Here is a 55,157-nt window from a genome sequence, read left to right on the forward strand (position 1 = left end):
TGGTTCGATGTTATACTTTTTACATTCTTCAAATACTGAGCGATAGAATTCAATCCCCTTATGATTAGGCTCTAATTCATCACCGTTAGGATAGAGACGAGACCATGAGATTGACATTCTGAACATTTTAAAGCCCATTTCCGCAAACAAAGCGATATCCTCTTTATAGCGGTGATAGAAATCGATGCCGTCATGATTTGGATAATAGCAATCATCAAGCACGGCATATTTAGCACCCTCAGGAAGCGCTTCACCCATACTTCTGATCTTTCCCGGTTTGCCGTCAGCACCGATATAAGTGATCATTCTTGGTTCCTTGACTGAACCGCCGGTAGTGACATCCGTCAAAGCCATGCCGCGGCCATCTGCGTTCCATGCACCCTCACACTGATTGGCAGCGGTTGCGCCGCCCCAGTAAAAATCTTTTGGAAAACTCATAAACAATACCTCCTTGCCTTTATTATTCCATTTCTGCGAATACTTTTCCGCAACGCTTTTTTCTTTTGAGTAGAGAAAAAGCGTAAGAGAATCATTAGTAATGGCGATAATGGCCGCAAAATAAGGGATATTTTGATTTTAGGGCAACAGGGATTTGTACATAATTGCGAAAAAAAACATCGATTATGCTCAACAGGGATACATAACCGATGGTTTTCTTTAACAAATTTGTAATTAGCTGCTTATGCAATCGTCGATAACAGTGAAAATCTCCTCAATAGTGACACCAAATACTTTTGCTATATTCCAAGCTAGAACCAAAGAAGGATTGTATCTCCCTTTTTCAAGATTGCCAATTGTCTCTCGGCGCACACCTACCAATTGTGCTAAATCCTCTTGCTTCATGTCGTTCTTTGCTCGAAATTCTTTAATTCTATTCTCAATCATTACTTAATTCCCACTTTTCTTTAAAGCCATAAAATGCCGTAGATAAAGCATAGACGATAACTGAAACAGCCCAGCCAGATGCAAAGCCTATTGAAAGAGCATCATGCCCAGCACGATTCTGGAATAGAAAATAGATTGTTGTAATGATTGCTGTCATAATCATTCCACAATAAAATGCTCTTGAAGCTGATTTATTCATATACTCTTCCAACATTTCATCAGATTTTATAAAAAAATATTCTAAATTAACTGCAAATGCAAAGAAGCCTAAAAATCCTTTTTCTTCTGTAAATATGCCAATAAAGCCTAATAACGAAAGTAAGCTCATTGCTCCATATAGATATTTGTGACTTTTCATGATACTCCTCCTATGTGATATATTTCTATCTTTATGTTATAAATATATCACATAGAATAAAGTTGGTCAACTGCAATCAGTATAAATTGTACTGATAAAACAAACTGTTTTTCGTAAACAGAAAATTTATGATTGAAGAATACGCATAAAGCAATCATTAAATGGCTCCCATGATTGTACATCCTGTTTAACCAATGCTTCAGCCTTTTGGTTTAAAGCAATCAGCTGACTTTCAATGAATAGATCCAGCGCTTCAATTCGATTTATTGTATCTTTTTCACATGCTTGCTGCTTTGCTGCCATTAAATCGAGAAGTATCTGACTCAATGGATCGTTCAGTTCAGCTGTCATCAAATCGGTAAAGCGCACGGGCGGCGGACAGGCTTTTTCAAGTATCCACTGACACGCGAGAAGTCCTCGCATTACATAGAGATATTTTTTAGGCTGAATCTGACTGCCGCTGCACTGGGCATATACATTTTCAGCAATCTTCAAATAATGAAACGCAGCACGGCGGACATTAAAATTTTGTGAACAATGAAGCAATTGTTCTGCCGCGTCTGAGGTTTGGTAAATAATCGGCGAATGCAGCCACTCTAAAAGCGTAGGATTGCCATCATGCAGCAGCTTCAGCGCCTTTTTCAGATCCCAGCCGTTGATATCCCAAACCGCGTCTACCGGCAGTTCAATCACATCCCGCTGTTTCTCTAATTTCAAATAATCAGACAACTCTCTCGCATAGATAAAACGCACATCAAAATCACTGTCCGCAGAGGCAAAGCCCCAAGCTCGGCTGCCTGATTCAGCCGCAAAGAGAATACGCACATGATGATCCAAAGCAATCTGATTTAATTTTTCCTGCACTTGATTACGCATTTTATTCACCTGCCTTAAAATTGTAGATTGGTTTTATAATTCTTATAAGCTCCACAGTGGGTTCTATATTCTTTATAATTTCATTCATATCTTTGTAAGCCATCGGGCATTCATCCAATGTCTCCGGTTGAATTGAGGTTGTATAGATACCTTCCATTGATGCCTTAAAAGCTTCCAGAGTAAACTGCTTACGGGCAGACATTCGGCTGAATAATCGGCCGGCGCCATGCGGTGCTGATTCATTCCAGTCAGGATTTCCCTTGCCCATGCAGATCAATGAACCATCACGCATATTAATTGGAATCAAAAGGATTTCTCCCTTTTTGGCTGACACTGCTCCTTTTCTAAGAATCATCGTTTCAGTATCAATATAGTTATGAATGGTTGTAAATTGATCAGCAGCATGCAGATTCATCGCCGTCATAATTTCATCAGCGATTGCCTGACGGTTCAGCATCGCAAATTGCTGAATAATCACCAGGTCATGAAGATAGTCTTCAAACAAATCCTCCTCGACATAAGCCAGCGAAGCCGGAATATCTGAACGCTGGATATTTTTCATGCGTTCAATCTCTTTTTGTATTTCCTGTTCACGGCCGCTTTTACGATATTCCACAATCATATCAGCAATTGTTTTAGGATCAAAATGATTCATTCGCTGCCAGCCAAGCCGCTGATAATGATGCGCTGCCTCATTGCCTAAATGCCGGCTGCCTGAGTGGATCACCAGATACAGCTGTCCCTCATCATCTTTGTCAATTTCGATGAAATGATTGCCGCCGCCTAATGTACCGATACTTTTCACCGCTCGATCAAGCTTGACAAAAGGCGCGCATTTCAGCTCATGGAGATTGATTTTTTCACTGTAAGCATGCGGCTGGGTACGGATATGAAACCCTGATGGAATGTGTGTATGAATGATCTGATCTAATTTTTCAAGATCTAATTCAGTTTCTGCCAGACGCACAACTTCCATCCCGCAGCCGATATCTACGCCTACTAAATTCGGCACCACTTTATCTTTAATTTCCATCGTAGTACCAATCGTACAGCCCGCACCGGCATGTACATCAGGCATGATGCGGATTTTAAGACCCGCTGTATAAGGCATATCACATAAAGTCTGAATCTGTTCAATCGCTGATTCTTCGATGGTATCGGTAAATACCTTTGCATGATTGTATTTCCCCTTAATTTCTAACATAGTTAATCTCCTTTCATCAGATTGCGAAGATTAGCAAGCAGATCATTGCCGCCATTGACGGTAATCGTGCCGACATTTTCACAGATCTTCTCTAAATATTCGAGTTCTTTTAATTTATATAATGTCTTATTCTCATCCATGAGCTTCGCGGTATTCAACAGGCTTCTTGTGGAAGCGACTTCTTCGCGGCGAGTGATGACATTAGCCTGTGCCCGCTTTTCCGCAATTAACACAGTATTCATGATATTGCGGATTTCACCCGGCAGAATAATATCCTTTAAACCGGCATCCTTGATGCTGATATAGAATTCATCTTCTCTAGCCTTGACTGCCTGATAAACATATTCTGACATTTGTTCTTTATTCTCTAAGATTTCATCAAGGCGGTACTTGCCGACAAATTCACGCAGCACTTGCTGGAAGACAACATAGATCTGATTTTGAAAGTCGGCAATCTCTGTACAAAGACGCACAGCATCCTTCACCACATATCGGCAGACGAAGTTGATGCGCAGTGTAACCTTATCCAGCGTCAGCATTTCCTGACCGCAGATATCCATCTGCAGAAGCCGTGTATCAACATGCTGAACGGTAATTTCCGATTCATTATTCCAGAAATAGTAAGTACCGCCATTTAATACGCGATTCAATTTCTTATCAATATAAAGCAGTGCCTTTTCATGAGCCGCTACATCAATTTTCGTATAAAGCTGCTTTGAGATTTTAGCGAATAAATACTTTGGAAAATCCTCTGCCACTTCTGCATTAGACGTATCTACGGTTACAAATGTATGTTTATCATAGACATTCCAGAACGCGCGGCGGCCTCTTGTCAGACAGCCTGCAAAGCAGTCATTTACAAAGTGCAGTACAAAAGTTTGATCCTTAATCTCAACAAGATCAAGCTGAGCCGCTAACTCAGGGTTGCTGAGGAAGATGTTTAAATCATAATCTTCAATTTGGAATTCATCATTCAGCGACACAATTTTGATTTCTTTAGCTTTACCAAAATAACGGACACAGCCCGGCATCAGCATCTTCACAAATAAACCTTTTTTAAATAATAAGCCTCTTTCATTTTCATTTATAATCTGTTTCATCACAGTTCCTCCTTTAATTAGACTCGTCTGCATAATCTGAATGCGGCAGCTTTCTTAAGATGATGGAAGCAATAAGCGGGAGCTGAGCTATGGCTTAATGATCTCATCATCGGTATCCGAAAACCGGCAAGGCAGACAGATTATTTACAGCCCGCAAATGGCGGCTGTGTGCAGCTTCGTCTCTACAATGGGCCTTGCGGCTAAGTTTTCCTTACCAAGACGGATGGTTAAATCCGAACAGGAATCGAACCTGTATCCAAGAATCACCAGCATACCTTTCGGGAGACCTCAGGCACTGCGGGAAATAAAACGCCCAGCGTATCGATGACCTTGTACCCATAGTTTACGGGATACTGTCTGGATAATCATGGAAAAAAAGCTGCGAACTTATAGAATGCAGAAAAAAACGTCATCGAATTTCTCAATGACGCGGATATTCATTTAATCATGATTTTCAATAAGTTCATAATCCTTAATCAGTTTAGCCTGCCTTAGCAAACGCTCATTTATTTGTTTAACAAATGATGCTGGTTCTAAAACACGCAGCATCGGCCCAAAAGAAAGAATCCGAATCAGCACCTCTGTTTCATCGCTTTTATTATACGAACATTTCATATGATACACCGTATCTGAAATCTGCCGTGTTTCTTTTTCATAATTGGCAAAATGCAGCATTGCCCGTTCCAGCGCGTTTCTGACATCAATGATTTCAACAGTCACAGATGCTTTCTTCATTTTTGGCAGTGATGGTATGCAGTTATCAGAAAGCTCACTGCATTCAACTATACGGGCAAGATTTAAGATGATTGAACGTCCTTCCCAGTATGCAATCAGTCTGAATTTATCGTCTTTTAGTGAGTATTCCAGTTTAGATGGATGAACATTGATATGACGGCGTTTCGCTTTTCCCTGATAAATGACTGACAGCATTTTCTGATGCTTTAACGCATGATGAATTTCTTGAAAATGGCTGCGGTATTCCTCGGATTCATAAGGGTCGCCATCCTTGATCTGATCAAAATAATAAATATCATCAGCCGTATATAAGGGTTCAATATCCTCAGGCAATTCAATGATATTGCCAAATAAGGATAAGCGGGGATCAAGGGTTATGGTTTTAAGAAAACGCAGCTGCAGCAATGAAAACGGCTGGCTCGGTATGTTGTGCAGCGGTGTTTGATACTGCCGGTTCATCAGCAGCCATTCCTCATTTCTGATAGCATCTAAAATTACCGTAAAGCTTTCCCTAAAAGCACAGTGATTAATAATCTCCATGGCTTTCGCAGTATCCAAGGATTCATCAAGAGCCGCGGTAAGCAGCTCTGCCATCGCTTTGAAATATGCGTTATATATCTCACTGAACAGCACTTGTATCAACTCCATTCATATTCAGCATCAAATTAAAATCCTTATAAAAAGTAGCTGTCACTAATGGATTATCGCATTCAAGCTTTACAATCCGGCCGATAAAGGTTCTGATCCACGGCAGCATTTCCATGGCATCATAAAGATCAATACTGAATTTGTAAAGTGTATCGCTGACTGCCTCGAGCTTTCCCATGCGGCCTTCTCTTTCAACGCGATGAAGAATGTATTGTTCATATGGCTGTATTTCTAATATCATTTCAAGATGCTCAAGACGTCTGCCGTCTTTAAATGATACTCCCCATGTATGCTCCAACAGGTGATTCAGCTGTTTTAAGGCATGTTCAAATTGTACGCTGTACTCACATACCGCAATCGATTGGATATTATCAAGACGAATCGACATAAAGCGATGCTTTAATGTATTATAGGCACATACATATTGACGGCCGCCCTGTACGCTGATTAATATTTTTAAAGGAATCAATGAATGCTTAATATTTTGGGCACGGCCTGTATAACAGACTGCTTCAATTCTTTGATGATGATGAATCGCTTCTAATAAGGCATAACAGACTTCACTCTCTAATGCATGTACGATGTAGTGATGCTTAAAGCCTAAAGCGATGGATGGTTCATTAATTCTATCAAGAAGAGTAGAACCGATGACTCCTAAAGGTGAAACTTCAGAAAAATAGCGTACCGCGTCAACAGCTGGTGCTGGATTAATCATTGAATCTGTCCGCATATAGACCTTTTTCTTACCGATCATTTTTGATTGCAGCAGCCCTAACTGTTCATACTCTTGCAGCTTCTTGCGAATGGTTGACACATCAAGCAGCACAGGCTTTTCAAAAAAGGACATATATTGATCGGCAATGGCACTTTCAAGCTCTGACGCACTCATAGCCGTATCATTTTGAAGCAAATCAAGAAGATAGAAATGCAGCATAATATCATTGCGGGTGAATGATTTTGCCTTGAACACGCGGTAAAATGGATTCTCATAAATCTCACTGCTGTCAACAGATAAAAATACCTTTTTACCGTTCTTTTCCTGACGGAAAGCCATCGTATCGCCGAGATAGCTTTCTATCCTGCGCCGTTCATTATCATAGCTGCGCAGGCTTTTTCCTTTGAAATCTTCACGGCCTTTAAACCCATAAACATAAAAGTCACGCATATATTCACGCAGCGGTTCAAAATGTTTAATCAGTTCAGAATATTCACTCATCCTATCAGCTCCCTTTAATTCCTATTATAAAGCATAAAGAAAAAGCAGGATATGTCAATCAAACAATTCCTGCTTAATATTGTTATAAACCTTTAATAAATGAGCTTAAGCCTTGCCAATCCTTTGCTTTCAGCAGCTCCTTGGGAAGTATAAAGCTGCCGCCAACCGCTTTGACATAATTCAAGGCAAGATACTCTTTATAATTTTCAAGCGTAACACCGCCGGTCGGTACAAAAGTCGATTCAAAGAAAGGGCCATGCAGTGCCTTTAATGCTGAAATACCACCATATACATCTGCTGGAAAGAACTTCAGGCATGTTAAACCTAACTGATTAGCCTGCATGATTTCAGAGGGTGTCACAGCACCGGCTACAATAGGTACATTCTGCTCTTTGGCATATTCCACGACTTCTGCGGATAGACCAGGGGTAACAAGGAACGCCGCGCCGCTTTCAATCGCCTGCTGTGCCTGTGCTGTTGTTTTTACTGTGCCGGCGCCAACCAGCAAACCATCAATTGACGATAAAGCCTTGATCCCTTCAGCCGCATAATCAGAACGAAAAGCAACTTCAATAATTGGCAGATTACCTTCAACGAGGCATTTGCCTACCGCTAAGCATTCTTCTAAATCTTTGACTGTATACAACGGCAGCAATCGGCGTTGATCCAGTACCTCATTAAAGTTCATATGACTGCCTCCTGCTACATTACTTTGCCGCACTGCTCAATAATTAAATTCTTATATTCATCATCAAGCAGCTTAGTAACTGGCCCGCGCTGACCATTACCGATAACCTTATCATTGATTTTTATAATTGGACAAACTTCTGTTTTTGAATCGGTAACAATTACCTCATCAGCATCCAGTAGTTCATTGATTGTAAATTTGCGTTCTTCATAAGGAATACATTTTTTACGGCAGATCTGCAGCACAAGCAATTTAGTAATACCCGGCAGAATCTCAGGTCCATCAGGTGTGGTGAAAACTTCACCATTTTTAACGATAAGAACATTACCCGCACGTTCTTCAGTGATATAACCGTCACGATACAGAATCGCTTTATCAGCACCGTGTTTTTTTGCTTCAGCAATTGCCATACAGTTAGGAAGCAGATTCAAGGACTTCGCATTGCAAAGAAGCCAGCGTTTATCAGGATACAAGATTGCTGACACACCATTTTCAATCTTATCCGTGCCGCGGTAATAATGAGACACACAGCCGGATACAACCGATTGCTGATCTTTAAAATCAGGATAATTATGGTTTCTTGGTTTACCATCACCGCGAGTAAACTGCATGTATACATTGCCGCTGTCTAAATCATTTGCTTCTACCAAGTCATAGAAGAATTGACGGATTTCATCACGAGTATAATTCAAATTCATATCCAGCAGACGGGCAGAATTTTCAAAACGATCCAGATGCTCTTCCAAAGCGAACAGCTTTCCGTTATACACTCTCACGAACTCATAAATACCGTCGCCGAATTGATAACCGCGGTCATTGAAATCAATATTCATCTCTTGCTGTTCAACAAGCTTACCTTTCCATAAAAACTTCATTATACTTCCTCCTTCCTGCATCAGCAGTTTATAAAATACCTAATAATGATCCTATAACTGAAACAATTAAGATAACCAATAAAATGCGGTTAAAATTTTGTCCCTTCTTAGCCATATAAATATAAATTGCGAAAACTGCGGCTAATGGCAGAATACCGGGAACTACACTGTCTAAAAATGCCTGTAAAGCAAACTCAGATCCACTGGCAGACAGACTTAACGGCGTTGAAATAGAAACATTCCCCGCTGTCAAAGCCCCCATCATCATTAAACCAACTACATTGGCAAAGAAAATTACCGCTTGCATTGACCCGTTCTTCAAAATTTTCAATACGGATTCACGGCCCAGCTGATATCCTTTCTGCGTCATATATTTCATCAGATAATATGTACTGATAGGATAAATCAGCAGCGGCAGGATACCGCCAATCGGATTGCCATTTTTCGCAAAGGGCAGGAATAAAGCAATTAGAATCGGCATGTATGCAGCCCAAATCAACGTATCACCGACAGCCGCTACCGGCCCCATCAAACCTGTTTTAATACTTGTGATGGCATCGTCAGTAATACTGCCGCCATTTGCCTTTTCTTCTTCCATACCTAATGTGATACCTAATATTATACCACCAGGAATAGAATCTGTGTTATAGAAAACCAGATGCCGCTTTAATGCCTGAACATACTCTTCCTTTTCAGGATAAAGCTTCTTTAAAGCAGGAATCATGGAAGCACAAAATACTAATGCCTGAAGACGTTCATAAGAATTGGACATCTCAGCACCGATATATAATCGATTCATACACCGATTAACATCTTTTTTAGTTAATCTTACTTCATTCATTTTAGACTCTTCCATTATGATATTTCCTCCTTCCTGAATAAGAATAAATATAAGAGTGATGCCGTAGCTACTGCAAAGATAGCGACTGCCATAACATCAAGACTGAAATATTTAACCATAAAGAAACCGATAATAAAGAATGGAATTAGCTGCTTCTTACCAATAACAGTTAACGTAATTGCAAAGCCTAAAGCCGGTAAGATACCGCCCATAACCTCAAAAGAATGCAGCAGCCAATCAGGAATCATAGTCAATACCTGTTTAGCAAATTCTACACCATAGAAATCAATAACAAATACGATTGGAAAACGGATGATGAAGCCAACAATCGTAGGTAAAATATAAGCACATGTAAAAATACCGCGTGAATTTCCTTCTTCCGCATATTGATCTGCTTTATGTACCCACAAGGTATTCGTTGTACGGCGAATCTGATCAACAAATACACCAATAACCCCAAAAGGAACTGCGAGTGTAATCGCTACTTCTGGACTCATACCGGAAAGTACACCGATCGGAATAGCAATACAGCCAGCTAAAGCCGGATCATTAGGCACATTACCGCCCGGTGTTGATGTCACACCAAGATAAACAAGCTGTAAAGCCGCGCCGATCTGCATAGCCTCAACCATTTTTCCTGAAAGCACCCCTACAAAGATACCAATTACTACTGGCTGAAGCAGCATGCTTGAAAAAGTATAACCAAAACGCAATCTGCAAATCCAATAATACAACCCCATACATATGGCAATAATTAAAGTATTTCCCATTTGATTTACGAAACTATTTAAGTTTCTGATCTCCTTTCTCTAAAAGCAATATTCATAAGCTAAGCTTTCGCATACGAATGCCTTAAGATCATCCCGTCGAATGATCAGCGTTTAAACCGATTTAATGCATCTTCAAATTTCAAAGGATTATCCTCTGGAATTGTCTGAAAAATAATATCCACACCCTGACTGCTTAATGCCTGTAAAGCATTTGCGTCAGCATCATCAAGGGTAATGTTTTGATAAACGACCTTACGGCTCGGACCGCCGCCTAAGCCGCCAATCTGAACCTTATTCACCAACACACCTTTAGCCGCTAACTCACTCAGCGTTTTAATATCCGGAAGCAGCAATAAGATTTTACCTGTCTCAAATTCATGATTCTGCCATTTTTCAACGGCAGCTTCAATGCCATAGCATTCAATCACGATGCCCGGAGGCGCTGACATTTTATAAATCTCCAATAAAAATAAATCCTTGGCAACAGCATCACTGATAATAACAATCTTATTCGCCTGTGATTGCTGAACCCACTTTGTCATGACCTGTCCGTGAATCAAACGGCTGTCAATACGGCACAATACAATATTGTTCATGTTACACCCTCCTTTTAAGTAACAAATAATAAATAGCTTCAATATAATGATTTTTATTTCCCTGTAATCTTCTCCATAACATCAAAAATTGATGATTGGCAGCTGGCAAGTACCTTCTTTATATCCAACTCACCGCCGAACGAAATTTGTGTACAAGCCTCAATCAGCAGCGGACAATTAAGACCGGTGATTACACTGATTGCACAATCTTCCCGTTCTTTCGCAATCACTGCCGCAACATTAGTCGGTGTACCGCCAAAAACATCGGTCATTAATGTTATATGCAGCAAAACATGTTTTTCCTGAGCTTTTTTTACCTCTGCCAGAATCGCCGCCTCTACTGCCTGCCTAAATTCCGCCAGCAGCATTTCAGGGGTTAACGCTACCGCAGATACAAAATCTGCTTTTCCGAGAATCATTTCCACACTGGACTTAAGCGCTTTTCCCCAGTCCCCATGTGTCAGTAAGATAATTTTTTCTTCCATAAAAGTACCTCATCCTTATCTTGTTTTTTATAATGCCGCTTTTTTAATTAATCGCAGCAGCGCTTCTACGCTCAATGCGCCTAAGCCAATCATACCAGCTACCGTAATGGTCAATCCTAAATGATAAACAGAAAGCGATGACTGACCTTTCATCAAATAAAACATACATTTATATATGTCAGCGCCCGGTACAAAAGGTATAAAACTTGGTATCAGTATCACGGTAATAGGTGTCTTATATTTTCTTGAAAGCAATTGGGTACCCATTGACATACAGATGCCTGCAATATATGTACTGAAAGCCAGCCCGCACATATTATTAAGCAATAAAAAGATAAACCACGCAAATGCTCCGTTGACAGACGCCGGTATGATTTTATCGAAAGGAACCTGCATTACCAATGAATAAGCTACGCTTGTCATAAAAGCTCCAAAGACTTCTAAAACCATAAACCATCGCCGCCGATTCCCATACCAAATCCAATACCTACCGCAATCGTACCCGCAATAACCAATGCCTCCAATAAACGGTTAGATCCTGATACAAAATCACCATTTAATAAATCACGCAGCGCATTAGTCAGTGCAATGCCAGGCACCATTGGCATAATTGATGAAATTAAGACAATGGAACCATCGAAAGACATTCTAAAATAAGTGAATAAGGCAGTTAAAGCAATTACCGATAACGATAGAACCAATGATGCCAATAAATCAAACATAAGCTCAGACAATCCTGCTGCATCATTTAATACCAAAAGCAATACATAAATGCATCCATTCAGAAATGATGCAATAAATTCATTAAAGCCGCCCTTAAAGACGAGAGAAAAACTGCACCCAAGCATCAAGAAGCCAAGCTTATACAGCCTTTTATTACGGCTTGTATTCGATGATATAAGCAATTCATCCATCGCATTGGCAGCCTGAGATAAAGTATATTTCCCATCAGTAAGATTCCGTGATATGCTGTTGATTGTATGAACATGATTGAGATTTGTCTGATGTTCATTAACACGCCGTATCACCGTGATAGTTTGCTGATCAGGGAAGCGGATCGTTGCGATTAAGCTTGTCGATTGAGCAATGATATCAGCTTGACACTTATAAGCAGAAAACATTCGCTTTAAACTGTCTTCGATACGGTATGCCTCAGCATTTGCCTTAATCAAAATTTCTCCGGCTGTTAAAATCACTTCAACCAACGCTTCATTTTCAGGCTGAATCGTATCTAAATATTGCTTCATAATTATCCATAATTTTCATGCCTTTCTTATCACGCTTTCACTATAACATTAATTTTTTATAACGTGTTTCTTCATATTTTCGCGAATCATTACGCAAATCAGAAGAAATTAATTATTTCAGCTTATGGTATTATATAAATAATAAAGGACTGTGGAGGTGAGCGCATGCTGACAAAAAGACAAATCGAAATTTTCATGGACTATTATGCTCATCATGATGAAATCATTAAATCAAAAATACTTGCCGATAAATATAATATCAGCATTCGGACAATTCAAAACGATATTCAAGTCATCCGCGATGAAGTTGAAAAAGCCGGTGCTGAACTAAAATCAATCAGCTCAAAAGGTCATGTTCTGCTAATAAAAAACCAAGCATTATGCGCCAGTTTTGCCGATCATCTCACGCTTGATTATAATAGTAATTATTTCTTTGATGTACAGGCATCACGGGTAGACTATCTGCTGTCTACACTGATTACATCCCATGATTTTATTAAAAGTCAGGACCTTGCAGACGCAATGTATATCAGCCGTTCACGGATATCTGTTGATTTGGCCCTGCTTAAGGAAGTCTTAAAAAAATATAATTTATCGCTGGTAAGCAAACCCTATTACGGTTTAAAAATTGAAGGCAGCGAAATCAATAAAAGACAATGCATCATTAAGGAAAATTTATGTTTCGCGCATAATTTTATTCAGAATGAAAAGGATGAGCCAATTATTAATGAGGTAAAAAACATCGTAACGCAGATTCTTGTAGATTCACATTATAAAATTTCTGATATAGCACTGCAGAATCTAATCATTCACATAGCTACCGCCATTGAACGTATGCGAAGCGGTAATTACCTTGAACAGCAGTCCATCAATTTAAAGGATGATGATGTTTTTCATCATGTACTTGAAATATCCAATAAAATCATACAAAGCTGCTGCAATAAATATTCACTCCCATATACTGAGAGTGAGGTCGTCTTATTAGCCTTAAATCTCCAAGGTAAAAGAGAATATGATCAGCAGGAATACATATCCGATGAAATCAACAAAAAAATCTACCATGGACTTCAGCAGATTAATGAGAATTACAATCTCGATTTAACCAACGATCTTAATTTAAGAATTTCTTTGGGACTTCATATTCTCCCATTATTATCACGTTTAAAAACAGGAATGCTGCTTAAAAACATTATGACTTATACCATCAAGCAGAAATTCCCCTTTGCGTTTGATATAGCGTCAACCTTTACCTATTCAATTCTGCCTGAATATAAAGAGCGCTTATCTGACGATGAAATATCATATTTAGCACTGCATTTTTCAGTAAGTTTGAATCAGACTACACCCGTAGCGAATCGAAAGGACATCCTGCTTATCTGTTCTCAGCAAAAAAGTGAAACGATATTAATTCAACAGAAAATCAAGCAATGGTTTAATAACATTAACGAGATAAAAACTGTTTCCGCTTCAATGGTTAAACCTGAAATATTTGATGATTACAATGCTATCCTTACTACGGAAAGCAAGATTGCAGAAGCTTATCCAAAAGCAATGCTGGTGAATTACTTTTTAACTGATACTGATTATCAAAAGATCGAAATGGCATTGAATGGCTTTACCAGTGTGAAGGATATTTTAGATAAATTTGATGAAGATTTATTTTATTATGGTAATGTAAAAGATAAGTATGAAATGATAGATATTTTATTTAAGAAAGCAAAAAAGAAATTCAAACTGTCGGATGAACTCTACGATTCTGTAATGCTTCATGAAAAAATCGCTTCTTCCTGCTTTGGCAATAAACTTGCAATTCCACATCCTGAGCGTTTAATCACGGACTGCACCTTTATTACCGTCGGCATTCCTAAAGAAGAAATAATCTGGGAAGGTGATACGAGTATTAATTTAGTAATGTTAGTTTCTATTGATAAAAACAATGTCAGAGCTTATCAGCTATGGTATTATTTATCGTTTTTGATATCCAATAAAGACATGCTGGATCGAATTACAAAGGTTCCTACTTATGAAAATTTGATTTCCATTATCAATGATGTGTATAAAAATTTGTTTTAATCTATTATTTCGTTACCATAAACAATACAATTGATAAACAGGTACCCATTGAGTATATGTCAATAGGGTACCTGTTTCTTAGTTTTGAACTCATAATGGATTACTTTATGTAAGTCATTTAAGCACTGAATATTCATGATGTTTAGCTTTTAATGCTTCAATAATACATTCAGTCTTATCGAAATTGATTCCATACTTCTAGTATTAACATTTAAAAAGCCAGCCTTTTAACAGACTGACTCTTTAGTGTGAAATTCACTATCACATAAATTTATGATTGTTATTTAACATAAGGACTCCAATAAATTCCATCTTCATTAATCCAACAGCCATCTATCCATTGATTTACCAGCATCCTACCTTGCTGATCTAAATAATACCAACGGCCATTAGAAGCAGCATACCATTGACTTCTTACTAAGCTGTAATTATCAAAAAGATACCACTCATTTTGATAAAGCGTCCAATATTTATTCTTAGCTGTATAATCATTATTGAAATAATAAATATTGCCCTCAATTTCTGTCCATGATTTAACTAATTTACCATCACTATCAGCTAAATATACTTTATAATTCGAATCATATTGCTTTAAGAACGTGCCTACCGGCAATATTTTTTCTACTTCCCCGTTTTGATTTAAAATTATCCATTCATATTTAGCAATAGTTTTATCAGCTTTTACGAAATATACGTCATCAGCCTTTACTGGTATAGTTAAAAACTCATCGACTGCCAGCTTATCAATTAACTTATCTTTTTCATCAAGTAAGACGAAGCCTTGGTCTGCTGGTTTACCTTTAATGTAGTAATAACTTTCATCTTTTCGTTCAACGATACCTGTATGTGAATTCGATGAACTTGAACCACTGCTAACTGAAATCCATTGTGCGGTCACTTTTACTGCATGGTCTGGCATAATGAAGGTAGTTGTACTTTCTTTGTCATTCTTAAAGTTAAGCTCTGCATCATTGCTTACCCATTTATCAAAGGTATATCCAGAGCGTTTACCGGCATCAATAGTAACCGTTTCACCTTGTCTGTATTTGTCAGCACCGTTATCTGCAGCATAGCTATTTTCAACTGTGACTGCATATCTTTCATTACCGGAAACTTTAAATGTATAAGTAACAAAGATCTCAGGATGATCGACTAATTCGACTTTCATAACGATTTCTTCCGCTGTTTCATCAGCTCCAATGGTTAGAGTAAAATACTGCGTACCAAAATAATTATCATTAGGCGTTACTTTCGTATTCTTGCTTTCATTTCCGGTGAGTGAAATTATATAAGCTTTTTGTGCTATACCCTGATCATCACCGAAAAAGCTCACATAACTTTTCGCATAGGTATCTTCCTTACAAACAGTATCATTTTCAATTGATGTATCAAGATTCAATTCCAGATATGGTTTCGATAAGACAATATCTATACTCTTACTATTACTACTCAGTTTAGCTTCATATCCCTTGTAATCAAAGGTAATCGCAAAATTATCCATGTCCAATTCTTTGTCGTAGTCCATTGATGTCTTTACTATTGACTTCCCTACCAAATCATTATTTTTATTACCGCTAACATGAACAGGAATCTTTACATCCCCTGTCAAGTCACTATTAACTTCCACAAACGCGCCTGATTCAAATGCTATCTTATCATAAATAATAACAGAAGCTCCAATTTCAAGATTTGTATTATTCATAAAATAAATACCATTACCACCGCTTTTAGACTGATTTTTGTTAAGTTTACCGCCAGTTAATACAAGTTTACCGGTGGTTATATAAATTCCACCACCATATTTAGCATTATTATTTGTAATATAACCACCTGTAATTGTACAAAGCTCATCACTAGAAATCAGGATACCGCCACCGTTGCCCTCAGCACTTGAATTACCAGTTATACTGCCCCCTGTCATAGTGAACTCTCCTTGTACATATATGCCTGCGCCACCAGATTTAGCTTTATTATTATAGATTGCGCCTCCTTCTGCTAGAATAACTTTACCAATGTATTCAGAATTTCCATTAATAGATGATACATTCGCATTGTTAACAACAACTGCACCACCATACCCTGTACCATTGATATTATTTTTCAGGTATGCGCCATTATTAATCAATAATTTACCGCCAATAACGTTTACTATAGGACTCTCTGATACAACAGCTGAATTTCCATCAATAATAATATGATCAAGTGTTAAGTTACCTTGATAATTAACATTAATCATTGCACCATTTATGAAACTGCTGTCTCTTTTAACTATTGCACCTTTATCTGACAAATACCAATTTTGATTATCATCAACAGTAATAGTGCCTGTCACATAAATAATCCCTTCATCTGCGACTAATTTTTTAGCTTGTTCAAAAGTCTTCACTGCCCTATCAGCAGTATCACCAAAGTTTGCATCATTTCCATTTTCACCGTCAACATAAACTGTGTTTAAAAATTCAGGTAATGTACTACAATTTATAATGTACGTATTTTTTGTTATGCCATCTTCAGCAATAATTTCTATTTCGTATTTTCCTTTACCCTCACTATCTAGAAATAAATAACCTTCATGATTAATGGTTGATAAAGAAGACCTATTTACTTCAAAATAAATTTTCTTATCTTGTATCGAAAATGGCAATGTTACATTATAATCATATTGTCCCTCAACTATCGGCACATTTATCCAACCATAACCAGTATTATCTGAATTATAATTATAACCAGCTTCAATGCTTTTAAAATTTATATCAAGCTTAAGCAAATCAGCTTCATGATTTAACTCAATTCCTTGAGCTATTATTTTTAAGTTTGTAAATCTAGTAGTCTGAATCAAATAATCTTGACCCATACGAGCAATTATATAATCTCTCCCAAGGGTTAATACACTACCATTAGATTCTACAATTATGTCAGATTCATCAGGTAATCTGTATCCTTGAGCAGGCATTATTTTCACAATAACTGCCGAATCTGTACTTAAGTCTTCATACTCAATATTTGTTAGATCAAATGACAGATTATTGATCCTCGCATTAGGAACCACTGATTTTCGTTTATTGTATATATTATATAATGGACAATCTGGGTTTGTATGAACACCCTCATTCTCAATCACCGGATCACATAAACATTGATCCGTTTGCGAATCATCAAGATCATTTTCCTGGTTGCTATCATCAGGTGTGCAATCAGTACATTTCAAATCATCCTCACAAATACCGTCTATGCATTCCGTTTCGGCTATTTTATTATCGGTATCCAGTATTTCCTCCTCGGCAAACACTGATGTTGGCATCAAATTCACCACTAAACATAAACTTAATGCCGCTGCGGATACGCGAACCATACTTTTAGTATGATTTAATGAGATATCAAAACTTAATTTCGGCAGCAGCAAAAAATTCTTCATAAATAACCATAAAGTATGAAGCCCTTTTCCAATCAAATCAACAAGTCCGCTAATGGCAGCATAACCATAAAAAACTATAAATAGTACAATAACAGAATAGGTTCTTAATCGTTTATGCTCTTTCCCAAATATTACAATTGCATTTAATAGTCTTTCAAACACGCTTATACCCCCTAACTGTATATCATTTGTGAATGATCTTCTATATCAAAATCATATTCCATAATTCATTCCGCTTTTTTCTTATTCTTAACATCAACTCCTGTTTCAACTTTACCGCTCAATTGCGCTCCCTGCCTAATATCAATCAAACCCGTTGAGATATCGCCCTTAATCACCGCCTGCTCCTGTATCAGCACTGATTCCTCAGCAAATATATTTCCTTTAAGATTCCCGCCAATTATAATTGAACGAGCCGTTAAATCTCCCACAACTTCCGTATCCCTATCGATACTAATTTGATTATTTGATGTGACATTGCCATGTACAATGGCATTTTGCAGAATAAGATTATCTGCTTTTATATTTCCTTCTGCTTTTCCATTAAGCTGTAAAATACCAGCTGTTTCAATGTTACCCTTAATTTCACCACAAAATTCAATATTCTGTCTTGCTTTGATATCACCGGTAATTACAACATCTTCAGCAATAAGAGTACCTTTTTCTGTTTGATGTGGCTGCATCAGCGGCGGCTGTTTCACAACCTCACTCTTTTCTGTTTCAACGACACTTTCCTTTGTATCATCAAAACCCATTTTCTTTACTAACTCATTAAAATTTGGTTTTGAACTACCCATAAGACCCTCCAGTTTTTTAATTTAGATAATTCCAAAAAATCAGACATAGCCGCTGATCTTCTCACGCATTAAACATCGTCTGATTACAATAAAAAATTACCTATGATTTCACTTTCATTCTATCAAAACGCTTTTTGTTTAAAAACAGCCCTTTCCTAAGTGGCATCTTTTTCTGCTTAAAAGGGAATGTTGTGAATCTTGACGGCTTTCTGAATCTCATATATCCTTAATATATAGAAAGCGGGGAGTGTCATGAAAAAGCTGTCAGATAAAAAAAACTGGATCATTTCTTTCCTTTTCGCAGGCATTGTATTAGCATTCATTACATTATTTTTCAACTTCACGCTCATTGATTCACAAATGCAAATACTATCCCCAACTTTTGATGATGCAATAGGCTGGGAAATGTACTATTACAATGGAGATGAAAAGACTTCTCTGACGGCCCGTGAATTATTTGAAACCCAAAATGAAGTTTATTATTTATCACGTACACTGAGTGAATCTGAACAGCAAGCAGGTATCACAACGATTAAGCTAAATTATACAAATCCCTGTGCTTTATTTCTTGATGATGTTCTGTTTTATACAAATATTCCCAATCTAACCGGAGAAATTGGCGCACTTGATTTTCCGCAAGAAACATTTGCGGTTCCATTTATCGCTGAAAATATAACAGTTACACTGCCGCCTGATTATGTTGGAAAGGAATTGACGCTTGCTTCTATGAATGTTGAATACTCGGGGCTGCCGATGATTTTTCTATCCAGCATTGCCCTTGATAGAACCGAGGTTACTGCGGCAGTAAACCGCATTATCATTCCAGCGGCAGCTTTGGCAATAGCCGCCTTACTTTTAATAGGACTGTGGTTTTACACCGGCATCAGCGGGAAATGGAATTTCTCAATTTTGCTGCTGCTGTTAGCTGCCTTGGTACAGACCTTTTATTATCTGCGCAATTTGGGTTATTACTTACCGAACAACCAGCTCTTTGATATTCCAATACTTGGACTTGGACGGCCGTTGTTTGTTTATATGCCGATGATTTATCTTTGGCTGCAAATGGACAAATACCGGAAAATTTATGCCCCTTTGCTGCTGATTCCCGCATTCTTTACGACTTTATTTGAATATTTAGGCCTGCTGGGCGTAAACGTATGGGATCTTATTTATCTTTCATGGCAGCTGCTGATTCCTGAGCTGATTCTCTTAATTATTTTTTCTGTTCTTGAGATGCGTGATGAAAACAGTGTTTTCAAAATATTCGTACCGGCATTGTCAATTGCCGCTGTATGCGTCTGCGGTCTATATATTGGCTCGGCTTTATTTAGTGACGGCTTTTATACATCTTACATTAATTCAATGTTCGCTCAATTATTTACTTTATCAATGCCTGATGTCTTAATTAACTGGACTGGCACCTTGCTTTTTCTGTTTTGCATGCTGATAAGATTTATTGAACTGATTCGCCGTTCAATCAACTTCCAGACTGAAATACAGGCATTGTCACTTAAAAATCAATTAGCTTATGATAACCTCAGATTAATGAACCAAAGCAGTGAAGAACTAGCGAAAATGCGCCATAATGTACTGCATCATTTTAATATTCTGTCCGATTTGAATCAGCAGGGAGAAACACAGCTTGTTGCCGATTATCTGAAGCAGGATAACCAATGATTCTGAGAAAATATTACCGATGAGAATTTGTGAGCAGCCGATTGTCAATGCCATTGTTGTCAGTGCCTTAGAACGCGCGAAAAAAGCAGGCATTGATATGACCTATCAGATCAATCTGCCTGCAGAATTATCGATTAAGGATGTCGATTTGTGCAATTATCTTATGAATTTACTGGATAATGCTATTGATGCCGCTGCTATGCTGCCAATAAATCAGCGTTGGATCAAATTAACGATGCATATACGCGCAAATTATTTATATATTGAAGCTGAAAATTCACGCACCGGCGAGGTTCTGCATGATGCCAAGGGAAATATTATCAGCAGTAAGGGTAAAAATCACGGTTATGGCATGAAAACCATGCTGGATATTGCCAGACGCTATCACAGTGATCTTCAGGTGGATATTCTGCCTGATCGTTTTGCTGTGCAAACTGCCCTTTTACTCTTAATTGACCAAAACAGCGATTAAATTTCTAATTCTTTAAATATGCAAAATACTGTCTGAGAGCTGTAGCATAAAGCCGCTTGCTGACGGGAAAACGAGCGCCATTGTCCATTTTGATTTCCTTGCGGTCTAATTCCTGAATATGTTTCAGATTCACAAGAAAACTATTGTGACAGCGGCAGAATAAATGACTCGGTAAATGCTGTTCAATGGCGGACAAGGTTCCGTTCCATGCCAGCTGACTATCTTTCAGCCAAATACACACCTTATGAGACGTTGCTTCAAGAGCATAAATATCATCATAAGCCAGCATCACATGTTTGCCTGATAATTTTAAATTCAGCTTGCTGCCCTGATAATGCTCATGGTAATTCTTTAATATCACATCACCAAGCTTCTGCCAATCAATAGGCTTCAGCATATAATAGAGCGGCTGTGTATCAAAACAATCATAAACATAATCACGATAGTTTGTCAGATAAATTAAGCTGCATTTTAATTCCTGTTCACGCAGCTCTTTCATAATCGCTAAGCCGTTTTTTGAACCGAATTCAACATCAAGCATTAAAAGCTGACACGCATCCTTGTTTTGATGCAGATAATCGATCAACCGCTGAGGTTCATTAAACGTTAACAGTTCATAATCAATGCCCTGTCTTATTCCATTATGTTCCATTAGCGCCGCTGTTTCAACCGCCGCTTCTTTTAAAAATGACTGATCATCATCACCGATTATAATTTGATACACAATTCAACTTCCTTTCTGCAGCTATGATACTTTTTTGTAATTAGCATCATAGCTTTTTTTAATTACATCCCGATACCGTAAATATAAGAAAGCTCTCAGCAAGTCTGAAAATTGATCAAAGTCCTTCATTTCAGACAAAAGCTGCCGCTTAGAAAACAAATCCAGAAACTGACCCAAATCAAAATCTCTGGCAATCTGCGCCTCTTCTTTAAAAAGATATTCCATCAGACTTTGCTGCTGCGGATATGCCTCATCCAGCCATTCATTAAAAGTTGCGGCGGTCGCTAAAATATCAAGATCAGGATCAAATTCATTCAGCAATACAAGCAATGCCGCAATTTCATGCTTACAATAGCCGCCATGTCCATAAGGGCATGAGCAATCCATATGCATCACTTCATGCTCATCATTCAGATAAATATTCGTCTGATAAACACCCTGCTGAGAATTATGCACATGAAAACTGTAAACATTATTGCCAAACTTTTTATTCAGCGTCAGTGCATGCTGACTGAATATTTCTAACCCCCGATAAAATACGACCCGCCGTGTATTTTTCAATACTTTAATCAGCTGCGCTTTCATGTCCTCACCTTCTTACTTTTATTATATCAAAAAAACATCTAGTTGACATTGCTCATGACACCCAAATGTTTTAGTTTTATCTTAAAACTCTCAAATAACTTATTCAAAACAGCTGTAAAAGCTGCCTTGTATTTCACAGATTGCTTGATTTATTTTTTAGATTTGCTTATAATAATAGTGAAGAAAGACATCTTTCAGGTGTCTGCCTTAAACAATGTTAAAAACAAGCACTCTGTCTAAACGGTCAAATTTAGAAAACAGAGTGTTTTGTTTTTATTTTTCCTTCTTTGAACTTTCAAAGAGGATGTAAAAACAAAGACGGATCAAATCGATCACTATCGCTGCACCAGACAAAACCGATGCTATAACAGCAATTATAAGTGATAAATCCATACCGTTTATCCTCCCTTCCAATCCCAAAAGGAAAAAAGAGAGAGGAGCTTATCGGCAGTCACTCTGTTAGATGTTTTCTTCTCTATAATTTTATCATATCAACACTATTTTTGAAATATAAAAAAAATTCTCATATTGATATATTTTATAACCGTATTATCCTATTCGTGATGCTAATCCAATTTAATTAATTTCAGCAAAGCTTCATTTTTCATCAAGGCTTTGAAAATCGGATAGCCGATGCACGTCACAACAACAAATTCACCCAGCATAATGGTAAAGGTGGTAAACAGAAACGGCAGATCTGAAACTACATTTAATTCTACGCCGATGATAACACAAAATAGCGTAGGCCAAAGCGTCGCAATGAGTAATGACTTACTGCGTTTGATACATTCCACCGCGCAGAAGGTTGCCGCTGTACCAAATATAACATCGACAATACCCAGCGGGCTGAAGCAATTTGCTAATGCGCATGCCAAGATCATCGCCGGACCGTACCGCTTATCAACAAATACAAGCAAGATCATTATTTCAGAAAAACGAAACTGTACAGCGCCAAAGCTTAACGGCGCCACCGCCCATGTCAGCACTACATATAATGCGGCTACAATTGCCTGCATCGCAATGGCTCTTACTGATTGCTTCCTCATGACAATACCTCGCCAACACCAAAATCAGTATTGTTCCACAGCACTTCAATTTTTGGATCAGCTTCTAAATAAGCATATTTTTCTCTGAACCAAGCAGCAAGCTGAGGGTCCTCCTTAATTTTTGTCGTATTATTTACATACATATTAACACAGCCATATTCAAAATATTTTTGGAGATATTCCATATCACGATCAATCATTTCCTTACTCTGACCTTGAATACCTACCATCAGACAAATCGATTTAAAATACTGCGCAACCTCTTCCGGTCCGCTGAATACCGTTCCCTTTTTTAAAACACGATTCCTGAAATCATCATCAAAGGTTTCTACACCATTTTTAAAAATAATAGGAATTTGAAAATAGTCTTCAATCTCAGATAAACGCTCACGATAACACCAATAAACCTCAAAGAATAATTTTTTGATGCCCTTATCCTGAACAATTTCGCGTAGTTCCGCTAATGTTTGTGTCGGCAATTCAAACACACTGCCTGAATTAATAACCTCCAAAACACCAAACTCACCTGTAATCTGCCGCAGAACATTGCGGTTAAACTCAACCATCGCCGCTTCGTCTTCACCATTATCAAGGGTATAATCGCAGAATGCACATCTGCCCCAAACACAAGGTCTGCCTTTCAGCAGTACGATTTCACGCTGGTTTTTAGCTGTTACTTTACTGTAACGCACCATATCGCTCATTAAATTTTCCTCCCTGTTTTTTATTTATGAGATGGTTATGCAAGGAACATCTCATTCCTTTAGTTAAAGGCTAATTTGTTACTTATACAATATATTTTTATCCTTTAACCCGCATATTATAGCACATTTATCTATAATGCAAACTATAAATAATATCCGCTTCGGCTTGATGAAACGTCGAACTTTGCGCTTATCAGCTAATTGATTGCCAAATATCAGCTGTTTTATGCCAAAAAGCAAAAGAATCACTGCGTTGAGTGATTCACTTGCTTTGATCAAATGAAAGGGATGTCTGATCAATTATTTCAACGATGGGATCATCACCCCGCACCGCAGAAATCTGATTTTTAAACAGATACTTTAAGACGGCTGTTAAATCATTAAGCACCACTTCAGCGCATGCAGTCATTTCAGCATCCGGACTGATTAAATCAGGTACCAGGATCGACTTGATTTCTGCCTGTTTTGCACTCAGCAAACCATTCTTTGAATCTTCAATAACGATGCACTCATCCTTGTTTAGATGATAGCGCTCCATAGCTAATAAATATATATCCGGTGCTGGCTTGCCATGCATAACCTCATCACCGCAAACAATCTTCTCAATCAAATCCGCTAACCCTGCCGCTGCCAGCTTTTCACCTACGCTAACAGTATAAGAGGAAGTTACCACAATACATTCTACATTTTCATGCCGCGCCTTAAGCAACAATTCCCGGGCGCCTTTTTTGGCTTTGATTCCTTGCTCTTTTAAAATCTGCGCCATGATTTGATGCCGATAAGCTTGAAAAGCTTCCACATCAACATTTTCAGGCAATACCTTTTTCACTAAACCCTGAGCGGTTTGCTTTGTCATGCCTGTCAGCTGATTTAAAAATGTTTCATCGGCGGTAAAGCCAAAATGCTCAGCCGCTTTTTGCCATGCCATTCTGGGAATCCGCTCAGAATCAATCAATGTGCCATCTAAATCAAGAAGTAATGCCTTTATCATCATTTACGCTGCCTTTCTTCGCTGCTTCACCTTGCGATTTTCAAATACTACCAGTAAAACGATAGCTGCTATTATTATCGTACATCCCAGCAATTTAGAAAAGGATAAACTTTCATTCAGAAACAGCCATTCACAAACCACACTGTTAATGGGCTCAAACAGACAGAAAATGGAAGCCGTTGTCGCACCCAGCTTTTTAATACCTACCTGCAGCAAGGTAATCGCAAATACCGAATTTAGGATCGCCAATAAAACGATTAAACCAAAACAGACTAGATCCAGCCGCCAAATAATTTCATGAGTAAATAAATTCAGCAGCAGCATGCAGACACATATAATCAAGGAAATATTAAATGAATACACAAAGGGATTGATTTCCTTCAGATTCTTTTTTTCAGTCAAAACCATATAAAAAGCATAGGTGCAGCCAGAACCAACTGCCATTAAAAGACCGCCCATTTTCTCCATATCATGCAGATCCATAAAGCAGCAAGTGCCAAGCAGCGCCAAAATCAACGCGAGCGTCTTGCCGCCGCCCAGCTTTTCACCGTAACAGAAACGGCAAAGCAGAGCCACAAAGATCGGATACAGAAAATGCAGCGTAGTAGCTGTACCTACAGAAATCCAATTATAGGAATAGCTAAGCAAAAGGGTTGTTCCAGTTGAACCAATTACACCGGTTATCAGCATATTTAACCGCATATCCCCACGCATTTGAAACGACGCGTGCTGACGCTTGGCCAGTAAATACAAAACCGGCATAATAATGAGATTTCGATAGAAAATCACAGTCATCGCATTACCGCCCAGCCCATAAATATACTTTGTCAGAACGGGTGTAAAGCCAAAAATCATGGCGGAAATCACCGTCATTAAGATACCTGCGATATTCACGATCTCACCCCTCTGCTTAGATATCTATTTTAAAAATTCTTACGTTTATACGCAGGAGGAATATTTAATATTTTGCGATACTTCGCAATCGCACTTCTTGATATTTCAACTCCCTCATCTTTAAGGATCAGCATTAGTTCCTGATCACTATACGGATGTTCCTTATCCTCATGCTTAATGAATCGCTGAAGCTGTTCCATGATTTGCTGATTACTTTCACCGCTCTTAACAGCAGCAGTAAAAAGCTGTTTAATTTCCATGAACTGCCCGTCAAACTGCAAAGTCTTATCCTTGATACATCTTGATATCGTTGATTCATTCAAATTAAGCGCATTGCTTAACATTTTTAATGACATGGGCTTCAGATCACCCTGATGCAGAAAATAAGCTTCCTGAATAATCAGAATCTGTGCCATCACATTCAGCAATGTCGAACAGCGGCGGGTTATACCGCTGATTAGCTGCTGAGCATCTAATACATATTTTTTGCGTACCGCTTTTACACTCTCGTCTTCATCATCAAGACAGATTGTCGATATCTGAAGATGATAGACAGCACGATCCTTCAATTCAACACAGAGCCCCTCATCATTATGCTTGATAATTACATCCGGCTCAATCGGCGGAGACATTGAAGCATACCGTGCGCCTGGTTTTGGATCAAGGGAACGGATCAAAGCTACTGCCTTTACCACATCATCCAGTTCTTCCTTCAGCTTAACCGCAAGCTGTTTTAATTTATTCTCAGCCAGCAGCTCTAACTCCTGTTCGACAATTTCAATTGCCAGATCAGCATAAATATTATCGCTGTGAATCAGCTGTAAAATCAGACAGTCTTTTAGGTTAAAGGCACCGATGCCATAAGGTTCAAAGGATCTCAGATCAGCCAATGCTCTTTCTGCTGTTTTCGCATCACTGTTCAGCAGACGGCATATTTCATCAAGTGTCATATTCAGATAACCATTTGAATCAAGAAGCAGGATGAGCGCTTCAATTAACCGCTCATCCTCATAGTCACCAATTCTCAGCTGGCTCATCAGCACATCCGTTAAAGTTTCTTCTGGCTGGATATAATTCAAAATTAAATCAAAATCAGGATCACCCTTAAAATAATTGTCATCCATCTCTAAAAAAGGATTATTCTCCAGTTCCAGCTCAACCAGTGATGATAATTCATCACTGCCCATTTCCAAAAGACGCAGCTCTTGAATCTGCTGCTTGGCATAAATTTGCTTCTGCTTTTGTTTCTGTGCTTGGGTTGTCTGGTATTTCATCTTCAACACATCCTACTTTCTGCCAACTGACACAACCTAATCTTCGTTTTTCAAACGTTCAGCAAGTTCTTCCTTCGCAGCTTCAAGAATTTCCGGGTGGGTCAAGAATTCCATCGCCGTTCTGCCCATTGCCTTAGAAGCAATTTCCAGACAATGTTTGCCATTCTCTGAAATTGCCAATTCTCTGAACTGCGCGGTATGATTACTGATTTTATAATCAGGGAATATTGTTACATATGGGTTACAAATTGGTATTCGGCGTGAAACATTGCCTAAATCTTCACCGCCGTAATCAAACGGCATGCCCTCAAGCAGCGGTTCATTTAAGGCCATCAATTCTTTGCGGCACACTTCTGATAAGATTTCATTCGGCACCCGTCCCTGATAACCTTCTTCAATCGTAATTTTAACTTCACAGTCAAGCGCGTGAGCACAGCCTTCCGCGCAGTGTCTTACTTTTTCCGCATTCATTTTCAAATCCTTCAGACTGAAAGAGGAAATACTGCCTTTCACATGCGCATAATCAGGAATTAAACCGGTACCCTTGCCGCCCTCGGTAATAATACCGGAAAGCCGCATATCACCTTTAAAATGCTGGCGCAATAAGCCCGTGGCCACAAAATATAAATTAGCCGCGCTTAACGCGTTAATACCATTTTCTGGATGACTGCCGGCATGGGCAGACTTACCGAAAAATTCAATATCCAAACGCATTGATGACATGCAGGCACCTGCCAAACGAGTTGGCGCACTCGTCGGATGCTGCATAATCACGGCATCCACCTCATCAAAAATACCAGCTTCCAGCAATTTGATCTTGCCGCCGCCGCTTTCCTCTGCCGGTGTTCCAATAACATACAGCGTACCTGTCACAGACTGTTCATCAAGAAAATGCTTAGCCTCAATCGCCGCGCCTAAAGCACTCGTACAAATCAGATTGTGACCGCAGGCATGACCCAGCTCCGGCAATGCGTCATATTCTGACACAATCGCCACTACCGGTTTGCCTGATCCGGTTTTAGCCGTAAAGGCGGTAGGCACATTGCCTGCCCCCTCAACGACTTCAAACCCCATTTTCTTCAGATAATCACACTGTACTTTACAAGCCTTATATTCCTCATAAGCTAATTCAGGATTGGCATGTACATAACGGGAAATCTCCCACAGCTCATCAAGATGCTCGTCCAAATAACGATCACACTGCTGTTTGATCCATGACATTTCCATTTTGCTGACCTTAACCTAAAATGCCAAAGAACGCGGCAACAATTGAAATCGCAAGGATTGTAAATACCAGTTTAATATAATTTTGACCTTTATGCGTAAAATACCAATAAATACCAAATACTGCCAATAATTGAAGCATACCAGGAAGAATAGCATCTAGGTTCGCCTGCAGACCAATTTCCGCACCGGTTGAAGACATTGTCCATGCCAATGGTGTAGAAACCTTAACATAAGAAGCGGATAAAGCTCCCATCATTAATAAACCTAAAACTGATGCGGCAGTAATTAAAGTATTCATCGTACCTGATTTTAATAGCTTCGGTACTGCCTCACTGCCTAATTTATAACCTAAATTACAAGTATAACGGCCAACCACAAAGATCATGATTGAGAAAATCGGCGGGAATAATAAAGCTACCGGGCTTCCCTCAAGAGCGAAAGTACAAGCCATACCTAATAAGATAGCTTTAGACATACCCCAGATTAATGTATCACCGATACCGGCAATAGGGCCCATTAAACCAAGCTTGATACCTGTAATAACATCACCGGTAAGATTGCCTTTGGCTTTTTCTTCTTCCATAGCCAATGCGATACCAACGACTACAGCACCAATCGTACCCTCAGTGTTATAGAATTCCAAATGACGCTGTAAAGCTTCCTTATAAGCTTCATCGTCATCCTTATAGATTTTTCTTAAATTCTTTGCCATCGCGGCACAGAATGAAGGTGCCTGAAGACGTTCATAAGAGTTATTTGTTTCAGCAGCTAAATACCAATATAAGTGAGCCTGATTGACTTCCTTTTTAGTTAATAAACGTTCTGACATTATGCTTGCGCCCCTTTCTTACTATCTCTATAAATCATCAGTGCAGCGATACAGATACCGAATACCGCACATGCCATATTGCCGATACCTAAATACTTAACCGCAAAGAAACCGATGAAGTAATAAGGCAGCAATTCATTACGTCCAATAGACATGATAATAACCGCGAAACCAATAGCAGGCAGAATACCGCCGGCTACTGACAGACCGGTTGTGATAAAGGCAGGCAGATAGTTAAGCAATACTTGCACAGCGTCAGCACCAAACAGATTTACTGCGAAAACAGGAATAAAACGAATAAAGAATGCGGTAATAGTAGGATAAACCATCGCACAGCGATAGATTCCCTTTTCATCACCCTTAGCGGCAAAATCATCAGCCTTATGTAACCAGATCAGGTTGCTTGTACGGCGAATCTGATCGACAAATGAACCAAGAATACCAAATGGAACCGCAATCGTAACTGCTGTATCAACATCTAAACCAAGCTGTAAAGCAACCGGAATCGAAATACAAGCTGCCAATGCACCATCACTCGGTACGTTGCCGCCGGTAAATACAACCCCTAAATATAATAGATTGATTGATGCGCCGATAATTAAACCATTCGCTACATCACCAAAAAGCAAACCATAAATAAAGCCTAAGAATACCGGTGCGCCCAATGTGCTGGATATACCATATCCGATTCTCGAAGTACCCAGAAAATAAAGGATACCGCTGATGACTGCAATCATGAATGTTGTCATAATTTCTTTCTCCTCTTTCTAATTTAGAATTTTACTTTTTCCATTACTTTGTCATATTCTGCAGATGGATCATCCGGTACCTGATGGAAATAAACCCGAACACCGGCATGCTGCATTTCGCTTAATTGATCCGCGTCACTCTTATCTAAAGTGATCGGTCCATAAACAATCTTACGTCCCGGCTGTGCGCCAAGACCGCCAATCTGCAGTTCTTTGATTTCAAAACCCTCTTTGAAACAGCGGTAAGCATCAGGCACACTCTTAAACAATACTAAGACTTCACCCTCGCCAAACTGATTTTCTTTCCATTCTTTAATCGCATCATTAATGCTGTAAACCTGAACATCAACCCCTGGAGGCGCTGCCATGATATACACGCTGCGCATAAATTCATTTGATGCCAGTGAATCATCAATTACCACGATCTTATTGGAACGGGTAATTTTGATCCATTTGTTTACAACCTGTCCGTGGATCAAACGGAAATCAATACGAATAAGCTTAATGTTTGCCATATTTATTACCTTCCTTTCAGATATGAAAGCACATCTCTGCCGCTTTCTTTTAAGGTATTTAAACCTAATTCAATCAATTCCTTGCTTTCTAAATTATTCTTTTGTGAATCCATTTCCAATAACATTGCCAGATTAACACCGGTTACGATCTGTAAATCATAACGCTGAGTCAGCTGTGCCACAGTATTGCACGGTGTACCGCCAAATAAATCAACAAGACAAATAATCGACTGTCCCTTTAGCTCTTTTAGCTTTTCCTCGATTTGTTGCATGTAGATTTCAGGTTCAACACCCTGCAGCAGTGAAAACGCATAAACATTCTTTAGTTGTCCTCCAATCATTTCCGCGGATTTGATTAATTCCTCACCGAAGCGTCCATGTGTGCAAATCAGGAATACATGGTTACTCATTCAAACTTCTCCTTTCAAAGTTAACTTTCACCTATATACCAGCAAGAATCGTGGCAACTTAAAAAAGATGCGATATTTCCGCATCTTTTTCGACAATTTTCTTCTGTGTGTTATTCTGTGTCAAACAAATCCATAACATAGCCTATTTCTGTGTCAGGCACACTGCATTTGAATTCTTCTTCTAAAATCATCATTCCCAGTTTAACCGCATGATACAGTGCCGGTTTAGCGGCTATCAGCTCATCAATCTTCTCATAATTAAGAATCTGGCCTTGAATGCAGCGCTCTGCCATGCTTCCCACATGCAGAATATAATTCACCAAAATACGGTTATAATCCTGAATATCAACCATCTTTTCAATCAGTTTAAAAGACTTTTGAATTACATCTTCAGTTTTATCCAGATCGAGGAAAGTCAATGATTCGGCAAGTACCGTATGCGTGATATAATTCGGTACTTCCTGGATATCAGATTTCGATCCCACCATTCGCTGTATAATCTGATTTATTTCATAAAGTCCATTTTCAAGGATCATTTTATCAGAAGGGATGTAAGGAACATTTTCCAGCAGCAGATCAACAGCGCCGACAATTGCTAGAATCGTCTTACCTTTCAGATCAATTTCTTTGAATGTCTCTTTGTTGCAGCAAAGCACTTCAATATCATATTCCTGAATTAAAGGAATCGCTGAGCGTAATAGATTGCCCAGTTTAATTGCGGCTCCTTCACCAGTCAGACATGTGCAGATAATCGCGTAATTCTGCTGGATGCGGTTTTTCATCTCCAAAGAAAAGGAACGGCCGATATAAGGCAGCATATCCTTAAATTCTTTTGCTAATTCATCTAATGTATATTCAACCATCATCGTTTTGCGGGTGGCCTCAAGCACTAAAGGCGTAGAAACCATCTCCACCGTGGCAACAGGAATATTGGTTTTCTCAGTAATTAATTCACCAAAGGATAATAGAGAGCCCATATCAACCATCAGCAGGACGCCCTTGCCTTCATCAATTTCTTTAACCTTATCACTGACAACCTCTAAAAATTCCTGAACATTCTGTTTCAGCGGCATATCAAGCGCATGCGCGTGATGTGTACAGAGTAAGGTATTTGCTACATCAGCCATATTGCGGGCAACCCCATTGCCATGGGCAAGCACTAATAAACCAATATGACTTGATTCTGTCTTGCGTTCCTCTTCCATACTTAAAAATAAGGTAATGAAAATGATTTCCTGCTCCGGCAGTTCAATATCAAGTTCACTCTGTAATATTGTTCTGACCGTTTTAGCTGTTTGATATTCAAGCGGATGATCCATTGCCATTGTATATTGATTGGCGCTGAATGCTGAATGAGTTACATGATTCTCAACAATGGCAGACATATGCAGAGCCATCGCGGCATAAGCCTTCTTCGGTATACTGCGGTTAATGTGATGCTCAGCAATCTGCATGGCAATCTCGACAGAACGATAAATGCGCGGTGATACAATCTTATATAATTCTTCCTTCTGAGAGATGTCGGTATTTACCAGCTTATTCATCAGACGCGAGATATACTCCTCAATCTGCTTCTTAATCTCACGGCTGATCGTATCGGCAGAATAGCCTTCAATCTCATAACGGGAGAAGGATTTCTCAATCAAACCGTAGATATCCTCAAGATCACGGAAATCAAAGGATTCAAAATTAATTTCCTGATTATAAATGAAGAGATTACCGGCATGAGAATCGATGATTTCCATGATTTCCGGCTGTTTCTCTGATTTAAAGATACCAGCATAGGTTGAATCCGCAAGCAGCGATGAATTGATTTCTACACGGGCTAAATCACGGGCCTTATAATCAAGGAAAGCACGGGCACACAGCAGCCGGATATCCGCCTTCAGCTGACCGATATTGCCGGGACAGTCATAGCCCATCAAAGCCTTCATACCCTTTTTAGTTACTTGAATAGGTATTTTAAGCTGACTGTATTCCTGACGGAGAAATTTTTCAATCAGGTCGTAGCGTTCTTTAATTGTACGCTCTTGAAGACTTGGAATCGTTATCGTCATCGGAATACGCCGCAGAAAGGTTTTCAGCAGGGCTGAGTCAGTATTTTCAGTGGTAGCGCCAAGAATCAGTACATTGGCCTTCGTATTCTTAGAATCACCCATGCGGCGGTACTCACCCTTATCAATCAGCATAAAAAGCATCTCCTGACCTTCCGGTGAAAGACGGTGGATCTCATCTAAAAACAGAATGCCGTTGTTGGCACGATGAATCAGGCCTTCCGAATCATGATCAGCACCCGTATAGGCACCCTTTACATAACCAAACAGCTGACCTAGCAGCAGCTGTGGATTATCTGCATATTCCGCACAGTTAAATACTACAAATTCAGCTTTTTCATTTAAAACACCCTGCTCCTTGGCAAAAGAATACATGATTTCCGCAAACATCGTCTTGCCGACACCCGTAGGGCCAATTAATAATGTATGCAGGCCAAAAGGCGGATAAATCATCGCGGCCTTTGCCTTTTTAATAATGGTTTTTAAACTGCCTTCACTGCCGATAATTAATTCAAAAGGATCACTGACATGCTGTTTATGTTCTTTAATCAGCAGATTCAGATGATCAGTTTCAAATACTTCGTTTTTGCCATGAGTAAGCTTTTCAAATACTTCCGCGTCAAAATAATAAACGGGGCGGCCGATTACCTTAATTACCCGCTGTTCCAAAAATAGAGTATTCAGTTCTTTACTGACATTGGCACGATCCATAGCCAGTTGATCCGCCAGCTGCGTCGCGCTAAAACCCTCAAAACCATTTTCAATATCCTTTAATGTGTATTTTTCACATGCTTTCTTAAGCATTTCACTAATTTTTGATTTACGAAGCAAAAAACTCACTCCTTCCTGTTTATCTGATAAATAGTACACCATAGAATCAAAATTGTAAACGTTATCAAACTTTCATATCAATATTCCTATTGAATATTATACAGCAATTCATATTTAAACCAGAGTAAATAAACATAAAAAATCCACCTTGAGAGAAAAGAAAGTGGGATTAAAAATTAATAGTAATTATTGAATCATCTATAATTATTAAATAACATTTACCAATGAATACCTTTAAATTTATTAGACAGATATATTCTTATATTTCAGAATAAGAAAATAGCACCTAATAAGGTGCTATTCGAAGAAACTTATGACAATTTCTTTGATTTCATCAAAAATATCCTCTGGGATTTTTTCTACAAATTTTGTTTCTCTTTTTGTTAAATCGACAGTTCTGACATGTTCACATAAAACACATCCCGTAGTCTTGGTACGCTCATCTAATGGGATGTGTACCGGGAAATTATTGTGTGTGTTTGTTATTGGACATACAATTGCTAACTGCATAAGCCTTCCATAATCTTGGTTGCTGACAATTACAGCAGGGCGATATCCTGCTTGTTCATGACCCCTTGTCGGATCAAAATTCATCATAACAATATCACCCGGATTCATTTGACGCATATACTAAATGATTTCCTTTCCAACAGGGGAATCTGTCCAGTATTCTTCCTGATTCATTTCTCCCTCGTAATTAGCAAATCGCTCAGCTAAAGTTAAATGTCTGTTTTCAGCAGGCTTTAAAATAATAAGACCATTTTCAACTTCAAGAGAGAGAGAATCATTTTCTTTTAAGGCTAATAAACCTAAAATAGCTTTAGGTAATAAAATACCTTTTCCATTCCCCCATTTTTTTATTTTTGTAGTAAGTGCATATTCATAAGTGGTTAGTTCACAATTTTTCTTCATATTTATTTACCTTCTCTATTGTATAATTTTATAATTAGTTTTAGTCATCTTAAAATTTTCTGTTATCTTATTAATTTATTAATTTCTATTGCTTACTACACCTATAGTATATACTTTGTTTATACTTTTGTCAATTGTTATTATGAGGTTTAAAAAAGTCATTTTATTAGAAAAAATGACTTTTTAGATATTCCATATCTGTCATAATTATTAGCTTTCGCAACCATATATTAATAATACAAGCTTATTGTATTAGTGAATCATATAATTTCATTTATATTTTACTTATAAATAAATTGAATTCAAATATAATTGCTTAACCCAAATTTTATACTACGTTAATTTAAATCTTCACCATTGGATGCAATACATTTCTGATACCAATAAAAAGAATCCTTTCTTAATCGTTTATAAGTTCCTTTACCCGCATCATCTACATCTACATAAATAAATCCGTAACGTTTTGACATTTCACCAGTAGCAAATGAAATTATATCAATACATCCCCACATATGATAACCCATTAATTCAACACCATCTAATGTTACCGCATCCTTCATTTCATTAAAATGATTACGTAGATAATCGATTCTATAATCATCATGTATCATACCATCCTCTGAAAATTGATCATTTGCACCTAAACCATTCTCTACAATCATTAAAGGTTTTTGATAACGATCATATAATAAATTTAAAGCATAACGTAAACCCTTGGCATCAATTTGCCAATCCCAAGCGCTTTTAGGCAGTAATTCATTTACATATCCTGTATCTGACAAGCAATTTGTGACATTATGAAAATCTGTTTTTTTACCTGCAACTTTTGTAAAATAATAGCTGAATGAAATAAAATCAACAGTACCATTCTGCAATATTTCATTATCTCCTTTTACTGTTGGAAGAACGATTCCATCACGTTCAAATTCTTTTAATTTATAATTTGGATAATATCCTCGACATTGCACATCTGCATAAAACAAATGGTTCCTTTGAAATGCATAATTCCCCCATACATCTTCTGGATCTTTAGAATTTGCATATGTAAAATAACCGGCATACATCATTCCCATTTTAAAATCTAACGAAATTTCCCGTGCAGCGATTACTGTTTTTGCACAAGCAATTAACTGATGATATGCAGCAATGGCTATATTCTCTCGTGTTGCATTTTTTATACCTGCTGAATACCAGGGAACTGTTTCTATACAATTAATTTCATTAATTAACAACCAATATTTAACTTTGTCAGCATAGTGTCTCAATACAGTAGTTGCATATGTAACAAACAAATCTATCACTTTTCGATTAGTCCAACCTCCATATGTGTCCACAATATTTAATGGAGTGTCATAATGTAATAATGTAACAACAGGTTCTATCCCATATTTATGACATTCATCAAATACCTCATCATAGAATTGCAACCCTTCTTCATTCGGTAATTTATCATCACCATTTGGGAAAATTCTTGTCCATGCAATGCTCATGCGATAAGATTTAAACCCCATTTCCGCAAATAAAGCAATATCTTCTTTGTAATGATGATAAAAATCAATCGCTGTATGATTTGGATACCAAGCATCAGACTCTAATTTGGGTGTAATACGGCGGGGGACATTATGTTTTCCTGATGTAATGATGTCCGTAACATTCATTTTTTTCCCACCTTCTAAATATGCCCCTTCGCATTGATTCGCAGCGGTTGCTCCGCCCCATAGAAATTCTTTTGGTAACATTTTCGTTTTCTCCTCTCATTACTTTTTTTTCAAAGCTACATAATATGTTAATACAAAGGCAAGTATCCAACTGATTGCCAAACCAATAAAAGCATGTACGATACTAGATTCAGGACCAATCGTGCCTACAATTCCAAAAATGCCGCCTGATGTAACAGCAAAATTCTTAACACCTGAAAAACCACCATACAGACCTCCAAAGAATAATGCTACCATCAGCGAAATCAATGCTTTCTGATTTTTCACCATATAACCAAAAAGTCCTGGTTCTGATACTCCGCCAAACATGGCAGTAATGGACAATGGAAGCATTTCCGCTTTTTTCTGTTTTAAATACACAGCAAATAAGGCTACACCCAATGTTGTATTAAATAAAATTGCTGGATAAATCCAAAAAATCTCATAACCGTATTGTGCAAGCATCATCTGACCTATGGTGACAGATGCACCACTCAAACCAAATATAATAACTAGAGGCAACCAACTAGTTGCAATCGCAACCGCAAAGCCACCCGTATGTTCATTAAGCCATAACAGTCCCTGCATCAAATAATTACTTATTACTGAGCTAAGCGGACCAATAGCACAAAATGCAACCGGAATCATGATCACAATGGTTAATGCCGGTACAATCAAACTTTTCAAAGATGCTGGAATAAAACGATCAATAAAGCGATAAACATTTGACATAATCCATACGATAATAATCAACGGTAGAATAGCATTTGCATAACTGTTTGCAATAATCGGTATACCAAAAAAACTCATATTGGCTCCGCTTTCCACTAATTCTATAAAAGCAGGTGAAATCATCATAACACCCATCAAAATACCAAGAACTTCATTTGTTTTAAAATATTTTGCTGATGTATAGCCAACAAATGCAGGTAAAAAATAAAAGCCGGCATCACTGACAAAATTCAGAAAAATTATTGTTGAATTATCTGCACCTACTAAGTTGCAAACATTAGGGCCAATCACTGTTAATACGACTTTTATCATTCCTACGCCAATAATTGTAGGTAACACAGGAAGAATACAGGCTGATAATGTATTACACATTTTATTAATTAGATTGTGTAAACTATTTTTTTCTACCTTATTTTCTTCCACTTCCGATACAGAATCACCTAATATACTAACAATCTCTTCATAAGCATTCCCAACATCTTGACCTATGATGATTTGAAACTCATCAGCCTGCCATTGTGTTCCATAAACACCGCTGAGTCCTTCAATTGCCTCTTTGTTCATTTCGCCTCGATCTTTGATATGAAAACGTAGTCTGGTTACACAACGTGTATAAAAGGATACATTTTCTGCACCACCAAGTAATTTGATAATTTGATCTGCTAGAGCATGATAATCTTTTTGTTTCATTTCATTTCCTCCTTTTATTTATTGCAAACAACGAAACGCGCGCATCTTTCATTGATCTTGCCAAAAGAAAACCTCAACATAAATACATCTGCTTAAAATAAGCAGTTTGTTATTATGCTGAGGTGAAGCCCATATTAATGGTGACAATCCTCACGTACACACAAACGATTAATATGTAACATAAGATATAACAGCTCTTCATCGTTAAAAGCATAATTATAAAGAGCATTCAAATAGTCATTAATTTTCAAAGCACACTGATATACTTCAGGAAAACTCTCTTTAATCGACTCATATAGAGTAGCATTTTCACTTTTTACATTTTTGTTTTGCTGCCCCCTTTTCATCAAATACTGTAAATGCGATACAAACCTTGAATAATTATAGTCATCTTCAGATATTGTAATTTGAAAATGTTTTTCAATCATTTTTTTTATAAATGAAATTGCTGCTTCATTATCCTTTATCTCACTTTCATTTTTTGTAAAGGCAGCTGCATTAATTAGATGCAGCACAATGCTCGCAATTTCTTCCTTAGGTAAACGAATGGAAAATTTATGATAAATGAGATCCAATGCATAAACGCCAATATCATATTCTAATTCATATAAAGACTTTACATCATAATACATTGGCATAGGTAATATCAAATTCTGACGGTACCTTTGGATTGCAAAATTAAGATGATCAGCTAATGTAAATATAATATTAGAATTTAGTACATATTTTATTTTTGTTCTCGCATAATCAATAACCTGTGCTGATATATCAATCATTTCTTCAGGTATACTTTGAATCATCCGAATGTACATTGGATCAATATTATAGAAAGTCTGTTGAATTTTTTGAATATCAAGCTCGTATGGAGGTTTACAGAAACCAATTCCTCTTCCAAATACTACAATTTCTGTTCCTTTACTGTCTAAACATATTGATACATTATTATTGATATTTTTAATTACCTTCATGGAATAAATCACCCCTCGCTTCATATTTAATAATACTTCAAAAGTGTAATCTATTTCCCTACCCCATGATTTAGAATAATTTAAATGTGTTGCGCTTTCAATTTCAATATTAATTTAATATTTTCATGATACATGTCTCTCATTCCTTTCTATTAATCACAACCAAATTATTAAATAAATATTGATGCATCTTATTCATTTTCAAATAAGTATGAATTTTCATTATAATAAATTTAGGTAAAGATTAATATAATGCACAAATTAAATATGAATTTTTAAATGCTATTCAATATCTATAAAAATAAATGCCTATAAAAAAACTCTCTTAGCAACATAAAAATACAAAAGTATTTTAAGGAAAAGCCTCAGAGAGTAACAAACCTTTTTATTAAGTTTTACAATTCTATTCTAGTATGCGCTTTCATAAATGTCAAGAGGGAATTTTTATATGCTTTTTCATTACGATAGGTACCATTACCTCTAAATATAAAATGGAAAAGCAAAGTATTATATGATATAGTTTAGCTAACAAAATATGAAGGATGCTGATTTTGTTTTAAGGGGTGAGTAATTTGCTAGATATTCCAATGGCAGCTGATTTTAAAGACATTCAGCCTATCAATAAGGGCATGTCAAGCGATAAAAAATACTTTGTCACAGCTAAAAATGGCGAACATTTTTTATTACGGTTAGCTGAATATAGAGAATTCGATCGAAAAAAAGCTGAATATGAACTAATAAGAAAACTTTCCCAGTTGAATATTCCTATGCCGTCAGCTATTGACTTTGGTGTTTGCAATAAAAATGCGAATGTATATACTTTGTTATCCTGGATTGATGGTGAAGAAGCTGAAATCACTATACCAAAGCTATCAAAAGAAAAACAATATGAATTAGGGAAAGAATCAGGCAGGATATTACGAAAGATTCATTCTCTGAATTCTCCACAAAACATTTCTGATTGGGAGACACGTTATTTTTCAACCATGGACGAAAGACTAGCAGCATTTCGCAGCGAAGGTATTAAGTTTGCTGAAAACGAGATTATTTTAGACTACATCGATACGAATAGGCATCTGCTTCGGAACCGACCACAGTGTTATCACCATGGTGATTATCATATGGGGAATTTAATTCTATCAAAAAGCGGACAGCTCTTTGTTATCGATTGGCATACTGTTGATTTTGAGAATTATGGTGATCCATGGTATGAGTTTAATCGAATCGGTATTGAATATCCTACTTTTGCATCAGGACAAATAGATGGTTATTTTGACAATAATGTACCTGAAGAATTTTGGAAACTCCTTGCTTTTTATCTTTCTGCCAGTGCAATTACTTCGATTGTGTGGTCTAAATATTTTGCGCCAGAGCGACTGACTTCGATTTTGGAATTGAATCAAAATGTCTTAAAATGGTTTAACAATATGACTAACACTAAACCAACATGGTATACCCCAATAAAATGATCAATTATGCAAGGCAGCAATTATGATTAAGTTTCACTCACTTATCTCAATAAGCAGTTAGTGAGATCATTCTCTAACTAACAGATTAATTAAAAATGATGCATACCCGTTAATTATAGGATAATGCATCATTTTTTAATTTTGAACATAAAGATTTATAGATTTTCAATATGCTTTACCATAACGCCAGCAAAAGCAATGACACCCTGATTTCACAAAGCCATTTTAACCAAATGAGCTTGATACGATCATGGTGTCAATCTTTTAAATTATTGAAAGGGGAAAATTCATATATTTTTAGTGAAAGCAATCATCACTTTGCAGTCACAATATATAATTAGAAGAAGAAAGCCGCTATAAACATACCAATTATGATGCCGCCGACACAATTCTTACCTTTAATATAAAATGCAATACCACCCAAAGCACCAGCAATACCGATAGGAATCGAATATTGAAGAGCACTTAACAGAAACAGCGGTGCCAAAAAGTTACTTAATTGATGCCCGACACCCATCATAATCGCTGTACCGCCAGCCGTAACACCGCTTGGTATTAATTTACGAACACCCATGACAATTAAACCAATGACTAATCCAATGACGCCGCCAGTCAAAATGGCTAATGGGAAATTATAAATTAGGAAGCCCCAGCCCATACTGAATATCAAAGCACAGACGCCGCAGCCTACACCATGCATCATCGATCCGCCAATATCAATCAAACCTACCAATGGTCCTTCAAGAATTCGAGCAATCAGGAAACCGCCGCCAAAACCGACTGCCGCACCAAAATCACCATTTTCAATACCTAACTTCAGCATTTGACCGCCAGCAAAACCATTAAGATAACCAGTGCCATCAACAATATAAGTATGAGTACCTCCGACAACTGCCGCACAAATCAACATGCAAATCAAAATAAATGTCCAATCCTTCATTAAGAATTTATTTAATTTTTCAATCATGATTCAACCTCCTAACCGATCATGGCCACTGCCGCTGTAAATGCATCAATCAGCTGTGGAAAGAAGCCTCTAAAATATGCAATCAAGCCCCAAATAACGATCATCAACACGATAAAGATAATAGAAATCTTACTCTTTACGCCATTATTCTCAATCGTCTGACCTGTAATAATTCCTAAAATTAAACCAGGTGTCGCATTGCCGGTAACTAAGAATGCGATTGAACCTAAAGCAATACCCCAACAGCCAGTAATCTTACCATTATCTAAAGCCGCGATTAGGAAAAGAACCTGCATAACGATTATAAAATTGTTGATGGCTGGTGTGAAGATTTCCGTTAAGGTCGTTGATACATAAGCAGGTACAATACTTACCGAACTATTTAGAATTACTAAACCGATAATACCAACAATTGCACCTACGACAGCCATCTTGGCAGGATTTTGGATTGTTTCTTTTACATCCTTATTCTTTGTCAGCAAGACACCGGCACTGATATTAGGAATCACACGATGCAGGAAATCCTGATCAAAACAACCTGTTGCCAGACCGTTTGCCATACAATTTATATAGAAAGAAAAACCAAAGCTGAAATGTGATACTGGATCGCCCTGACACGCATTCATTTCACCAAGTGTTCTGAAAGCACCGGCCGCCTGTAATTCAGGCGCATAGTACATACGAGCCGCGCCAGCCCCTACACCAGCACCAGCCAAACCGCCGATAACGATGGACTTAATAATTAATTCAAACATGCTTCTACCTCCTTACAGTTCCATATATTGAACTTCAACACTAATTTTTAAACGCATTGTAACCTCTTCTTTAATTCTTGGCATAAAGATGAACAGGAAATGTTCCTTTGGAGTTGTAACCTTTTCCTCAAGAATTTGAACATTGGTTGGTTTTAAATAAATAATTGCACCATTTACCACTTCATATACACGTTTGCGCATATCTGTAAAAGCCTTAGAAATAGCATCTGCCCGTCCCTGCTTTGAACTGGCACTGACTTCAATATCAACCACTTTCTGTTTTAAATCATTACCGTCCTGTTCATTATTTTTCATACTTATCTTTCCATGCCTTAACAATCGTTTCACCCAGCTCTTCGCTGTCCATAAACGGGAAGCCAATCACCTGACAGCCTTCCTTAACACATTGAGCGCCAGCTGCCGGCGTCCTCTGATACTGCTTATATTTATAACCATATTTAGTAGCTGCCGTAACCGCCCCAGCACCGCCGCTGCCGCAGAAGCTCAAACCAAGATCCGCATTATTCTCATGCATGACATCGCCTAGCTTCATATCCGCCAGCATACCTGGAATTAAAATAGCGGTTCCGCCAGCTGCTTCAATTCCTTTCGCCGTTCGCTTTCCATCACCCATCCGATGACCAATTACAATTACTGGATTATTTGACATGATCCATCCTCCTTTGATATCCCTGTCTGTAAATAAATTGCAAATAAAACTTTTTCTGCTTGATTCAGCAAAATACCATATTTCCTGCAGATTGGTGTCAGACATTCTTCAGCATAATCAAGGCTTCGCTTTGAAACTTGCCGATATACATCTTCATTAACTTCAATCTGCGCACATTCATTTGTTTTAAACCGCAGCAGCATCACATTAATATGATTGCAAAGCGTCACCTGAAAATCATCAGGAATGATGATTTGATGAGCTTCAAGATAAGCATTGATGCTTTCAAAATCATCACTGACAGCTGCGATTTCATCATGATTAAGCTTTAGAATATCCCTCAGTACACTGATATAATTCACTTTCTCCACCTCCAGATACCATGACTTTTTCCGGCACTATACATTGACTGACTTTCTGAAGGTTATAATAACAATCTTCTAATTCAAGATTTACTTCTTTTATGTCAAAGAAAGTGAAATCTGCTGATTTGCCGATTTTAATTTCCCCCAGCATATCCAGATGATATGTTTTGGCTGCCCGATAAGTAACGCAGTCTACTACATCCAAAAGATTCATACCCATTGCCATGCATTTACTCATTACTATTGCCAGTGAATAAGCAGGGCCATTAATATTTGACAGACGGATATCCGTACTGATCAAATCTGGTGTAAACCCTTTATGAAATGCCCTTGCTGCTACCGGATAACAGAAGCTGGCACTGCCGTGACCCACATCGAATAATACACCTCGATTTCTGGCTCTCACAAAGCTGCGTTTCGGTGTTCCATCTTTCTGAAAGAGAGATACTTCCTTGCCATGATAAGTATGCGTAATGACATCACCCGCTTCCAGAAACTCAACCAAGCCGCAGGGATCAGGCGGGAATGTGCCAACATGAACAGTTACCGGCAGACAGCGCTCTTTCGCAATAGACTTTGCCTTTTTCACTAACGCGTAACCCTGATCATTGGTAATTGTATTGCTGCAGGCAACCTTGATGCCTAAAAAGATATCGGGATAGCGGTCGAAGCATTCCAGATAATGGGTAGGATTTATTTTTTCAACATCCATGTCCGCCATATCTTTTGAAAAACCATGCTCACTATGACCGCTGAGCAGCGCATAATATTTTGTCTTGGCAGCCTTAGCTTCAGCCGCAAATTTATCAGCTTCATCCACCGCTGCCGAACCGCATTCAATCATCGCCGTCACACCCCGATAAACACCGAGCTTATCCACATCCATTACAGCCTCACGAAGCCGATTGTGCATGTGAATATCAATCATCCCGGCACTGACATAAAGTCCCTCTGCATCGATTACCTGGGCGTTTTCATCATTAATCACATCCTGGATATCGGTAATCAGACCATCTTCGCAAAGGATATCCTTCTTTACTTGGTGCAAATCATTATGTTTATCTACAAGAATACCATTTTTAATCAAAACTCTTTTCAAATTAAGACACCTCTTTTCCAATTTATGAAGATAAGTATTTTCACCCTTTTTCTCTAGTTTTATCAGGTGTTTCTTTATCTGATATCAGAATAGCATTGAATTTGTAAAATTAAAATAACAAAAACACCACATGATTAGTGCAATCAAATGGTGTTATTAAAGAATTCAAATTAAATAACGGAGAATCGCTATTGCTTCAATTGGGTCAATATAGACACCGAGCTTTTCTTCCATGACATGCAGAAACTTAACAATAATTTCATATTCCTTGGCATATGCTTTTTTCATTTCTTCATAATCAGAAGCACTGATGAAACGGCCATTAACCCAGCGCGGCACCGACATAACAATATGGGCGAGAATCCCTGAGAACCGATGGTAATCAACGACTTTGCCATGATTGGCCGAACATTCTGACATCATGATACAAGCCTCAACACATGTTTCCGCATATAGCTGTGCAGAAAGTGAGGCTGGTTCACTCGCCGCAAAATTGAAATTGATTAAGCTTCCCAGACGGGCTGAAAATTCATTGACTTTGCTGCCAGGTACATATTGTGTAATCAGTGAATTCATTAAATCTGTGGCATCTGTTAATGAATGCCGACTATGAGTTTTACCTTCAACAATAACCTCTTTTATCTTCAATATTTCCTGTTCACTGACAAAGGGACTGACCAAAACAACCGGTTTTTTAATATCATGAAGCGGTATTGTGGATAGAATCAGATCCGCATTATCCACTAAATCTGACTGCCTTTCTAAATCAAGAACTGGAATCATGCCTACAATATGAACTTCCGGCATATTGTTCATAATGCGGGCAGCCAACAGCTTACTAGCTCCCCGTCCTGTATTGCACACCACCAGGATACGAGCTTCTGCTAATTGATGACTTTTCTCTAGGCTGCGGCAGAAATAAAGCGTTAAAAACCCGATTTCATCTTCATCCATCGATAAGCCATACACATCCTCAAAAGCCTTTGAAGCATGTTCAACCACACCGTAAAGCTCTCCATATTTAGCTTTAATTTGCGTCAAAATTGGATTTGTATTTGGTAAGTTCAGCTTGTAGCGATTTAAAGTTAACTGAATATGAGTCAGAATGTCATTTTTCAGCTGATCATATTCAACAGCCAGTTCAGGATATACATGCTGCGCCTCTTTCAGCATTGCCTCCACCGCTTGTACCAATTTACTGGTTTCTTCTTTGACAATCTTATCATCAACCCAATAGGTATAGTTCGCAATGATGAAAGTCAAAAATTCAATTTGTCCATCATCAAGACACAGGCTGAATAGATTATTGATTTCCTGCGTCAGCCGTTCAATTTTTATATGATTCTCATCATTGAGTACATCAGCATAATAATTGTGATTCAACTGTAATGAATTACCATAAGAACAGCGTTTAATAAAAAAGGCAAGCCATATTTTCAGCCTAACATAATCATTAATCATTAAAACGAGGTCATCATTAATAAAATTAAGCAGCTGATCAATCTGCATCTTTTCCACATTGTTTAAAAAGGTGTCTTCACTTTCAAATAGCAGATACTGAATCTTTTTCTTATTAGCCTTTTCAATCAATGCGTTGATTAACGATATAACATCGATTTCTTCACCTTTCAGATAGAAACCATGATTCTTTCTGCCAACAACCTGCAAGTGATAATCTGTGAGTTGTTCATTAACAGCTTTTAATTCATTCATGACGGTATTTTTTGATAGCTGCATCTTTTCAGCCAAAGCTTCTGCGGTAATTGGATTAGGCAGCAGTAAAAAGCAGAACAGCAGGACATGACTGCGGTCTTCGGCATGGTAAATGCTTAAGTTTTCAAGATTGATTTCCTTTTCTAATTGATTATATATATTTTGTTTTGCATCAATTCGCATTCCAAGACCAGGTACTTTAATAAAACTTACTCCCTCAAGAGTATTAACATAATCGCTGATTTCATTGATATCATTACGAATCGTGCGCAGTGAAATGTTATATTTAGCAGCCAGAGCTTTAGCCGTAATCGGCTCTTTAGCTGCCTCTAAATCTTTTAGGATAAAGCTTTGCCGCTGATTCAGCATACTATCACCTCTTCCAATAGTATAACATTATAAGCTTATGATGAAATACTCAGCGATAATTTAATATCAAATACCGTGTTAGTTTTATTCATTACCTTTTTCATTTACACAAATAAGTATTCCGACACGATCTAATATTTATCACTTTTTTTATTTTCTATGCTAGAATGAAAGTAAGATAAACATCAACAAGAAAAGAGTGATACAAATGCTGTTGCAAGCGATTCAAAATTACAGTTCAACTGTTATCGATTTTTATGGATTCGACTCATTCCCATTTTGGTTTGGCATAGTGATTGTCATTATCATTCTTGTATGGCTGATAAGAAAAAGAAATAAGCACTCCTGAAATAAAATACGATTATTTATGATAATTCCAACATCATAAATACTATCACAATGATGATCATTGCTGCTGTAACTGTGATTATCCAACTCCACTTATTTCCTAAATTCATTGTCCAAGCATAAAGCCCTTTCCGCCTGACAAAAATATTCAAGTCTTCATGATTGCAGTATATCCGTCCTATCATTAATTGTTCTACTTCTTCCTGAGAATATTTCCTTTTCATAATTTAACCTCACTCTAAATGAATCAACATCTATGAAACTAGTTTATCAAATTCAAAGCATAGCTACAACGTTATACTAAAAAATATCCATGCTAACAAAAACAGGAAACAGGATTCGTATATGGAATCTTCATATTAAGAAAGGAGGTAAATTTATGGATAAGAAAACTGTCATTAAGTATGTACTTATATTTATCGCAGGTTTATTGGTTGGCTTTTTTATTCTTTAACTTTTTAATATTCGTTAATATGCGAAGAAAAAAATGGCTTTGTCCAAGCTTAGATTCAGCTTTCTCAGAATAAGCCAATAGCCAAAAATCAATATCCAGTAATAAATGCGTCCAGAAAAAAGAACGCTTTTTCAGCGTTCCTTAACAGGCAACATTTCTCTATAAGTTATTGCTTTAAGTTTTGTAAGATTAATATTTTCTAATGCATATAATTGATCATCTTTTAATACTAAATCAGTATTATCATTAACTGAAACTTCTTCATCATTATCAACATAATACAGATTATCCTTATCTAAATTTAAATAAGCTAGTAATTCATTGTTGCTGAGAATGTGGCCTGTTTCTAAATCAATATGAATAATTTCATAATTTGCCGGTCTTAAGCCAGCTTCAAATAGAAACCACTGATCCCTAATCACCAATGAAAGAATATTTTTGTTCAAATATGCAGAGATATTCATGAAATAGCCTTTTCTTAATGTATCTCCTTCATATTGAAGTCCGTTTACATATTTATCATAGCGTTCTGCCATTTGCTGATTAAATTGATTAATTTCGTCACTGTCTAAGTTGATTTGAACTTTATCAAGCTGATATGAGAAATCCCATCGATCATTAATTTCTCGTTGAAAATCAGTAACTGAAATATCGATTGTTTCAATTGTAACCAATTCATCTATACTATACTTTAATTCTTCTGATTCTTCTGGTTCTACAGGCTTTTCCGGCTGTTCAACAATCGAAGGTTCTTCCGGTTCCTCGGCTTTTGGCGGTGTTTGGACACATCCTGCTATCATTGTCATCCATAAGAAACTTGCTAGTATTTTTTTCATACCCTCTTTCCTCATTACTATAAATATACGAGATTTATTAAATTATTTCTTCTTAAAATTTGAATTTTTTCATAATAAATTAAAAAAGCCTTATTTATAAGGCTTTAATTGATATATGGCAGGGGTGGAGAGGATCGAACTCCCATCAGCGGTTTTGGAGACCGTTATACTACCATTGTACTACACCCCTAAGATTTACTGCTTTAATACTTTATCATATTTTTTTATCGATGACAAGTAGTAACCGTGAATAACTTAAAAAGAAATTCAGCCATTTTTTAGTAATTGATGTTTAGAAATACGAATTCTGGAAATAATGACAGTGAAAGTAAAGCGCCATTCCCATTGAGCGTGATGACCTCAAGGCACTTTACTGACACTCCCTTTTACAATTTGTCAGAAAACAGTCACTTCGGTGGCTGTTTTCTGTTACTGCCAGCTACAACAAGTTTGTATCCACTTGATCATGATCATTCCGCAATTTATAACCGCAATACGGACAACAATTAAACTCTCCAAAAAATGCACTTTCATTTGGCAGCTTCGCATCACATTTTGGGCAGCGCCAAAATTCATAATAAACAATAGCTGAAGCAAGCATGAAAAGAAAACCGCCGGCAGCAAGGATATAAATACAGATCATACTATCCAGCTGATAGCCCAGCCAGCATGCCGCAGCAAATAATAGACAGCTGACAATTAACAATCGATACGACAACCGCCGCCATTCATAAACTGTTTTTTTCATATTTACCTCTTGGCTTTTTTTCACATAACTATCTATATATCTTATAAAGCAGCAGCTTCAATTGCTTCCCGCTCTCAGTAACAATTGGATCAAGACCGATCTGTTCACATTCAAAACGCTTTACTAATGCCAGACTTGCCATATTTCGCTCATCCACGGCATAAATATAACCATTATATTTCTCCAAATCATTCAAAAAACTAATCATCGCGGATAATGCCTCATAGCCGTATCCCTGACGATGACAGCTCTGCTTTAGCCACAAACCGACCTCAGGGCTTGTCTCTTCAAGCCCAAATACCTCCATGCTGCCAAGAAATTCACCGCTCTTGCTTAAAATAAGCAGCTCCAGCATTCTGCCCTGATACATCTCATTGACAAATTCATCAACCACTTGTTTGGCTGCGTCTATTGAAGAAAAGGGATCAGGATATTGAAGCCGAGCAATTTCTTCAGTAAACTCCTCCGCATAATTTTGAAGATATTGATAATCAAAAGGAACTATCTGCAGTCTTTCAGTTTCTAAATAAAAATTATCTGTTAACATATCCTACCCTCCTGTTAGGTCTATTATATCATTACTCCTACGATTCTAAAATATAGAAAAGCCCGATTAACGGGCTATTACTCAGGCAGGCATTCATTGATACAATTTAACGCATTCAAGGTACGCGGAAAACCGATGTGAATCAGGCATACAGTGATAGCTTCAATCATTAATTCTTTGCTGTTGCCGACCGCAGCATTCCCCTGTACATGACTTCTCAGCTGATTCTCACAGCCGCCCAGCGCCGCCAGCACACACAAGGTAATCAATTCCCTAGTTTTCACATCAAGCGAGCCGCGTGTATAAAAATCACCGAAACACATGGCCGATAAAGCATCCTGAATATGCATTTGATTCCTCGGCGCATTAGCCCGCAATTCATCGATTCGTTCACCAAAAATCCGTTTCTGCAAAGCCAAGCCCTTTTCAAATCGATCTGATTCATCACTTTGCCGCTGACTTGCAAGCGGCAGCTCAAAGCCTTCCGCCTTTAGTGTCTCATTCACCACATTCACAGCTTCCAGCGCCTTGGAGAAACCGATATACGGTGTGCATTGAATAATCACTTCCTGTATCTCCTCAGCCTTCAAGCCCGCATTTAAACCCGCATGCACATGTTCAGGCAGCTGATTCAGCGTCTGATTCGTACTCAGCACTGCCAATGCTATTATCTCACGCTGCTGATCATTAAGCAGGCTTCGGTTATAAATTTCACCATATGCAAATAATTCATAAAGATGTTCTAAATCATGATCCTCCTCATGCATCAATCCAGCTTCACCATACAGACGCTTAATCTTGTCAGCAGCAGCCCTCTCTCTGTCCATCATAACTATACCTTCATGCCCATCTCATAGGCTTCATGCATGACAGGCAGCGGCTTGATCTCACCTTTTTTCCATGCGCCGATACCATAAATAACACCCTTTTCCACAGGCTCTTCTAAACAATCCGTGAAACCTCGGAAGCCTTCAATCGTTCTTGTCATCAATGCCCGATCATTTTCTGCCGCGGCGAGAATGTAATAGAATTCCTTATGACTGATTTCCATATATCTTGCGCAGGCACGGTCAATCAATGTTTTCATTTGCGCATTCATTGTATAAAAATAAACGGGAGTTGCCATTACCAGTACATCAGCCGCAATCATTTTCTCTAATATCATTGCCATATCATCAGTCTGCGGACAAGGTTTTCCAAACTCTGAGCATAAACCGCAGCCTGTACAATAATTTATCTTATAATCACTCAGACACAGCTTTTCAACTTGATTGCCGGCATCTAAAGCACCGCGCATAAATTCATCACATAACAAATCAGAATTGCCGCCTTTTCTCGGACTTGCCGATAGAATCAGTATATTTTTCATTTTTCACCCTCACTTATCTTAATTTTTTCTCTGCCTTCATCAAACCCTTTTCATATTTATCGATTTTCTGATTTAAACGATCCAATGAAAGCTGCATTTCCTTCATTCTTTCCTGAAGCTGATGACGCTGTTCAATCAATAATGCCTTGCGCGCGTCAATCGTTTCATCACCCTTTTGAAACAAGGCTACATATTCAATCAATGCTTCGATCTGAACACCCGCCTTGCGCATACATTTCATTAACTCAATCCATGCGCATGAATTTTCATCATAATCCCGTATACCGCTTTTAGTTCTTGGTACCGGCGGAATTAAACCGATGCGTTCATAATACCGCAGGGTATCACTTGTAATATCATATTTCTTACTGACTTCCGCTATTGTCATGCCATCCCCTCCTGTTAAGCTCATGATAACACTTGGAGTACACTCCAAGTCAAGCCCTCTTTAATCTTTTTATCACTTATGTCAAAGATAAGGCACACAAATCTACTTGACATCCTATATAGTTAGCGATATCATTACTTAGTCGATTAATTATTAGTCGGTTAACTAAATGGAGGTTGTTCATGACACCACGTGACATTATACGCAAAATACATGCTTTCAATCGTCTGCATGGCTGTGAAGTAAGACGAATCATGGAAAGTGAAGGTTTATATTACGGGCAGCTGCCGATTCTTGAAATTGTTTCTGAGAAAGGAAAATGCACTCAGAAAGAAATTGTTGAGGAATTAAAGGTTTCGGCGCCAAGTGTCGCTGTCAGCGTCAAACGGCTGGTTAAGCATGGTTATCTGATCAAAAGCAATGATGAAAAGGATCAGCGGGCAACGCTGGTCAGCATCAGTGAAAAAGGTCAGTCTGTCACCAATGCCTGCCGCAAAAAATTTGATGAACTGGATGACCGCTTATTTGCTGATTTCAGTGAAACAGATAAGGAACAATTATCCGCGTTGATCGTAAAACTTAATCAACGACTTGAAAAGGAGGGACAACAATGATTAAAACATTGGCTAAATACCTTAAGGGGTATGAAAAATATGCGATAGCCTGCATATTCTGTGTTGTTATAGAGGCAGTGTTAGAAATAATGATTCCCTTTATGATGGCTAAAATCGTCGATATCGGCATTACCAACCGTGATTTGGATTATGTTATCAGGGTTGGCCTGCTGATGTTTGGGATGTCCCTGGTTTCGCTGCTTGCCGGAGCTGCCGGGTCTTATCTATCATCAAAGGCTGGCATGGGCTTTGGCTCACAGATCAGAAAGGCATTATTCGATAAAATTCAGGACTTTTCATTTTCCAATATTGATAAGTTCTCAACCGCTTCCCTGATTACCCGCGCTACCGCGGATACCAACAACGTGCAGAGAATGTTTCTGATGCTGAATAAGATGGCATTCAGAAGTCCGATCATGCTGGTTGTTGCTATTGCGATTGCGGCTACGATCAATTCCCAGTTAGTTTTTATCTTCCTGTTGATTGTACCGATTTTAGGCTTTGCATTATACTTCATTATTCATAAAGCATTCCCTTTATTTGAGGCAATGCTAAAAAAATATGATGGTCTGAACGCATCTGTTCAGGAAAACCTAACCAGTATTCGGGTTGTGAAAGCTTTTGTGCGTTCTAAATTTGAGAAAATGAAATTTAAAACCAGTAATGACGCTTTGATGGAAGCTTCAATCAAGGCTGAAAGCTTCATCATCTGGAACCTGCCAATCATGCAGTTTTCCACTTATTTATGTATTATACTGATTCTTTGGTTCGGCGGCGAAATGGTGATGAACCAAACGATGCTGACCGGTGAATTAATGAGTTTCATCACTTATGTTACGCAGATTCTCATGGCTTTGATGATGCTGAGCATGCTGTTTGTTAACTGTCTCATTTCCGGTGCTTCCGCTGAGCGTATCGTTGAAGTGCTTAACGAAGAAATCGATATCGTGAATTCCGCAAATGCCTATAAAGGCCCTTTATCAAGCGGAACCATTGAATTTAAAAATGTTTCTTTCAAATATAAAAAAGAAAGCGAGGACTATGTCCTGAAAAATATTAACCTGAGTATTCAATCAGGTGAAACCATTGGTATTATCGGCGGTACTGGTTCAAGTAAGACAACCTTTGTTCAATTGATTCCGCGTCTTTATGATGTCAGTGAAGGCAGTGTTTTAGTTGATAACCGTGATGTCAGAGAGATTGATGTGGTAACGCTGCGTGATGCCGTAGGTATGGTATTGCAGAAAAATGTCTTATTCAGCGGTACCATTGAAGAAAATCTGCGCTGGGGCAATGAAAACGCGACGCTTGAAGAAATTAAAGAGGCTTGTGTTGCTGCCTGTGCTCATGATTTCATTATGGATTTCCCTGATGGTTATCAAACGCATCTCGATCAGGGCGGCACTAACGTATCCGGCGGTCAAAAGCAGCGTCTGTGTATTGCCAGAGCTTTGATTAAAAAACCAAAAATTATCATTCTTGATGATTCCACCAGCGCTGTCGATACCGCAACTGATGCGTCAATTCGCAAAGCCTTTAATGAGACACTGTCTGAAACAACGACGCTGATTATTGCACAGCGTATCTCTTCAGTACAAGACGCGGATCGGATCATTGTTCTCAATGACGGTATGATTGATGATATCGGTACTCATGATGAATTGTTAAGCAGAAATGCGATTTATCAAGAAGTTTATAATTCACAGATGAAAGGAGTGATCAGCGAATGAAAGCAGCAGCTAAACCACAAAACGGCGGTAAAACATTGCTGAGAATCCTTTCTTACTTATCAAGAAATCGAGTTCAGCTAGTTCTTGTAGTCCTGCTGGTTATTCTTTCCAGCGGCGCACAGGTAGCCGGCAATTATTTTCTGAAGCCAATCATTAATGATTATATTATGCCAATGATCGGTGTCAGCAAGGCTGCCCGCAATTACAGCAGCTTTATTATGATGCTTTGTATGATGGCGATCATTTATATCGTCGGCATCTGTTCTTCTTATGCTTATAAATATTTAATGATGAAAATGAGCAATCGTGCATTAAATGAAATCCGTACTGATTTATTTAATAAAATGCAGGATCTGCCGGTTAAATATTATGACACTCATGCGCATGGTGAAATCATGTCCTGTTACACCAATGACGTTGATACGATCCGTGAATCGATGAGTGAAAGCTTTACCGCGGTTATTCAATCATTAACAACAGTTATCGGTACGTTTACCATGATGGTGGTTTTATCACCGTCACTGACATGTATCATTGTAATTATGATGATTATCATGTTTCTGACAATCCGCACGATCGGCGGTAAATCAAGAATCTATTTCCGCCGTCAGCAGGCTGCAATCGGTAAGGTAAATGGTTATGTAGAAGAAATGTTTGAAGGTGTTAAGGTCGTTAAAGTATTTAATCATGAAAAGAAAATCTGTGATACATTTGATGACTTAAATAAACAGCTGCGTGATGAAGCGACGATTGCTAATACGCTGGCATCGATCATCATGCCGATCATGGGAAATCTTTCCTACATTACTTATGCCTTAATAGCCGGTGTGGGTGCGACACAAATCATCGGCGGTACTTTGGATGTCGGTTCATTAGCTAGCTTCCTTCAGTATTCCCGCAGCTTCTCACAGCCATTAGTCAATATGTCTCAGCAATTCAACAGTATTTTGGCGGCCTTAGCCGGTGCGGAGCGAATCTTTGCGCTGATTGATGAAAAACCGGAAGTCGATGACGGTATCGTTACGTTGGTGAATGTTGAAGAAGTAGACGGTCAGCTTGTGGAATGTGAACAGCGGACAAATCGCTGGGCATGGAAGCATCCGCATGGCAATGAATTTACCCTTGTTGAAATGAAGGGAGATGTACGCTTCCACGACGTTGTCTTCGGTTATGAAGAAAACCACACGGTACTGAAAAATATTAATTTATTTGCGAAGCCGGGTCAAAAAATCGCCTTTGTCGGTTCAACCGGTGCTGGTAAGACAACGATTACGAATCTGATCAACCGCTTCTATGATATTAATAAGGGAAGTATTACTTATGATGGTATTGATATTAAGCTGATTAAAAAAGATGATCTGCGTACTTCATTAGCTATGGTGCTTCAGGATACTCATTTGTTTACCGAAACAGTGATGGAAAATATTCGTTATGGTAATCTGAACGCAACAGATGAAGAAGTTATTGCCGCCGCGAAGCTGGCAAACGCTGATGGTTTTATCCGCCATCTGCCGCAGGGCTATCAGACAATTCTTACCGCTGACGGCAGCAATCTGTCACAAGGACAGCGGCAGCTGCTGGCAATTGCCAGAGCCGCGGTAGCAAATCCACCGGTATTGATTTTAGATGAAGCTACCTCCAGTATCGATACAAGAACAGAAGCCATCATTCAAGACGGCATGGATCGTCTGATGAAGGGACGAACTGTCTTTGTCATCGCCCACCGTCTGTCAACCGTGCGCAATGCGAATGCCATCATGGTTCTTGAGCATGGTGAAATCATTGAACGCGGTGACCACGAAGAGCTGCTTGCCCAAAAAGGCAAATATTATCAGCTTTGTACGGGTGCCGAAGAATTATCTTAGTCAATTGTAATATTACCCGGGAAATTAAAGAGTCTGATTAATACCATAAATGGTTTGATCT

The 55,157-nt window shown here is 38.1% G+C and carries 57 protein-coding genes and 1 tRNA gene; 7 read left to right on the plus strand and 51 right to left on the minus strand.

Translation table 11 applies throughout. The features are described 5' to 3' along the window. The 16 genes from DAHG_RS19255 to DAHG_RS09160 all read right to left on the minus strand — a co-directional run. A partial coding sequence (locus DAHG_RS19255) for a family 1 glycosylhydrolase (RefSeq protein ID WP_034456898.1) occupies positions 1–438 on the minus strand: 438 nt, incomplete at its 3' end. Between the two features lie 234 nt (positions 439–672). Next, on the minus strand, positions 673–885 hold the full coding sequence (locus tag DAHG_RS09090; RefSeq protein WP_022938033.1) for a helix-turn-helix transcriptional regulator: 213 nt from the start codon (positions 883–885) through the stop codon (positions 673–675). Beyond that, positions 878–1,243: a DUF3796 domain-containing protein gene (locus DAHG_RS09095; protein WP_022938034.1), complete on the minus strand. Its 366-nt coding sequence runs from the start codon at positions 1,241–1,243 to the stop codon at positions 878–880. Before DAHG_RS09095 ends, DAHG_RS09090 begins: the two co-directional genes overlap by 8 nt. Positions 1,244–1,369: 126 nt before the next feature. Further along, positions 1,370–2,119, minus strand: a complete 750-nt coding sequence (locus tag DAHG_RS09100; RefSeq protein WP_022938035.1) for a nucleotidyltransferase domain-containing protein — start codon at positions 2,117–2,119, stop codon at positions 1,370–1,372. A gap of 1 nt (position 2,120) precedes the next feature. Beyond that, positions 2,121–3,323 (minus strand): RtcB family protein, encoded by a 1,203-nt coding sequence (locus DAHG_RS09105; RefSeq protein ID WP_022938036.1) that lies wholly within the window; start codon positions 3,321–3,323, stop codon positions 2,121–2,123. A 2-nt stretch (positions 3,324–3,325) separates the two neighbouring features. Next, a complete protein-coding gene (locus DAHG_RS09110) occupies positions 3,326–4,423 on the minus strand; it encodes a slipin family protein (protein WP_022938037.1) in 1,098 nt (365 codons plus the stop codon). Positions 4,424–4,864: 441 nt separating this feature from the next. Further along, complete coding sequence (locus tag DAHG_RS09115) at positions 4,865–5,806, minus strand: WYL domain-containing protein (protein WP_051151196.1); 942 nt, start codon at positions 5,804–5,806, stop codon at positions 4,865–4,867. After that, complete coding sequence (locus tag DAHG_RS09120) at positions 5,778–7,022, minus strand: WYL domain-containing protein (protein ID WP_022938039.1); 1,245 nt, start codon at positions 7,020–7,022, stop codon at positions 5,778–5,780. The genes DAHG_RS09115 and DAHG_RS09120 overlap by 29 nt, the downstream gene beginning before the upstream one ends. 82 nt (positions 7,023–7,104) lie before the next feature. Then, positions 7,105–7,710 (minus strand): bifunctional 4-hydroxy-2-oxoglutarate aldolase/2-dehydro-3-deoxy-phosphogluconate aldolase, encoded by a 606-nt coding sequence (locus DAHG_RS09125; protein ID WP_022938040.1) that lies wholly within the window; start codon positions 7,708–7,710, stop codon positions 7,105–7,107. A 14-nt stretch (positions 7,711–7,724) separates the two neighbouring features. Continuing rightward, positions 7,725–8,585, minus strand: a complete 861-nt coding sequence (gene dat, locus DAHG_RS09130) for a D-amino-acid transaminase (RefSeq protein WP_022938041.1) — start codon at positions 8,583–8,585, stop codon at positions 7,725–7,727. 28 nt (positions 8,586–8,613) lie between these two features. After that, positions 8,614–9,441 (minus strand): PTS system mannose/fructose/sorbose family transporter subunit IID, encoded by an 828-nt coding sequence (locus DAHG_RS09135; RefSeq protein ID WP_022938042.1) that lies wholly within the window; start codon positions 9,439–9,441, stop codon positions 8,614–8,616. Continuing rightward, a complete protein-coding gene (locus DAHG_RS09140) occupies positions 9,441–10,196 on the minus strand; it encodes a PTS mannose/fructose/sorbose/N-acetylgalactosamine transporter subunit IIC (RefSeq protein ID WP_022938043.1) in 756 nt (251 codons plus the stop codon). Before DAHG_RS09140 ends, DAHG_RS09135 begins: the two co-directional genes overlap by 1 nt. A 104-nt stretch (positions 10,197–10,300) precedes the next feature. Continuing rightward, a complete protein-coding gene (locus DAHG_RS09145; protein ID WP_022938044.1) occupies positions 10,301–10,792 on the minus strand; it encodes a PTS system mannose/fructose/N-acetylgalactosamine-transporter subunit IIB in 492 nt (163 codons plus the stop codon). A gap of 53 nt (positions 10,793–10,845) precedes the next feature. Next, positions 10,846–11,277, minus strand: a complete 432-nt coding sequence (locus DAHG_RS19260) for a PTS sugar transporter subunit IIA (protein ID WP_022938045.1) — start codon at positions 11,275–11,277, stop codon at positions 10,846–10,848. A gap of 27 nt (positions 11,278–11,304) precedes the next feature. Next, positions 11,305–11,727, minus strand: coding sequence for a threonine/serine exporter family protein (locus DAHG_RS09155; protein WP_022938046.1), 423 nt, complete (start codon positions 11,725–11,727; stop codon positions 11,305–11,307). Beyond that, complete coding sequence (locus DAHG_RS09160) at positions 11,718–12,524, minus strand: threonine/serine exporter family protein (RefSeq protein WP_022938047.1); 807 nt, start codon at positions 12,522–12,524, stop codon at positions 11,718–11,720. Before DAHG_RS09160 ends, DAHG_RS09155 begins: the two co-directional genes overlap by 10 nt. A gap of 165 nt (positions 12,525–12,689) precedes the next feature. Here DAHG_RS09160 and DAHG_RS09165 point away from each other — a divergent pair, with 165 nt between their 5' ends. After that, on the plus strand, positions 12,690–14,597 hold the full coding sequence (locus DAHG_RS09165; protein ID WP_022938048.1) for a BglG family transcription antiterminator: 1,908 nt from the start codon (positions 12,690–12,692) through the stop codon (positions 14,595–14,597). 280 nt (positions 14,598–14,877) lie between these two features. Here DAHG_RS09165 and DAHG_RS09170 read toward each other — a convergent pair whose 3' ends face one another. Beyond that, positions 14,878–18,174 (minus strand): InlB B-repeat-containing protein, encoded by a 3,297-nt coding sequence (locus DAHG_RS09170; RefSeq protein ID WP_022938049.1) that lies wholly within the window; start codon positions 18,172–18,174, stop codon positions 14,878–14,880. Between the two features lie 65 nt (positions 18,175–18,239). After that, a complete protein-coding gene (locus DAHG_RS09175; protein ID WP_022938050.1) occupies positions 18,240–18,809 on the minus strand; it encodes a bactofilin family protein in 570 nt (189 codons plus the stop codon). 252 nt (positions 18,810–19,061) lie between these two features. Between DAHG_RS09175 and DAHG_RS09180 the strand changes: the two genes are divergently transcribed. Further along, positions 19,062–20,486, plus strand: coding sequence for a hypothetical protein (locus tag DAHG_RS09180; protein ID WP_022938051.1), 1,425 nt, complete (start codon positions 19,062–19,064; stop codon positions 20,484–20,486). A gap of 19 nt (positions 20,487–20,505) precedes the next feature. After that, complete coding sequence (locus DAHG_RS09185) at positions 20,506–20,958, plus strand: ATP-binding protein (protein WP_022938052.1); 453 nt, start codon at positions 20,506–20,508, stop codon at positions 20,956–20,958. A 4-nt stretch (positions 20,959–20,962) separates the two neighbouring features. Here DAHG_RS09185 and DAHG_RS09190 read toward each other — a convergent pair whose 3' ends face one another. The 18 genes from DAHG_RS09190 to DAHG_RS09280 form a co-directional block, all read right to left on the minus strand. Continuing rightward, the gene (locus DAHG_RS09190) at positions 20,963–21,682 is read right to left on the minus strand and encodes a LytR/AlgR family response regulator transcription factor (protein WP_022938053.1); all 720 of its coding nucleotides are present in this window, start codon (positions 21,680–21,682) and stop codon (positions 20,963–20,965) included. Positions 21,683–21,703: 21 nt separating this feature from the next. Beyond that, positions 21,704–22,267 carry an SWIM zinc finger family protein gene (locus DAHG_RS09195; protein ID WP_022938054.1) on the minus strand — a complete coding sequence of 188 codons (564 nt, stop codon included), beginning with the start codon at positions 22,265–22,267 and terminating at the stop codon, positions 21,704–21,706. A gap of 566 nt (positions 22,268–22,833) precedes the next feature. Next, positions 22,834–23,313: a QueT transporter family protein gene (locus tag DAHG_RS09205; protein ID WP_022938056.1), complete on the minus strand. Its 480-nt coding sequence runs from the start codon at positions 23,311–23,313 to the stop codon at positions 22,834–22,836. Next, positions 23,310–24,017 (minus strand): radical SAM protein, encoded by a 708-nt coding sequence (locus DAHG_RS09210; RefSeq protein WP_022938057.1) that lies wholly within the window; start codon positions 24,015–24,017, stop codon positions 23,310–23,312. The genes DAHG_RS09205 and DAHG_RS09210 overlap by 4 nt, the downstream gene beginning before the upstream one ends. Positions 24,018–24,279: 262 nt before the next feature. Further along, positions 24,280–25,011: an HAD family hydrolase gene (locus DAHG_RS09215; protein ID WP_022938058.1), complete on the minus strand. Its 732-nt coding sequence runs from the start codon at positions 25,009–25,011 to the stop codon at positions 24,280–24,282. Continuing rightward, positions 25,012–25,902 carry a DMT family transporter gene (locus DAHG_RS09220; protein ID WP_022938059.1) on the minus strand — a complete coding sequence of 297 codons (891 nt, stop codon included), beginning with the start codon at positions 25,900–25,902 and terminating at the stop codon, positions 25,012–25,014. Between the two features lie 29 nt (positions 25,903–25,931). After that, positions 25,932–27,176 carry an RNA polymerase factor sigma-54 gene (rpoN, locus tag DAHG_RS09225; RefSeq protein WP_022938060.1) on the minus strand — a complete coding sequence of 415 codons (1,245 nt, stop codon included), beginning with the start codon at positions 27,174–27,176 and terminating at the stop codon, positions 25,932–25,934. A 36-nt stretch (positions 27,177–27,212) separates the two neighbouring features. Beyond that, positions 27,213–28,403 carry an amidohydrolase gene (locus DAHG_RS09230; RefSeq protein ID WP_022938061.1) on the minus strand — a complete coding sequence of 397 codons (1,191 nt, stop codon included), beginning with the start codon at positions 28,401–28,403 and terminating at the stop codon, positions 27,213–27,215. A 10-nt stretch (positions 28,404–28,413) separates the two neighbouring features. Continuing rightward, complete coding sequence (locus tag DAHG_RS09235; RefSeq protein WP_022938062.1) at positions 28,414–29,232, minus strand: PTS system mannose/fructose/sorbose family transporter subunit IID; 819 nt, start codon at positions 29,230–29,232, stop codon at positions 28,414–28,416. Then, on the minus strand, positions 29,232–29,981 hold the full coding sequence (locus DAHG_RS09240) for a PTS mannose/fructose/sorbose/N-acetylgalactosamine transporter subunit IIC (RefSeq protein ID WP_022938063.1): 750 nt from the start codon (positions 29,979–29,981) through the stop codon (positions 29,232–29,234). Before DAHG_RS09240 ends, DAHG_RS09235 begins: the two co-directional genes overlap by 1 nt. A 23-nt stretch (positions 29,982–30,004) precedes the next feature. Beyond that, positions 30,005–30,496, minus strand: coding sequence for a PTS sugar transporter subunit IIB (locus tag DAHG_RS09245; protein ID WP_022938064.1), 492 nt, complete (start codon positions 30,494–30,496; stop codon positions 30,005–30,007). A 5-nt stretch (positions 30,497–30,501) separates the two neighbouring features. Beyond that, positions 30,502–30,906, minus strand: a complete 405-nt coding sequence (locus DAHG_RS09250; protein WP_022938065.1) for a PTS sugar transporter subunit IIA — start codon at positions 30,904–30,906, stop codon at positions 30,502–30,504. Between the two features lie 110 nt (positions 30,907–31,016). Further along, positions 31,017–33,791 (minus strand): sigma 54-interacting transcriptional regulator, encoded by a 2,775-nt coding sequence (locus DAHG_RS09255; RefSeq protein WP_022938066.1) that lies wholly within the window; start codon positions 33,789–33,791, stop codon positions 31,017–31,019. 297 nt (positions 33,792–34,088) lie between these two features. Further along, positions 34,089–34,418 carry a type II toxin-antitoxin system PemK/MazF family toxin gene (locus DAHG_RS09260; RefSeq protein WP_022938067.1) on the minus strand — a complete coding sequence of 110 codons (330 nt, stop codon included), beginning with the start codon at positions 34,416–34,418 and terminating at the stop codon, positions 34,089–34,091. Positions 34,419–34,421: 3 nt separating this feature from the next. After that, positions 34,422–34,703 carry an AbrB/MazE/SpoVT family DNA-binding domain-containing protein gene (locus DAHG_RS09265; protein ID WP_022938068.1) on the minus strand — a complete coding sequence of 94 codons (282 nt, stop codon included), beginning with the start codon at positions 34,701–34,703 and terminating at the stop codon, positions 34,422–34,424. A 338-nt stretch (positions 34,704–35,041) separates the two neighbouring features. Then, entirely contained in the window at positions 35,042–36,442 is a 1,401-nt protein-coding gene (locus tag DAHG_RS09270; protein WP_022938069.1) for a glycoside hydrolase family 1 protein, read from the minus strand. Between the two features lie 18 nt (positions 36,443–36,460). Then, positions 36,461–37,822 (minus strand): PTS transporter subunit EIIC, encoded by a 1,362-nt coding sequence (locus tag DAHG_RS09275; protein ID WP_022938070.1) that lies wholly within the window; start codon positions 37,820–37,822, stop codon positions 36,461–36,463. Between the two features lie 134 nt (positions 37,823–37,956). Further along, a complete protein-coding gene (locus DAHG_RS09280; RefSeq protein ID WP_022938071.1) occupies positions 37,957–38,790 on the minus strand; it encodes a PRD domain-containing protein in 834 nt (277 codons plus the stop codon). Positions 38,791–39,362: 572 nt separating this feature from the next. Between DAHG_RS09280 and DAHG_RS09285 the strand changes: the two genes are divergently transcribed. After that, positions 39,363–40,259 (plus strand): aminoglycoside phosphotransferase family protein, encoded by an 897-nt coding sequence (locus DAHG_RS09285; protein WP_022938072.1) that lies wholly within the window; start codon positions 39,363–39,365, stop codon positions 40,257–40,259. 337 nt (positions 40,260–40,596) lie between these two features. Here the strand turns inward: DAHG_RS09285 and DAHG_RS09290 are convergent, their stop codons facing one another. From DAHG_RS09290 to DAHG_RS09360, 15 genes are all read right to left on the minus strand, one after another. Continuing rightward, positions 40,597–41,226, minus strand: a complete 630-nt coding sequence (locus DAHG_RS09290; RefSeq protein ID WP_022938073.1) for a DUF4310 family protein — start codon at positions 41,224–41,226, stop codon at positions 40,597–40,599. An 11-nt stretch (positions 41,227–41,237) separates the two neighbouring features. Beyond that, positions 41,238–41,981, minus strand: coding sequence for a DUF4311 domain-containing protein (locus DAHG_RS09295; RefSeq protein ID WP_022938074.1), 744 nt, complete (start codon positions 41,979–41,981; stop codon positions 41,238–41,240). 12 nt (positions 41,982–41,993) lie between these two features. After that, positions 41,994–42,296 carry a DUF4312 family protein gene (locus DAHG_RS09300; protein ID WP_022938075.1) on the minus strand — a complete coding sequence of 101 codons (303 nt, stop codon included), beginning with the start codon at positions 42,294–42,296 and terminating at the stop codon, positions 41,994–41,996. After that, complete coding sequence (locus tag DAHG_RS09305) at positions 42,286–42,651, minus strand: SFCGS family glycine-rich protein (RefSeq protein ID WP_022938076.1); 366 nt, start codon at positions 42,649–42,651, stop codon at positions 42,286–42,288. Before DAHG_RS09305 ends, DAHG_RS09300 begins: the two co-directional genes overlap by 11 nt. After that, the gene (locus DAHG_RS19265) at positions 42,633–43,013 is read right to left on the minus strand and encodes a PRD domain-containing protein (RefSeq protein WP_022938077.1); all 381 of its coding nucleotides are present in this window, start codon (positions 43,011–43,013) and stop codon (positions 42,633–42,635) included. The genes DAHG_RS09305 and DAHG_RS19265 overlap by 19 nt, the downstream gene beginning before the upstream one ends. Beyond that, the gene (locus tag DAHG_RS19270; RefSeq protein WP_022938078.1) at positions 42,973–44,115 is read right to left on the minus strand and encodes an amidohydrolase family protein; all 1,143 of its coding nucleotides are present in this window, start codon (positions 44,113–44,115) and stop codon (positions 42,973–42,975) included. Before DAHG_RS19270 ends, DAHG_RS19265 begins: the two co-directional genes overlap by 41 nt. 165 nt (positions 44,116–44,280) lie before the next feature. Next, positions 44,281–46,197, minus strand: a complete 1,917-nt coding sequence (locus DAHG_RS09320) for a BglG family transcription antiterminator (protein ID WP_022938079.1) — start codon at positions 46,195–46,197, stop codon at positions 44,281–44,283. Between the two features lie 365 nt (positions 46,198–46,562). Further along, on the minus strand, positions 46,563–46,769 hold the full coding sequence (locus DAHG_RS09325) for a hypothetical protein (protein ID WP_022938080.1): 207 nt from the start codon (positions 46,767–46,769) through the stop codon (positions 46,563–46,565). Between the two features lie 361 nt (positions 46,770–47,130). Next, positions 47,131–47,835: a hypothetical protein gene (locus DAHG_RS09330; RefSeq protein WP_022938081.1), complete on the minus strand. Its 705-nt coding sequence runs from the start codon at positions 47,833–47,835 to the stop codon at positions 47,131–47,133. 116 nt (positions 47,836–47,951) lie between these two features. Further along, positions 47,952–48,025: transfer RNA gene (locus DAHG_RS09335), tRNA-Trp, on the minus strand. 249 nt (positions 48,026–48,274) lie between these two features. Continuing rightward, entirely contained in the window at positions 48,275–48,583 is a 309-nt protein-coding gene (locus DAHG_RS09340) for a hypothetical protein (RefSeq protein ID WP_022938082.1), read from the minus strand. 28 nt (positions 48,584–48,611) lie between these two features. Next, a complete protein-coding gene (locus DAHG_RS19275; protein ID WP_022938083.1) occupies positions 48,612–49,130 on the minus strand; it encodes a GNAT family N-acetyltransferase in 519 nt (172 codons plus the stop codon). A 77-nt stretch (positions 49,131–49,207) separates the two neighbouring features. Next, positions 49,208–49,960, minus strand: a complete 753-nt coding sequence (locus DAHG_RS09350; protein WP_022938084.1) for a carboxymuconolactone decarboxylase family protein — start codon at positions 49,958–49,960, stop codon at positions 49,208–49,210. A gap of 2 nt (positions 49,961–49,962) precedes the next feature. Further along, on the minus strand, positions 49,963–50,499 hold the full coding sequence (locus tag DAHG_RS09355; protein WP_022938085.1) for a flavodoxin family protein: 537 nt from the start codon (positions 50,497–50,499) through the stop codon (positions 49,963–49,965). A gap of 13 nt (positions 50,500–50,512) precedes the next feature. Continuing rightward, positions 50,513–50,887, minus strand: a complete 375-nt coding sequence (locus tag DAHG_RS09360; protein WP_022938086.1) for a MerR family transcriptional regulator — start codon at positions 50,885–50,887, stop codon at positions 50,513–50,515. A 182-nt stretch (positions 50,888–51,069) separates the two neighbouring features. Between DAHG_RS09360 and DAHG_RS19280 the strand changes: the two genes are divergently transcribed. From DAHG_RS19280 to DAHG_RS09380, 3 genes are read left to right on the plus strand one after another with little or no spacing between them, the layout of a single operon-like run. Next, positions 51,070–51,501, plus strand: coding sequence for a MarR family winged helix-turn-helix transcriptional regulator (locus DAHG_RS19280; RefSeq protein WP_022938087.1), 432 nt, complete (start codon positions 51,070–51,072; stop codon positions 51,499–51,501). Beyond that, on the plus strand, positions 51,498–53,231 hold the full coding sequence (locus DAHG_RS09375) for an ABC transporter ATP-binding protein (protein WP_022938088.1): 1,734 nt from the start codon (positions 51,498–51,500) through the stop codon (positions 53,229–53,231). The genes DAHG_RS19280 and DAHG_RS09375 overlap by 4 nt, the downstream gene beginning before the upstream one ends. Then, positions 53,228–55,096, plus strand: coding sequence for an ABC transporter ATP-binding protein (locus DAHG_RS09380; protein ID WP_022938089.1), 1,869 nt, complete (start codon positions 53,228–53,230; stop codon positions 55,094–55,096). The genes DAHG_RS09375 and DAHG_RS09380 overlap by 4 nt, the downstream gene beginning before the upstream one ends. The last annotated feature ends 61 nt before the right edge of the window (positions 55,097–55,157 follow it).

This window comes from Dielma fastidiosa (assembly GCF_000313565.1).
Lineage (GTDB): Bacteria > Bacillota_I > Bacilli_A > Erysipelotrichales > Erysipelotrichaceae > Dielma > Dielma fastidiosa.

Bases quoted from the DNA above. Each gene is read 5' to 3' on its own strand.
- DAHG_RS09090 (WP_022938033.1), bottom strand. From the start codon at position 885: ATGATTGAGAATAGAATTAAAGAATTTCGAGCAAAGAACGACATGAAG.
- DAHG_RS09095 (WP_022938034.1), bottom strand. From the start codon at position 1,243: ATGAAAAGTCACAAATATCTATATGGAGCAATGAGCTTACTTTCGTTA.
- DAHG_RS09100 (WP_022938035.1), bottom strand. From the start codon at position 2,119: ATGCGTAATCAAGTGCAGGAAAAATTAAATCAGATTGCTTTGGATCAT.
- DAHG_RS09105 (WP_022938036.1), bottom strand. From the start codon at position 3,323: ATGTTAGAAATTAAGGGGAAATACAATCATGCAAAGGTATTTACCGAT.
- DAHG_RS09110 (WP_022938037.1), bottom strand. From the start codon at position 4,423: ATGAAACAGATTATAAATGAAAATGAAAGAGGCTTATTATTTAAAAAA.
- DAHG_RS09115 (WP_051151196.1), bottom strand. From the start codon at position 5,806: ATGGAGTTGATACAAGTGCTGTTCAGTGAGATATATAACGCATATTTC.
- DAHG_RS09120 (WP_022938039.1), bottom strand. From the start codon at position 7,022: ATGAGTGAATATTCTGAACTGATTAAACATTTTGAACCGCTGCGTGAA.
- DAHG_RS09125 (WP_022938040.1), bottom strand. From the start codon at position 7,710: ATGAACTTTAATGAGGTACTGGATCAACGCCGATTGCTGCCGTTGTAT.
- dat (WP_022938041.1), bottom strand. From the start codon at position 8,585: ATGAAGTTTTTATGGAAAGGTAAGCTTGTTGAACAGCAAGAGATGAAT.
- DAHG_RS09135 (WP_022938042.1), bottom strand. From the start codon at position 9,441: ATGGAAGAGTCTAAAATGAATGAAGTAAGATTAACTAAAAAAGATGTT.
- DAHG_RS09140 (WP_022938043.1), bottom strand. From the start codon at position 10,196: ATGGGAAATACTTTAATTATTGCCATATGTATGGGGTTGTATTATTGG.
- DAHG_RS09145 (WP_022938044.1), bottom strand. From the start codon at position 10,792: ATGAACAATATTGTATTGTGCCGTATTGACAGCCGTTTGATTCACGGA.
- DAHG_RS19260 (WP_022938045.1), bottom strand. From the start codon at position 11,277: ATGGAAGAAAAAATTATCTTACTGACACATGGGGACTGGGGAAAAGCG.
- DAHG_RS09155 (WP_022938046.1), bottom strand. From the start codon at position 11,727: ATGGTTTTAGAAGTCTTTGGAGCTTTTATGACAAGCGTAGCTTATTCA.
- DAHG_RS09160 (WP_022938047.1), bottom strand. From the start codon at position 12,524: ATGAAGCAATATTTAGATACGATTCAGCCTGAAAATGAAGCGTTGGTT.
- DAHG_RS09165 (WP_022938048.1), top strand. From the start codon at position 12,690: ATGCTGACAAAAAGACAAATCGAAATTTTCATGGACTATTATGCTCAT.
- DAHG_RS09175 (WP_022938050.1), bottom strand. From the start codon at position 18,809: ATGGGTAGTTCAAAACCAAATTTTAATGAGTTAGTAAAGAAAATGGGT.
- DAHG_RS09180 (WP_022938051.1), top strand. From the start codon at position 19,062: ATGAAAAAGCTGTCAGATAAAAAAAACTGGATCATTTCTTTCCTTTTC.
- DAHG_RS09185 (WP_022938052.1), top strand. From the start codon at position 20,506: ATGAGAATTTGTGAGCAGCCGATTGTCAATGCCATTGTTGTCAGTGCC.
- DAHG_RS09195 (WP_022938054.1), bottom strand. From the start codon at position 22,267: ATGAAAGCGCAGCTGATTAAAGTATTGAAAAATACACGGCGGGTCGTA.
- DAHG_RS09205 (WP_022938056.1), bottom strand. From the start codon at position 23,313: ATGAGGAAGCAATCAGTAAGAGCCATTGCGATGCAGGCAATTGTAGCC.
- DAHG_RS09210 (WP_022938057.1), bottom strand. From the start codon at position 24,017: ATGAGCGATATGGTGCGTTACAGTAAAGTAACAGCTAAAAACCAGCGT.
- DAHG_RS09215 (WP_022938058.1), bottom strand. From the start codon at position 25,011: ATGATGATAAAGGCATTACTTCTTGATTTAGATGGCACATTGATTGAT.
- rpoN (WP_022938060.1), bottom strand. From the start codon at position 27,176: ATGAAATACCAGACAACCCAAGCACAGAAACAAAAGCAGAAGCAAATT.
- DAHG_RS09230 (WP_022938061.1), bottom strand. From the start codon at position 28,403: ATGGAAATGTCATGGATCAAACAGCAGTGTGATCGTTATTTGGACGAG.
- DAHG_RS09235 (WP_022938062.1), bottom strand. From the start codon at position 29,232: ATGTCAGAACGTTTATTAACTAAAAAGGAAGTCAATCAGGCTCACTTA.
- DAHG_RS09240 (WP_022938063.1), bottom strand. From the start codon at position 29,981: ATGACAACATTCATGATTGCAGTCATCAGCGGTATCCTTTATTTTCTG.
- DAHG_RS09245 (WP_022938064.1), bottom strand. From the start codon at position 30,496: ATGGCAAACATTAAGCTTATTCGTATTGATTTCCGTTTGATCCACGGA.
- DAHG_RS09250 (WP_022938065.1), bottom strand. From the start codon at position 30,906: ATGAGTAACCATGTATTCCTGATTTGCACACATGGACGCTTCGGTGAG.
- DAHG_RS09260 (WP_022938067.1), bottom strand. From the start codon at position 34,418: ATGCGTCAAATGAATCCGGGTGATATTGTTATGATGAATTTTGATCCG.
- DAHG_RS09265 (WP_022938068.1), bottom strand. From the start codon at position 34,703: ATGAAGAAAAATTGTGAACTAACCACTTATGAATATGCACTTACTACA.
- DAHG_RS09270 (WP_022938069.1), bottom strand. From the start codon at position 36,442: ATGTTACCAAAAGAATTTCTATGGGGCGGAGCAACCGCTGCGAATCAA.
- DAHG_RS09275 (WP_022938070.1), bottom strand. From the start codon at position 37,822: ATGAAACAAAAAGATTATCATGCTCTAGCAGATCAAATTATCAAATTA.
- DAHG_RS09280 (WP_022938071.1), bottom strand. From the start codon at position 38,790: ATGAAGGTAATTAAAAATATCAATAATAATGTATCAATATGTTTAGAC.
- DAHG_RS09290 (WP_022938073.1), bottom strand. From the start codon at position 41,226: ATGATTGAAAAATTAAATAAATTCTTAATGAAGGATTGGACATTTATT.
- DAHG_RS09295 (WP_022938074.1), bottom strand. From the start codon at position 41,981: ATGTTTGAATTAATTATTAAGTCCATCGTTATCGGCGGTTTGGCTGGT.
- DAHG_RS09300 (WP_022938075.1), bottom strand. From the start codon at position 42,296: ATGAAAAATAATGAACAGGACGGTAATGATTTAAAACAGAAAGTGGTT.
- DAHG_RS09305 (WP_022938076.1), bottom strand. From the start codon at position 42,651: ATGTCAAATAATCCAGTAATTGTAATTGGTCATCGGATGGGTGATGGA.
- DAHG_RS09320 (WP_022938079.1), bottom strand. From the start codon at position 46,197: ATGCTGAATCAGCGGCAAAGCTTTATCCTAAAAGATTTAGAGGCAGCT.
- DAHG_RS09325 (WP_022938080.1), bottom strand. From the start codon at position 46,769: ATGAAAAGGAAATATTCTCAGGAAGAAGTAGAACAATTAATGATAGGA.
- DAHG_RS09330 (WP_022938081.1), bottom strand. From the start codon at position 47,835: ATGAAAAAAATACTAGCAAGTTTCTTATGGATGACAATGATAGCAGGA.
- DAHG_RS09340 (WP_022938082.1), bottom strand. From the start codon at position 48,583: ATGAAAAAAACAGTTTATGAATGGCGGCGGTTGTCGTATCGATTGTTA.
- DAHG_RS19275 (WP_022938083.1), bottom strand. From the start codon at position 49,130: ATGTTAACAGATAATTTTTATTTAGAAACTGAAAGACTGCAGATAGTT.
- DAHG_RS09350 (WP_022938084.1), bottom strand. From the start codon at position 49,960: ATGATGGACAGAGAGAGGGCTGCTGCTGACAAGATTAAGCGTCTGTAT.
- DAHG_RS09355 (WP_022938085.1), bottom strand. From the start codon at position 50,499: ATGAAAAATATACTGATTCTATCGGCAAGTCCGAGAAAAGGCGGCAAT.
- DAHG_RS09360 (WP_022938086.1), bottom strand. From the start codon at position 50,887: ATGACAATAGCGGAAGTCAGTAAGAAATATGATATTACAAGTGATACC.
- DAHG_RS19280 (WP_022938087.1), top strand. From the start codon at position 51,070: ATGACACCACGTGACATTATACGCAAAATACATGCTTTCAATCGTCTG.
- DAHG_RS09375 (WP_022938088.1), top strand. From the start codon at position 51,498: ATGATTAAAACATTGGCTAAATACCTTAAGGGGTATGAAAAATATGCG.
- DAHG_RS09380 (WP_022938089.1), top strand. From the start codon at position 53,228: ATGAAAGCAGCAGCTAAACCACAAAACGGCGGTAAAACATTGCTGAGA.